Here is a 56,557-nt window from a genome sequence, read left to right as displayed (position 1 = left end):
GCCCGCGCTGACCAACCGCACGACGCCGCGCGAGGCGGCGCGGCTGCTGCAGCTGATCTGGAACGATGAGGCGGCGCCTGCCGAGGCGTGCGCCGAGGCGCGGCGCATCCTCGGGCTGCAGGTGTGGCCGCACCGCCTCGCGACAGGCTTTCCTCGAGACGACGTGAAGATCAGCGGAAAGACCGGCACGATCGGTATCGTGCGCAACGAGATCGGTGTTGTCGAGTTTCCAGACGGCACGCGCCACGCGATCGCCGTATTCGTGCGCACGCAGCGCGTGCAGTCGCGCCAGCCCGCCGCCGACCGCCTCATCGGCACCGTGGCCCGGTTGCTCTCGGAGTCGCTCCTGCAGCGTTAACGCCGCGGAAAACGCAAGGAGGCTCACCCCTCGGGGTGGGCCTCCTTGCGTGGTGTCGAGGGGTATTACCGCCGCATCAGCGGCAGCAAGCTGCGGAGCGAGCTCGCGGCAAACTCGTAGCAGGCGGTGATGAAGTTCACCGCCTCCTGCGGCGAATGGGCGATGACGCGCACCGTGCGGGCTCCGAGGCGCGACGCGGTCGGAATGCCGCCGGCAAGCTCCGCCGCGTGGATGTTTGGCATATCGATCTCAACGTCGAGCTCGGCGGGCACGCTGGGAAGGGTCAGCGAGGAGGCGCCGGCGACGGCGCGCGCCGCCGCGTCGGTAATGAGCTCGCGGGCGTGAGTCGGCGACATCGAGTCGGCGGCGTTGTACCCGTGCGAGAGCTTCACGGCCACCGTCTCGATGCCGGGGAGCGTCTCGGAGATGGCTGCGCAGATCACGTCGTCACCGGTGAGCAGCGCGACGGGAACGCCGGCTGCCGCGGCCTGCAGGGCATTCACGTCTGCCTCAGAGACGGCCCGGCCGTTCACCCTCACCTCGGTGAACAGTGACGAGAAGGTGTGTGCGATCACGCCGGGCCCGCCCGCCGCAGCGTGATAGCCAATGAAGAGCGCTACATCGTGGCCCTTGTCGATGCCCTCGGCCATGCAGTCAACCTTGGGGCTGCCGAAGATGACGCGCGCGCGGGGGTCGAGATCTTCGTGAATGAGGTTGTCCATGGTGCCGTGGCTATCGTTGATGAGCACCTCTGTTGCGCCCCCGGCAAACGCGCCGGAGATTGCCGCGTTGGCCTCTCCCGTCATGAGGTGCTGGGCCCGCGGGTAGCCGTGACCGCCGCGCACTACCTGGTCCATCGTCGCTATTCCGGCGACGCCCTCCATGTCGATCGAAATGTACACGCGCATTCGCTCAGCTCCTTTGCCGGTGGTTCGTCGCGGGGCATGGGTGTGCCTCACGCTGTGAGTTGCTCACAACTCCGAAGCCTAAACACAATGGTCGCGCAGATTTTGTGCAATCGGACAGCTTTTTTCAAAGACCCTTGGCGTGGCAGACAATGCGGCGCGATTTAGTTGTTCGCAATACTGGGGGAGCAGCTACGATCCAACGACGAGGAGAGCGCATGTCAGCAACTTCTGCGGACCCCGAGGTGACGGCGCGCCCCGTCGCGAGACAGCAGGAGTCGGTCTGGGCGCGAAACCCCTGGGCGGGGTACCTGCTTCGGCGCAGCGGCTATTTCGTCGTGTCGCTGTTCGTGCTGGTGACAATCTCGTTTTTGCTCGTGCAGCTCATTCCGGGCGACCCGGCGCGGCTCTCGCTCGGAGAGGCCGCAACCCCCGAGGCCGTCGAGGCGCGACGGGTTGAACTTGGCCTCGACCGGCCGCTGATCGTGCAGTACCTCTCGTTCTGGGCCGGGCTGTTCACTGGGAACCTCGGCGAATCGATTAGCTCGCGCATGCCGGTCATTGATGTGATCGTGCAACGCGCGCCAGCCACGCTCGAAATCGCCTTCGCCGCGGTGGCGATCGCGCTGATTGTCGCGGTGTGCCTTGGCCTCGCCTTCGGGGCCCTCACTCGCGGCGGGCGCAGGCGCGGCACCGAGGTCGGCTTCACATCGGTCTCGGCGGTGCTCGCTGTCATCCCAGAGTTTCTCGCCGGCATTTTGCTCGTCTACCTGTTCGCTGTGACGCTCCAACTGTTTCCGGTTGCCGGCCGCAGCGACTTTCTCTCCTATGTCTTGCCGGTGACGGCCCTTGCGCTCGGCCCGGCGGCGTCGCTCACCCGAATCGTGCGGGCCGAGACACTGACGGTGCTGCAGCAGGATTATGTTCGCACCGCGCGCTCGCGGCGTATGCCGGCGATTCGGCTGTACGGCAAGCACGTGCTGCCCAACCTGCTGACCTCGACGCTCACGATCTCGGGCCTGCTGCTCGGCAGCATGATTGCAGGCACCGTGCTCGTCGAGAACATCTTCGCGTGGCCCGGCCTCGGCGGGGTGATCGTGCAATCGATTCAGGGCAAGGACTACCCGCTCGTTCAGGGCATCATCATCTTCTACGGAGCCGTCGTGCTGCTCATCAACCTCGTGATCGACATCGCGCTGATCTTGCTTGACCCGCGTACCGCATTGGACAAATCATGACTACGAATCGACGCCTGCTCGCCGCCCTTCGGAGCCCGCTTGGCGTGCTCGCGGTGCTCGCCTGCGCAGCGCTCGCCTTTCTCGCGATCTTCGGGCCCGTGCTCTGGGGCGAACAGGCGGCAGCGACCAATACTGCCCTGATCTCGCAGCCGCCGAGCCCCGAACACGTGTTTGGCACCGACGGTAGCGGCCGCGATATTCTGTTGCGCACGCTCGTGGCCGCGCGGCTGTCGGTCACTATGGCGCTCGCGGCGACAGCTGTCGGCGTCGTGAGCGGCGTGCTGGTTGGCCTGCTCCCGCTCGTGCTCGGCGGCCGGGTTGGTCGCTGGATCGTCGCGGGCATCAACATCGGCGTCGCCTTCCCCGGCCTGCTGCTTGCGATCGCCTTCTCCGTCATTCTCGGGCAGAGCGGTGTCGCCGCAAGCCTCGCGATTGCGATCGCGATGATGCCAAACTACGGCAGGCTCACGCACAACCTCGCCGCGTCGGTGTGGGGGCGCGACTACGTTTCGGCCGCGCTCGTGCTCGGCATTCCGAAGCGCGTGATCGTGTTTCGGCACGTGCTGCCAAACGTGCGCGATCCGCTCATCGTCAACGCGGCCATCACTGCGGGCGGCACGCTCGTGTCGTTCGCCGGCCTGTCGTTTCTGGGGCTTGGGGTGCAGGTGCCGCAGTACGACTGGGGGCGAATGCTCAACGAGGGCGTCGCGCGTATCTTCGTCACACCGGCGGCGGCGCTCGTTCCCGGCATCGCAATCATTCTCGCGGGGCTGACGTTTGTGCTGCTGGGTGAGGTGCTCGGCAAGGCCCTGACCCCAGAGGGCACCCGCAGCCTGTCGGCTCGTGCCCTGCGGAGCCTAATGCCGACCCGCAGGGGGGCCGAGGCGCAGCGCCACGCAGGTGCCGCTGGCGCCGTCGGCGCCGCGCAGCCGGCGGTCGACACGGTGCTGTCGGTGCGCGACCTGCGGGTGTCTGCTCCGCAGGCGGGCGGCACGCTGAAGCCGCTCGTCGAGGGGGTCTCGTTCGACATCGCGCGCGGCGAGATTGTGGGCGTTGTCGGCGAGTCTGGCTCGGGCAAGAGCCTCACCCTCATGTCGGTCGCCGGGCTCGTCGAGGCGCCGCTGCACGTGAGCGCTGCTGCTGCCCACTTCGACGGCGAGAGTCTCACCCTGAGCGAGCACGGCCACCCAGCCTCGTTGAACCACCATCTCGGGCAGCGCCTTGCGATGGTATTCCAAGACCCGATGTCGTCGCTGAACCCGGCCATCCACGTGGGTGACCAGGTGGCCGAGACTGGCTTGCTGCACCTCGACATGAGTCGGGCCGGCGCGAAAGCGGCCGCGATCGAGCGCCTCACCGATGTGCGCATTCCCGACCCGGAGCGCCGGTACGGGCAGTACCCGCACGAGTACTCGGGCGGAATGCGACAGCGCGCGATGATCGCGGCCGGTCTCATGGGAACGCCGTCGCTGATCCTCGCCGACGAACCGACGACGGCGCTCGACGTAACGGTGCAGGCCGGCATTCTCGAGCTGCTGAAGCGCATCAACGAGGCCGAGGGGACGGCGATCATGTTCGTGTCGCACGACATCGCCGTGGTGACATCGCTGTGCACCAGGGTGATTGTGATGTACAGGGGCAAGCTTGTCGAAGACATCACTGCAGACGATCTGCGCGCCGGCAACGCCGCGCACCCGTACACGCGTGCGCTCATGGCGACCGTGCCGACGATGGACTCGCCGCGCGGCGAGCCCATGGCTTCGATCCCAGACGACGCAGATTTCTCGGGAACCTCGCCCATCGGGGTGATCGAGGAGCTGGTACCGACGACCGAAGCCATCAGACAGCTTGACTTTGAGGGGCCAACACGATGAACACGACGCTGTCATTTGAGGGCGTGAGCATTACCTACGGGCACGGTTCGACCGCCTTCACCGCGGTGAACGGCGTCGATCTCACGCTTCAGCCCGGCGAGGTGCTCGGCCTGGTCGGCGAGTCTGGGTCGGGCAAGTCGACGCTCGCCAGGGCCGCGGTGGGGCTCTCCGAGCCGTCGAGCGGTCGCGTGCTGCTTGGCGACGCCGAGATCTCTCACGCGCGCGGTGAGCGCCTGCGCGAGCGGAGGCGGGTGCAGATGATTTTTCAGGATCCGCAGTCGTGCTTCAACCCCAGACGCACCATTGGGCAGTCGCTCGAGGAGGCCCTGGTCGCCGCCCACAAGCGCGAGGGCACCCCGATTCCCGCTCCCCGCGCCCGACGCGACGAGGTTGGGCACCTGCTGCAGGCCGTCGCTTTGCCCGCAGACACGGCCGCCAGAATGCCGGCCCAGCTCTCGGGTGGCCAGCGTCAACGGATCGCCGTTGCGCGCGCAATTGCCGCGAAGCCGACGGTGATTCTCGCCGACGAGATCACGTCTGCGCTCGATGTGTCGGTGCAGGGCGCGGTGCTGAATCTGCTGCAGAAGCTGCAGCGGGAGCTCGGCTTCTCGATGCTCTTCATCAGCCACAACCTCGCGGTCGTGCGCATTGTCTGCGACCGTGTCGCGGTGATGCGCAAGGGGGAGCTCATCGAGGTGGGCGACACCCTCGACGTGATGCACAGCCCCCGGCACGACTACACCCGTGAGCTCATCGCCGCGGTCCCAACCCTGTAACTCCACCACAACACTGTTCAGACGCACCAACGCGGGGAGGCATTTTGTTCCCCACACCGAAGTGGGGTGTGCAAATATCCCAGACAATGGTGTTCTGAGCCTGAACGAAGGAACGCAACATGAAGACAACCACGATTGTCGGTCTTGCCGCCATCGGTGCGCTCGCGCTCAGCGCGTGCAGCAGCGGTGGCGGAGGGGCAGCCGGCGGCTCGGGCGAGCCGGTTATCGACGGCACGCTGAAGTTCGCGATCAACGAAGACCCCGGCAGCCTCTTCAGGCCAGCCAACTCCAGCGCAACGCTCAGCTACGTCTACCCCTGGGCCTACGAGTCGCCCGTGTACTTTAACCCCGAGGGGGAGCCACAGGGCTGGCTTGCCGAGTCGTGGGAAGACACTCCGACCTCGGTAACCTTCACGATTCGCGACGACGCGACCTGCTCCGACGGCACGAAGCTCACCGCAGAGACCGTCGCGAACAACTACCGGTGGATCGCCGACCCAGCGAACGGCTCGAGCTTCCTTGGGCTCGTCGTGCCCGCAGACGCGCAGGTCGAGAACGACGAGCGATCCGTCACGCTCACCACCGCGACCCCCAATTCCTTCCTGCTCACGGCGCTCGGCACACACCCGATCTACTGCCAGGCCGCCCTCGACGACCCCGACAGCACGGTCTCGGCGACGAACGGCACGGGGCTGTTCCAGCTCGCCGAGGCCGTTCCCGGCGACCACTACACGTTCGAGCGGCGCGACGACTACACCTGGGGGCCCGAGGGCGCGCCGACCGGCGCGACGCCCGGCGTGCCCAAGGAGGTTGTTATCAGCGTCATCGAGAACGCGAGCACGCGGGCCAACCTGCTGCTCTCGGGTGAGCTCAATCTCTCGACGGTCGCGGGGCCAGACGAAGATCGCGTCGCGAGCGCCCTCGAGCCCTACACCCAGATCATGGGCATCACGGGCGGCTTCGTTTACTCGCAGGCCGAGGGGCAGCCGACCGCAGACAAGAACGTGCGCATCGCGCTGACGAAGGCGCTCGACCTTGACGCGCTCATGAAGGTGAACACCGCGGGCCGGGGCGAACGCGCCACGCGGCTCGCGGTCACCCCGCCGCAGGTGTGCCAGTACGACGCCGCGACGCCGAACCTGCCGAAGACCGATATTGCGGGCGCCGAGAAGCTGCTCGACGAAGCGGGCTGGGTGAAGGGAGCCGACGGCATCCGCGCGAAAGACGGGGAGAAGCTCGAGCTCGATTTCGCCTGGCAGACGCGCTGGGCCGAGAACGCAGCGACGGCCGAGCTCGCCGCTGACCAGTGGGCCGAGATCGGAGTGGGTGTGAACCATCTGGGAACCGACTACGGCGCGTTCATGGAGCGCGTTGGCAAGGAGGGCTCTGCCTCGGAGCTCGACGTGATTTGGATCGCGCCCAACTACCCGGTGCCGAGTGTGCTCTCAAGCTTCTTCTCGGGCCCGGCGCCGACAGGTGGCAACAATTTCGGTGCGGTGAGCAACCCCGAGTTTGACCGGCTCGTCGCCGAGACCACCGGCTCGACTGGCGCGGAAGCTTGCGCCGGCTGGGAGGCCGCAGAGGCCGAGATGTTCGCCTCGGCAGATTACGTCTCGTTCGCGATGCGGCCCGACGTGACCTACGGTCGCGGCGTGAAGGCTGTGATTCAGCCGTCGGGCATGGACACCTACGTTACGGGTGTCACGCTCGTTAACGAGTAGCCCCGCTGGGGTTCCGTCGCCGCGCGCGCCGGAACCCCAGCCCACCCGAACCACCACCGGCTGATGACTGCAGATCTGAGGAGACGCTCATGCTCGATGTAACCCACCCGCTCGCATTCGATTCCGCCCGCTGGGAGCACCTCATTGCCGAGGCTGCCAGAAGGCACAGCGTGCCAGGCATTGTCGCCGGTGCGCTCTGGGTCGATCCGAATACCGGTGCGGTGCGGCGCTTCGCTGCCAGCACCGGCGTCACCAACACTCGCACGGGCGTCGAAACGACGCGCGACACGCTCTGCCAGATCGGCTCGATCACCAAGGTCGTGACGAGCGTGATGATCATGCAGCTGTGCGAAGAGGGCAAGCTCACCCTCGACACCCCGGTCGCGCAGATCATCACCGACCTCGAACTGCCGGAGAGCGATGTGTCGAAGATCACGGTGCGGCACCTGCTGACGCATACCTCGGGCATCGATGGCGACGTGTTCACCGACACCGGCCGAGGCGACGACTGCCTCGAGAAATACGTCGCGGTGCTGCGCGAGACCCGGGCCCTGTTCGCCCCCGATACCGGCTGGTCGTACTGCAACTCTGGGTTTGTGCTGCTCGGGCGCATCATCGAACTGCTCGACGGCCAGACCTGGGACGCGTCGCTGCAGCAGCGCATCAGCGCACGGCTCGACCTGCGGAGCTTTCTCACGCTGCCAGAAGACATCATCGCGCACCGTTCCCAGCACGGGCACGTTCGGGGCAAGGGCCAGCGCGACTGGGTGCTCGCCCCCGTGTCGTCGATTGTACGCTCGATGGGGCCGGCCGGTCTCATCAGCAGCAGCGTCGACGACCTGCTCGACTTCGGCGCAGCGTTTCTGCGGCAGGGCGCCGGCGCCGGGGGAGTGTCGCTCCTCAGCCCCGAGTCGGTCGCGCTGATGACAGACACCCACGTGACGCTCGACCCCGCAGCCGACGCCGCGGCCCCCGAATGGGGTCTCGGCTGGATGCTCGACCGGTGGGGCGGGCATCGCGTGTTCTGGCACGGGGGCACGACCATCGGCAACAAGGCCTGGTTGCAGGTGCTCCCTGAGCAGAACCTCGTCTTCGTGGTGTTCTGCAACGGCGGAGAGGCGCCCGCTGCCGGCGCGGAGATCTTCGGGGCGTTCGCCCGCGACCTTGCCGGCATCGAGCCGAGCGCCGAGCCGCACCCGACGGGCCCCGCGAGCACCGCGGTGCTCGGCGACGAGTGGCTGGGTGAGTACGCCGATGTGAGCACCTCGCTCGACGTGTTCAGGGCAGACGACGGGGCGGTGCACGCGCGCATTAAGCGGCTGCTCGATCCCAACGACCCAGGGGCAGAGACGGTCGAGCTGCTGCCGGGCGACGGCCCGAACCGCTTCGCCGCACGCCCAGACGCGCTCTCGCCGTGGAGCCAGATCGCATTCACCCTCGTTGACGGGCGGCCCTGCGCCTACGCCGATATCCGCTGCCTACGCAAGCTCGAGACCGCTGGGAGCGCCGCCTGATGGCGCGGGTGCTCTTGCGCGGCGGCAGGGTCGTCGACCCGGCCGCTGGCACGGAAACGGTTGCAGATGTGCTCATCGATGGCGGTCGGGTCGCGGCCATCGGCAACGACCTGGCGCCCGAGGTGACGGCCGAAGCCGAGATCATCGATGCCACGGGCAAGATCGTCGGGCCCGGGTTTGTCGACCTGCACAGCCACGTCAACTCGATCGCCGGCCAGCGGCTGCAGGCGCGCGACGGGGTTACGACCGCGCTCGAACTCGAGGCGGGGCTGCTGCCCGTCGAAATCGCCTACGACCGGGCGATGCGAGAGGGGCGACCCATCAACTTCGGGTTCTCGGCGTCGTGGGGCATGGCACGGGCCGAGGTGCTGTCTGGCAGGCCGGCCGACGCCGATTTCGTGGGGAGCCTGTCGATTCTCTCCGACCCCGCCTGGCAGGCCGACTCCACCCCCAAGCAGCTCGGCCAGTGGCTCGGTCGGCTCGAGAGCGAGCTCGGCGACGGCGCCCTCGGCATCGGCATTCTGCAGGGCTACGCGCCCCGCACTGACCCGGCCGAGTATCTCGCGGTGAACGAACTCGCCGCGCGGGCGGGGGTACCGACGTTCACCCACGTGCGCGAGATCGTCGAGGCCGACGCAACCACCCCGGTCGACGGCACCGAAGAGGCGGCTCGGGCCGCTATGGAGTTTGGCGGCCAGGTGCACCACTGCCACGTCAACAGCACCTCGCGCCGACACATCGACCGCACGCTCGGCGTGATCGAGCGGGCCCGCAACGGCGGGGCAACGATCACGGTTGAGACCTACCCGTACGGGGCGGGGAGCACGGGCATCGGAGCGGCCTTCCTCGCGCCAGAGCGGCTCCCAGTGTGGGGCATTACGCCGAGCAGCATCGTGATCGTCAACACAGGCGAGCGCATTCGCGATGAGGCGCACCTGCGCCACGTGCGGGCGACCGACCCGGGCGCCGCGTGCATCGTGGAGTTCTTGAACGACAGCGACCCGGGCGACCGGGCGCTGCTCGAGAGCGCGCTCGCCTTCGACGACGGCATCGTCGCCTCAGACGCGATGCACGTCACGTGGCCAGACGGCAGCGTTGACACCCGGGAGTGGCCGCTGCCGGAGGGCGGCATGACCCACCCGCGCACCTCGGGCACCTACGCGCGTTCGCTGCGCATGATGGTTCGGGAGCGCGGTGCCTGGAACTGGGTCGAGGCGTTTCGGCGGTGCAGCTATCTCCCGGCGCGCGTCATGGACGCGACGACGCCGGCATTTGCCGCGAAGGGCCACCTCGCCGTCGGCGCAGACGCCGATGTCATCGTCATCGACCCCGAGCGGGTCACCGACCAAGCGACCTATCTCGACAGCACCAGGCCGTCGGTCGGCATCACGCACGTGCTCGTCGCGGGCGAGTTCGTCGTTCGTGATGAAGACATTGTCGCCGATGCATACCCCGGTCGCGGGCTTCGCGGCCAGCGCCGCTAACAGACACCCCAGCACGATCCAGCAGCGGCCACAAGCCGCGCGGAAACAGAAAGGTCCATCGACATGACACCGAACCAGGTGCGCCTCGATGACATCGTCGAGACAATCCGGCGACTCGTGGTCTGCGAGTCGCCCTCAGACGACCACGCAGCAGTTCGTGCCTCGGCCGACGTTGCTGCAGAGCTCGGCGAGCAGCTCTTGGGGGTCAGCCCCGAGCGCATCACGATCGAGGGGGTCTCGCATTTGCGGTGGCAGTTTGGCGGTGCGCCTCGCGTGGTGCTTGTCACCCACCACGACACCGTCTGGCCGCTAGGCACCCTCGACAGGCTGCCGTTCGCGGTGAGCGACGGCGTGCTCACCGGCCCCGGCTGTTTCGATATGAAGACCGGGCTCGCGATGGCGCTGCATGCCGTCGCAGCGCTCGACGACCGAGACGGCGTGACGGTGCTCGTGACCGGTGACGAAGAGGTCGGCTCACCGAGCTCGCGCGCACTGATCGAAGAGTCCGCGAGGGGTGCCCGCGCGGCACTCGTGCTCGAGGCCTCGGCAGACGGCGGGGCACTCAAGCTGGAGCGCAAGGGAGTGTCGCTCTACGAACTCGTGGCGCACGGGGTCGCAGCCCACGCGGGCCTCGAACCAGAGAAGGGCGTGAACGCCTCGCTCGAGTTGGCCCACCAGCTGCTGGCGGTTGCGACACTCGGTGACCCGTCGACGGGCACTACGGTGACTCCGACGGCGGCGGCGTCTGGCACCACGAGCAACACGGTGCCCGCGCGAGCATCGTTCAAGATCGACGTGCGGGCCAGCACCGCGGCCGAGCAGGCGCGGGTGCACAACGCAATGACTGGGCTCGAGCCCGTGCTTGCGGGGGCGAGCCTCGAGCTGCGCGGCGGCGTCAACCGGCCGCCGCTCGAGGCAGCAGCGTCGGCGTGGTTGTTCGATCGGGCGGCGGCTGCTGCCGAGCGGCTCGGGCTTGCACCGCTCAGCGGCGTCGCGGTTGGCGGCGCGAGCGACGGCAACTTCACGGCGGGTATCGGTGTGCCGACCCTCGATGGTCTTGGCGCGGTCGGCGGCGGCGCGCACGCAGAATCGGAGCACGTGGTTGTCAGCGAGATTGTGCCGCGCACGCTGCTGTTGCTCGAGCTCGTTCGAGGGCTGCTCGACGACGCGGAAGCGGGGGCGTGATGGCTGACGCTCGGCAATCTGAGGCGCTCGTCGCCCAGGCGGTAGCCGACGCCGAGCGCGCGGCAGCCCGCACCGGGGTTGTCGTGAGGGAGATGCACGGCAGTGTCGAAGAATCTGAAGTGCTCGATCTGCTCGCGCTCATCTGGGGCCGCACCCCGGCCAACCCGGTCGTGCCAAAAGAGATCATGCGCGTTCTTGGAAAGACGGGCAACTACATTGCCGGCGCTTTTCTCGACGGCGAGCTTGTCGGGGCCGCGCTCGGGCTGCACTCAAGCCCGGAGCGGTTGACGCTGCACAGCCACATCACCGGCGTGGTGCCGGGGCTCGTCGGCAAGTCGGTCGGGTACGCGATCAAGCTGCACCAGCGGGCCTGGGCGCTCGAGCGCGGCATCGACATCATCGAGTGGACGTTCGACCCGCTCGTGTCGCGCAACGCAAACTTCAACATCAACAAGCTCGGCGCCCTGCCCGTCGAGTACCTCGAGAACTTCTATGGCGAAATGCCCGACACGATCAACGCGGGCGACCTCACCGACCGGCTACTCGTGCGCTGGTACCTCCGGGAGCCGCGCGCCTGCGCGCTCGCGGAGGCGGGGGGCGCGCAGGCCCCAGCGCCCGCAACGGCCCCAGCTCAGCAGCGCTCTCTTGTCGCGGCCGTCGCCGTGCCAGACGATATCGAGGGCCTGCGGCGTACCGACCCCGGCGCTGCCAAAGCGTGGCGCAGCACCGTTCGCACCGAACTCACCGAACACCTGAACAGCGGTGCCCGCATCGTCGGCTTCCAGCGCGGCACCGGGTACATCTTGCAACACGCATCAACTGAAGGAGAACAAGACTGATGAAGATTGAGGGCTTTGAGCTGCGCCGAGTTGGGCTGCCGCTTGTCTCGCCGTTTCGCACCTCGTTCAGCACGCAGACGGCGCGCGATATTCTGCTCGTGAAGGCGGTCACCGACGGTGCCGAGGGCTGGGGTGAGTGCGTCACGCTCGGAGACCCGCTGTACTCGCCCGAGTACACCGACGGCGCCGCCGACATCATGAAGCGCTATTTCATTCCGGCGATCGCGAATGTCACCGACGCGACGGGCGTCGGCCACGCGCTGCACAAGTTTAAGGGTCACCCGATGGCGAAGGCCGCCCTTGAGTCGGCCGTGCTCGACGCAGAGTTGCGCGCCGAGGGGCGCTCGTTCGGGCGCGAGCTCGGGTCGGCGAACGAGCGGGTGCCGTGCGGCGTCTCGGTCGGCATCATGGATTCGATCCCTGAGCTGCTCGACGCCGTTGGTGGGTACATCGACGAGGGTTACGTGCGCATCAAGCTGAAGATCGAGCCCGGCTGGGACATCGAGGCGGTGCGCGCGGTGCGCGAGCGCTTCGGTGACGACGTGCTGCTGCAGGTCGACGCGAACACCGCCTACACGCTGCGCGATGCGAGGCACCTCGCGAAGCTCGACGACTTCGACCTGTTGCTCATCGAGCAGCCGCTCGAAGAAGAAGACATCGTTGGCCACGCCGACCTGGCGAAGATGCTCAAGACCCCGATCTGCCTCGACGAGTCGGTGACGTCGGCGCAGACCGCGTCGGCGGCAATCCGCCTCGGCGCCACGAGCGTCATCAACATCAAACCGGGCCGCGTAGGCGGGTACCTCGAGGCGCGCAAGATTCACGATATCGCGGTCGCCGCCGGCGTGCCGGTGTGGTGCGGCGGCATGCTGGAGTCGGGCATCGGTCGCGCCGCGAACATCGCGCTCGCCTCTCTTCCCGGCTTCACTCTGCCAGGCGATGTGTCGTCGAGCAGTCGCTTCTACAAGACCGACATCACCGAGCCGTGGGTCATGGAAGACGGCCACCTCACCGTGCCGACGGGCCCGGGGCTCGGCGTCACCCCGATCCCTGAGCTGCTCGAGGAGTTTACGACGAGCGTCGAGTGGATCGCGCTCTAAAGTCAGTCGGGGGCTAGCGGTATGCTTCCATTCATGAGCGAGCGGCACGAACCCAGATTCACCAGGTTCAGCCTCGGGCGGGTGCTCGACGATCTCGGTCTCACCCTGCTCGAGGTCGCCCACGGTCGCATCGATGCGCAGCGCGACGTTGGCGGGGTTGTGATCTACGACCCCGTCGACGAGCCGGTGTACCCGGTGAACGCCGTGGTGCTCGGCGTTGCCGTGCACGGCGATGACGAGCTCATCGCTTTGCTGCACGGTCTCGCCGACCGCGCCATCGCCGCGGTGGTCGTGCGCTCGCCCGTTGAGCTGAGCGACGAGGCTCGGCAGGTCGCCGACGAGCACGGCATCGTGGTGCTCGGCCTCGCCCGGGGCGCTACCTGGACGCAGCTCGCGGCGATGCTGCGCTCACTGCTCGCTGAAGACGACGTTGGTGACACGCACGTCGATTCGCTCGGCGGTATCACCTCGGGCGACCTGTTTGCGGTTGCGAACGCGATCTCGTCGCTGCTCGATGCGCCGGTGACGATTGAGGATCGCTCGTCGCGCGTGCTCGCGTTCTCCGGGAGGCAAGAGGAGGCGGATCCCGCCCGCGCCGAAACCATCATCGGCAGGCGGGTGCCCGAGCGCTACACGCAGCACCTCACCGAGCGCGGCGTGTTTCGGGCGCTGTATCGCAGCGATGAGCCCGTGGTCATCGACCGCATCGAGGCCGAGGCAGACATGTCGACGCAGCGTGTGGCGATCGGCGTGCGCGCGGGCGACGAGGTGCTCGGGTCGATCTGGGCGGCGATGGATGGGCCGCTCACCGAGGAGCGACGTATTACGCTGCGCGACGCCGCGAAGCTTGTTGCGCTGCACCTGCTGCGGGTGCGTGCCGGGGCCGACGTGCAGCGCCGACTGCGAGCCGAGCTGCTGAGCACGGCCCTCGAGGGCGGGCCGGGCGCGAGCGACGCGCTTGCGCGGCTGAACCTCGCGCGGCAGCCGGTGTGCGTCATCGCCGCGGTGCTTACCGATACCGACAGCCACGGGGCAGGCGGCGCCGATCAGGCACTCATGGCCGAGCGCGAGCGCTTTACCGACGCCCTCGCGGTGCACCTGTCGGCGATGCGGCCGGGCTCTGCGGTCGCGCTGCTTGGCGACACCGCCTACGGCATCTTGCCAGAACCGAACGACCCCGCGGGCGAGCACGCGGTGCGAACAATGGAGGATTTTCTCGAGCGCGTCGGCGGGCGCATGTCTGCGGTCATTGCCGTGGGCCCGCCCGCGCACGATGTCGGAGGCATTTCGCGCTCGAGATCGTCTGCGAGGCGAGTGCTGCGTGTGCTGCTCGAGCCAGCGCCGGGGGAGCGCGCCGAGAGCCGGGCGACCGGGCAGGCGCCCGGGGCCAATACCCCGCCTGCTGCGCAACGCACGGCGCGGCGCTCGCGGGTCGCGCGCTTGACCGATGTGCACGCTGCCGTGCTGATGCTCGAGCTGCGCGACCTCATCGCGGTGCGGGGCGAGGAGTTCACTGGCCCGGTGTCGGTGCTGCTCGACCACGATTCTCACCAGCGAGGCCACCTCGTCGACACCCTGCGGGCGTGGTTTGATCACTTCGGCGACGTCGCGAAGGCCGCCGAGACGCTGTACGTGCACCCGAACACGTTTCGCTATCGCCTGCGCCGAGCGGTCGAGATCAGCGGCATCGACCTCGACAGCGCCGATGACCGGTTCGAGGCGATGCTGCAGCTGAAGCTGCTCGACGGCTAGTCGGGCGCGCGGCGCCAGTACAGCACTGAGGGGTGTGGATCCGCTATCGGATCCACACCCCTCAGTGCGTGCGCGTGTCGCGCGACGAGTGACTAGCCCGCGTAGCGGAACAGCTTCTTGTTCGCGAATTCGAGCATGCCGACCTTGCCGAGCTCGCGCCCGTAGCCCGACTTCTTGACGCCGCCGAAGGGCACGTCAGCGCCCTCGAGGCCTGCGCCACCGATGAAGACCATGCCGACGTCGAGCTGGTTGCCGACCTGCTCGGCGCGATCGAGGTCGTCGCAGATGATGACGGAGCCGAGGCCGTACGGCGAGGAGTTGGCGAGCTGGATCGCCTCTTCGTCGCTCGACACCTTGTAGAGCTGCGCGACGGGGCCGAAGAGCTCCTGGCTGTAGACGTCCATCGCCGGGGTGATGTTCGTGATGATCGACGGGGTGTAGACGTTGCCCTCAGGGGTGTTGTTGCCAACGACAACCTCAGCGCCCTGGTCGATTGCGCCCTGCACCTGAGCGGCAAGGGTCTTCGTCGCTGCGTCAGACGACATCGGGCCGAAGTCGCCGTCGGTGTACGACTGGCCCGCGATCGCGGCCTGGAACTTCTCCGAGAACTCGTCGAAGTACTTGTCCATCACAACGATGCGCTTCGAGCCGTTGCACGCCTGGCCGGTGTTCTCCATGCGGCCGCCGACAGCGTGCTCGACCGCGTGGTCGAGGTCTGCCGAGTCGAGCACGAGGAAGACGTCGGAGCCGCCGAGCTCGAGCACGCACTTCTTCAGCGCGCGGCCGGCCTGCTCGGCGACGATCGCGCCTGCGCGCTCCGAGCCGGTGAGCGAGACGCCCTGCACGCGGTCGTCGGCGATGATGTCCGAGACCTGGTCGTGCGTCGCGAAGACGTTGACGTAGGCGCCCTTCGGGAAGCCAGCGTCGAGGAAGAGCTGTTCGAGTGCGAGGGCCGACTCGGGGCACTGCGCGGCGTGCTTGAGCACGATGGTGTTGCCGAGAATGAGGTTCGGCACCGCGAAGCGAGCGACCTGGTAGTAGGGGTAGTTCCACGGCATGATGCCGAGAATCACGCCGGTGCCCTGGAAACGGAAGAAGGTCTTCAGACCGTCTTCGACCTCGAGGGGCTCGTCTGCGAGCCACTTCTCAGCGTTGTCTGCGAACGCAGCGGTGATCGCGCCAGAGAACTCAGCCTCGCCAATCGACTGGTCGAGGGGCTTGCCCATCTCGCGGTTGATGATCGCGCCGAGCTCGTCCTTGCGCTCGTCAAAGAGCTCAGCGGCGCGCTTCGCGAGCGCAGCGCGCTCGGCAACGGTGGTCTTACGCGACCACTCCTGGTAGGTCTGCTGCGTCGAAGCGAGCGCCGCTTCGATGTCGGCAGCGGTCGCGTCCGGGTACTCTGCGAGCTTCTCGCCCGTAGCCGGGTTAATGACGGCGAAGGTGCCCATAGTTGACTCACTCCTTAGTGACTTCGTCGGTGACTGGATGAAGCTAGTCTTTCACACCCTGAGGCGGATCACTAGCGCCTCGCCGACGGCCTTTTCGGCTGGCGTTCAGCGGGGCAGAATGCCCGGATCGCTAGGGCTGCTCGGCTTCTGCAACTGATTCCGCAGGTTTTGTGCTCAGCGCATTCTCAGGGGAGGCGGCCCGCCGGGCGCGCCGCTTTCGGGCGCGCAGCGGGAGCGCAATCGCGAGCACGACGATCGCTGCGAGCGCGATCCACGGAAGCGCGACCCCGAACGCGATGAACGCGGCTGCGAAGAAGCCGCCGATCGACGCGACGCCCGCCTGCAGGGCCTCCCAGAACGTCTGGGGCCCGCCGCCCGGCAGCGCGCTCGGCTCGCTGAGCGACACCCAGATCGTTGCCTGCTCGACCGACGATTCGAGCGATTCGAGCTGCGCGCGCAGCCCGTCAAGCTCCTGCTGGCGTGCCGAGAGCGCGGTCTCGGCCTCGATGAGCTCGCTCGTCGTTGCCGCGCCGTTGAGCAGTTCGGTGAGCCGCTCAACCGAGGCGGTGAGCGCAGCGACGCGGGCCTGAAGATCGACGTGCGCCTCGGTGACGTCGTCTGCTGAACGCTGCTCCGACACTACGTCGCCGAGCTCGGCGAGCTTGGTCATCGCGGCCTCGAGCCGCTCGGTCGGCACCCTAATGCTCACGTCGGCCGTGTGGGCCGATGCGCCGGCGCTCGACACCGACTGCGACGTCACGGATCCGCCGAGATCGCCGGCAATGACCGCGACGCCCGCCGCTGCATCGCGGGCAGACGGCACCGTGAGCTGCATACTCGCCGTGCGCACGATCGAGCGGTCTGCCGCCGATTGCTCCTCGGCGACCATGCTCGGATACGGGGCGTCGCCGGGCTGCGCGAACGCGTCGCCGCCGGTCTCATCGAGCCTGGCCTCCGGCGAAGCGACCGCGGGGCCGACCGCCTCTGCGCCAGCCGCATCCATGCCCGCCGCATCGGTGCCAGCCGACCCGTCAGCCGGCGCCGAGCAGCCTGCCAGCGTGAAGATCAGCACGGCGGCCGCAGCGCCCGCGGTCAATCGCTTGAGTCTCATGTCGAAACGATAGCGCCGCAGCGCGACCGCGGGAAGACCTCGCGCGCGAACGTTATGGAAGCGGGAGCGTGATGGTGCCGGTCTCGGGCGGCTGCTCAATGTCGCGATCCTTGAGGTCGGGGACCCACTTGGTCGTGAGCGCGGCGATGATGCCGGCGATGAGAATGAGCCCGCTCGACACAATGATCGCGCCCTGAGCGCCCATCGCGTCGATCGCGACGCCGGCGATCGCGGAGCCGGTTGCGACGCCAACGAGCTGGCCCGTGCCGATCCAACCGAACGCCTCGGCGGTCTCCGAGAACTTGATGGTCGATCCGATCATGCTCGAGATACCAGCGAACGTCGGGGCGGTGCCGAGGCCGCCAATGAACAGCACGATCGAGAGCCACCAGATGTTCAGGCTCACGAGGCAGGCGAGCGTGCCGACGAGCACGACGCCGATGCGCAGCGCGAGCGACCACGGGCGCAGCGCCCGGTGGCCGATGATCAGGCCGCCGACGAGCGACCCGCCGGCGAACACCGCGAGCACGATGCCCGATTCGATGCTCGAGTGGCCGCCGCCGCCCTCGGGCGCGAAGGCACGCACGATGCCGGCCTCGATCGCGGCGAACGACGCGACGAAGAAGAACCCGATGACCGTTGCAATGATCACCGTCGGGCGCTTGAGCACCGCGCCGAGGCTCGCCTTCGATGGCGGAATCTTCACGACGCCAACCGGGCGGCTGAGAATAAACCACGCGCCGCCGCCGAGCATGAAGGCCGCGGCGACGGTGAGGCCAACGGCCGTGCCGAACTGCGCGGCGATGAACACCGCGATCACCGGGCCGAGCACCCAGATGAGCTCCTGCGCCGCAGCGTCGAGCGAGAACAGCGCCGAGATCTGCTTACCGGGCACGAGACGGGGGTAGAGCGTGCGCACCGCGGGGGTGATCGGGGGCGTCGTGAGGCCGATTGAGAACGAGATCATCGCCGTAATCGCGAGCGGCAGGTGCACGAACGCGATCACGATGATGAAGCCGGTGCAGAGCACCGAGGTGACCCACAGCACGCGGCGCATGCCAAACTTGCCCATGAGACGGCTCGACAGCGGGCCCGAGATCGCCTGACCGATGCTCTGGGTCGCGAGCACGATGCCGGCCGCAGTGTATTCGCCGAACTGCTGCTGCATGTGCAGCAGCACGATAATCGAGAGCATTCCAAACGGAAATCGAGCTGTGAGCTGCGAGAAAAGGATACGGAAAACGCCCTCGTTACGTGCGAGCTCACGGTAAATGCCCATCAGGCGATTCTAGTGCCGTTGTGGCACGCAATTCGACAGACTGTGCCGTTTTGGCACGGCGAATATTTGGGGGCATCGAGAGCCCGTCTGGGGCGGTTGAGCGCCCGCTGGCAGTTGCCCTGCGCAGACTCGTGCGCGTGGCGCTGCGGGGGATCTGCTTGGCACGGGCAGCGCGCACAGAATTCACCGAGTGCTCGCCCTCCGTTCACCCGGGTGTGGCCATCGCTGAGCAGCATGGAGTGTGAGGAGGGCACGTGGCGAAGCTTGACGACGTGAGGTGGCACACCGGGGGCGACTTCCCGGCCGACGTGCCGGCCTCGGCCGGCGCGACCCATATGGGCATGTTTCTTGCGTGGGCGGCGCAGGCGGGGCTGCTGGCCACCGAGCACGAGGTCGGCCTGGGTGACACCGTCACCGCGCTTCGCGCGCGAACCATCACGCCGGGCACCGCGATCCGCACCGCGTGCGACGGCGTGCTCTCGGGCGAGCTCTTCAGCCAGCGCGGCGGCCGGTTCGCCGAGGCCTACTACGACGCCGACGAGGGCTCCTACCTCGACGACTACGCCGACGAGTTCTGGGACACCGGCGAGACGATCTACCACGTGCCAGACAGCTGGGTGAGCTACGACCGCATCGCGGCACGCGTGAGCGAGCGCTACGAGACATGGCTCGCGGCCCAGGGGCGGGCGCGGGGCTTGGAGCGGGCGCGGGGCCTGGGGCATGACCATGAGAGCGGGGCTGATGACTAGGCGAACGCGCGACCTCATCAGATGGGGCGCGCTCGTCGTGCTCGGCTGTGCGACTGCCTTGGCTTTCGTTGCCACGGCGACGGCCGAGCACCCGTGGTCGTCTCCCGCGCCGGTGTTCGTGCCCGTGTTCGGCGGGCTCGTCGTCGCTGCGATCTGGAGATTCACCGGCAGCAGCCACCTCGACTGGGAGTTTCGCGGCGCGCCGCGTGCATCTGGCGAGCTCGTCGAGATCGCTGCGACCGACGTCAGCGAGGCCGGGTCGGCTGCCGCCGATCTCACGATCGACGTGGTCACGCCCGAAGCGACGTTTCGCGCGGTGACCCGCACCCGCATCAATCTCGGTGACATGCCCAGGTTCGTGCCGGGCGTCGCGGTCGAGGTCGCCTACCTGGCAGATCGGCGGGTGCGCTTCATCCGTCTCCTCGTTCCCGCGCGGTAGGCGCAGTAGGCGCGGGAGGCGCGGTAAGCGCGCCGGGCGCGCTACCCCGCGAGCGCCTTCTGGATGCGCGGGAGCGAGACCGCCTCGGCCGCGCGCAGCTGCTGCGCGAACAGGCTGACGCGAAACTCCTCGATGAGCCAACGGGTGCGTTCGAGGTGCGGGGGAGCATCGACGGGAAGCGGAATCTTGCCGCCCGCGTCGGCGAAGAGCACGAGCGCGCGATCCACGTCGTTCTGCCAGGCCCGGTCGCGCCCGGGGTTTGCCGGCAGCGCCTCCATGCGCAGCTTCAGCGCCTCGAGGTAGACGGGGAGGCGTTCGAGCTGCGCCGCGCCGGTGCGCGAGACGAAGCCGTCGTAGACGAGACCGTCGAGCTGCTTCGCTGCGTCGGCGACCTGCCCGAGCACCTGCAGCGACTTCGCCTTGTCGATTGCTTTCTTGGCCAGGCGTGCCCCGTCGAGCACCTTCGCGGTGAGCGCGATTGTGCCGTAGATCTCGTCGATGAGGCTGCGCGCGTAGTCATTCGCGATCGCCTCAAAGTCGGCTGCGCGCCACACGAGCCCGTCGGGGGCGTGGCGGCGGATGACGCGATCGGCGACCGCGAGCGACACGTCAGCGATCGCGGTGTCGAGCGAGCGGTACGGGCCAGCGCCCAGCAGCAGCTTCTCTTGGTTCGAGAGGTGGTCGCGCACGTAGCTCGCGGGCGACGGGCTCGAGAGCACCACGAGCCGGCGGATCCCGCGACGCGACGCCCGCTGCTGCTCGGCCTCATCGGCGACGAGCCCGAGGTCGACGCTCGTGCGCCGATCCACAATTGCGGGGTATGCGCGCACCACGCCGGCGCTGCCCGAGCGGCCCTTCGCGTAGCTCGAATCGACGTGCTTGGGGAGATCCCCGAAATCCCAGGTCGTCGCGCCGGTGCGCTCAAGCTCGCTCTTCGGCAGCGCCGCCTGCGCAACCCTGGCGACACCCTTCGTGGCCTGCTCCTTGTGCTTCGACTGCAGCTCTGCGAGATCTTTGCCTGCACCCACGGTGCGGCCACGCGCATCGATCACGCGGAACGTCGGGGTGAGGTGCGCCGGGAGCCTGGACGGGTCGAAATCGCTCGCCGTGACCTGCTGGCTCGTGCGGCGGCGAATCTCGTCTGCGAGCAGCTGTGTGAGCGACGCGTCGGTGCTGCTCCCGGCCGTGCCACCCGCGCCCGCTCCATCAGCGCCGCCGCCCTCGAGCTTCGGGCCGACGGCGCCGAGCAGCGTGCGCGCCCAGTCGGCGGCGGGTACCACGTGTTTGCGGATCGCCTTCGGCAGCGTCTTGATGAGCGCCGTCACGAGCTCCTCGCGCATGCCTGGCACGAGCTTCTCGAAGTCGCCCTGAGCGAGGCGGGGGAGCAGCGGCAGCGGCACGTTCACGGTCACGCCGTCGTCTTCGCTCGTCGGGTCGAAGCGATACTTCAGCTTCAGCGACTGATCGCCGTGCTGCCACTGCCGCGGGTAGACGGTCTCGTCGATGTCGACGGTCTCTTCTTCGAGCAGGTCTTCGCGCTTGAGGTGCAGGTACTGCGGGTCCTCCGAGCGCTTCTTCTTCCACCAGCCCTCGAAGTCGCGCGTGCTCGCGACACCCTTGGGAATGCGGGCGTCGTAGAACTCGAACACCGCCTCGTCGCCGTCGAGAATGTCGCGGCGGCGGGTGCGCTCCTCGAGCTGCACGAGCTCGCGCCTGAGCTGGGTGTTCGCGCGGTCGAAGGCCTGCGGCGAATCCCAGTCGCCGTCGACGAGCGCGTGCCTGATGAACAGCTCGCGCGCCTCGACCGGGTCAAAGCGCGAAAGCTGCACGCGGCGGCCAGTGACGATCGGCACGCCATAGAGCGTGACGCGCTCGGTCGCGACCGCGGCGCCCTGCTTGCGCTCCCAGCGCGGCTCCGAGAGCTGCCGCTTCGCGAGGGGCCCCGCGAGCTCCTCGGCCCACTCGGGGTCGACCTGCGCGTTCGACCGGGCAAATAGCCTGCTCGTCTCGACGAGCTCGACGCTCATCACGACCTCGGGCGGCTTCTTCGCGAGCACCGAGCCCGGGTACAGCACGAACCGGGTGCCGCGCGAACCGAGGTACTCCTGCGCCGGCTTGCGTTTCACCGCGCCTGGCACGTCGCGCCCGCCGCGGCCGGGGGTTGCGCGATCCTGCCGGTCGTCGCGCGCACCGAGCTGCGACAAGAGGCCCGAGAGCACCGAGCGGTGAATGAGCTCCGCCGAGCCACCCGTCGCCTCGCGCACCTGCCCCTTGACGCCGGCAGCCTTTGACAGCTGGCGCACGAGATCCATCCACTCGCGCACGCGCAAGAAGTTCAGAAACTCCTTCTTGCAGAGCCTGCGGAACGCGCTCGACGAGAGCTCGGCCTGCTGCTTCTGCAGGTGGTTCCAAAGGTTGAGCAGGGTCATGAGGTCACCGAGCGGGTCGTTGAACCTAGCGTGGAACTGATCTGCCTGCGCGCGCTCGGCGACGGGCCGCTCGCGCACGTCCTGAATCGTGAGGCCCGCGACGATCGCGAGCACCTCCGGCGCGACCTCGTGCCTGCGCGCCTCGATGACCATGCGCGCAAAGCGCGGCTCAATCGGCAGGCGCGCGAGCTCGCGGCCCGTCTTTGTGATCTGGTGGGTCGCGCCGGAGGTGCCGGCAGCGGCCGCCGCTGGCTGCGCCTGCGCCGTTCCGCCCTGCGCCGATCCGCCCCGCTGGTCCTGCGCGTCGGCCTGTGAGCCGTCGCGGCCCGATCCGCCGCGCTTTGCCGCATCGCGCTTCGCCGCGCCGCGCCCCACCGGCCGCACCGCGCCGAGCTCCTCGAGCAGGCCGAGGCCGTCGCGAATGCCGCGCTGATCTGGGGGAGTGAGAAACGGGAACCCGGCGATATCGCCGAGACCGAGCGACAGCATCTGCAGAATGACGCTCGCGAGCCCCGTGCGTCTGATCTCGGGCTCGGTGAACGCGGGCCGCGACTCGAAGTCTTCCTCGCTGTAGAGCCTGATCGCGATGCCCTCGCTCGTGCGCCCCGAGCGGCCGGAGCGCTGGTTCGCGCTCGCCTGCGAGATCGCCTCGATGGGCAGGCGCTGCACCTTGCTCTTCGCCGAGTAGCGCGAGATGCGCGCGGTGCCCGCGTCGATGACGTAGCGGATCCCCGGGACCGTGAGCGACGTCTCGGCGACATTCGTGGCGAGCACGATGCGCCGTGCGCCCGCATTCTGGCCGCTGCGGCGCTCGAACACCCGGTGCTGCTCGGCGGCCGACAGCCTGCCATAGAGGGGAAGAATCTCGGTGCGGTTCGCTGGCCCACCGCGCTGCACCCGACCCTGGAGTGCGTCGGCGGCGTCGCGAATCTCGGCCTCGCCCGAGAGGAACACGAGCACGTCGCCGCGCGACTCGCGCCCGAGCTCGTCGACGGCCTCGCCGATCGCGTCGAACATATCGCGCTCGATCTTGCGCGTCTTCGGCTGCTTGGTCTTCGGATCGATGACCTCGCGCTCCTCGACGAGCGGGCGATACCTGATCTCGACGGGATACGTGCGCCCCGACACCTCAATGATCGGTGCTGGCTCGCCGGTCTTGTGATCGGCAAAATGCTTCGCGAACGACTCGGGGTCGATCGTCGCCGAGGTGATGATCACCTTGAGATCTGGGCGGCGCGGCAGGAGCGTGCGCAGGTACCCGAGCAAAAAGTCGATGTTCAGCGAGCGCTCGTGCGCCTCATCGATGATGATCGTGTCGTAGGCCTTGAGGTCGCGGTCGCGGTGGATCGCGTTCAGCAAGATGCCGTCGGTCATCAGGCGGATCTTCGTGTCTTTCGACGCCTGGTCTGTGAACCTGACCTGGTAGCCGACGAGGCCCCCGAGCTCCGTGCCCGTCTCTTCGGCGATGCGCTCGGCGATGGTGCGTGCCGCGATTCTGCGCGGCTGCGTGTGCGCGATCTTCTCGCGCCCGAGCGAGAGCGCAATCTTCGGCAGCTGGGTGGTCTTGCCCGAGCCGGTTTCGCCCGCGACGATCACGACCTGGTGGTCGCGAATTGCGGCTGCGATCTCGTCTCGCATCTGCGAGACCGGGAGCTCCTCTGGGAACTCGATGCGGGGGCTTTGGCCTTCGGGGTTCGACATAACAGCATCCATTATCGCGCGAGACATAGACTGGCACCCAGTCGACTTAAAGGAGAGAACATGACCGCGCTTGAAATCCCGAACATTACGCTCCTCGATGGCACCGAAATCCCGCAGTTCGGGCTCGGCGTCTTCAAGGTTGACCCTGGCGAAGCCGAGCGCGTTGTCGCCGACGCGCTCGCCGCGGGCTACCGCCACATTGACACCGCCGCGATCTACGGCAACGAGGCAGAAGTTGGGGCCGCGATCGCCGCGAGCGGGGTGCCGCGCGACGAACTGTATGTGACGACGAAACTGTGGAACAGCGACCAGACCCGCGGCGAAGAGGCCTTCGCCGAGAGCCTCGCAAAGCTCGGGCTCGACCGCGTCGACCTGTACCTCGTGCACTGGCCGCAGCCGATGTTCGGCGAGGCGCTCACCGCGTGGAAATCGCTCATCAAGATTCACGAGTCTGGCCGCGCGACCTCCATTGGCGTTTCGAACTTCGAGATCTCAGACCTCGAGGAGATCATCTCGGAGACCGGCGTCGTGCCCGTCGTGAACCAGATCGAGCTGCACCCGCTGCACCAGCGCCGCGAGCTCGTCGAGTACTGCAACGCCCGCGGCATCCGCATCGAGGCGTGGGGCCCGCTCGCGCAGGGCAAGTCTGACCTCTTCGAGCGGCCCGCGATTGCCGATGCCGCTGCCGCGCACTCGAAGACCCCGGCCCAGGTGATTCTGCGCTGGCACGCGCAGCAGGGCCGCATCGTGTTCCCGAAGACCGTGCGCCCCGAGCGCATGGTCGAGAACGCGCAGATCTTCGATTTCGAGCTCACGGACGCCGAGATGGCGGCGATCGATGCGCTTGAGGCCGGGCAGAACTTCGGCACGAACCCGCACGAGATGGACGTGCGCTAGGGCCCGGGCCTGGGGCCCCGTGCCCCGGGCCCCGGGCCCCGGGCCCCGTGCCCGTGCCCGGCCCGGGCCCGTGCCCGGGCCTGGGGCCCCGTGCCAGCTGCCAGCCAAACTTTCTGCACGAAACACGCGTTTACGACGCCGCATAGCGCGCGTTTCGTGCAGAAAGTTGTAGCGGGGGCGCGAGACTCCCAGGCACCAGGCAGGCGCGAACCCGGTAGCGTGGGGCTATGGAGAGTCTGAGCCTTATCGATACCTGGCCCGTCGACAACGCAGCGGTGGCGGTCATCGCGAAAGATGGCACCACCCTGGGAACCCGCGGTGACCAAGACCGGGAGTTCGCGCTCGCCTCCGTCACGAAGCTCTTGAGCGCGAGCGCAATTCTGCTCGCCATCGAGGAGGGCGCGCTCGAGCTCGACGACCCGGCAGGCCCAGAGGGCGCCACGATCAGGCACCTGCTCGCACACGCCTCCGGCCTCGACTTCTCCGAAGATGTCGTGCGCAGCACCCCGGGCAAGCGCCGCATCTACTCGAACATCGGCATCGATACGCTTGCCGAGACCTTCACCGAGCGCGCCGGAATGCCGTTCGGCGACTACCTGCGCGAGGGCATTCTCGAACCCCTCGGCATGACCCAGACGAAGCTCGTCGGCAGCCCGGCCGCCGGCGGGGTTTCGACTGCGGCCGACCTCTCCCGGTTCGCTGCCGAGTTGCAGCGCCCGCGGATCCTGCACCCCGACACAATCGCGCAGGCGACCCGGGTCGTGTTCCCCGGCATCGACGGCGTGCTGCCGGGGTACGGCCGCCAGCGCCCGAACGACTGGGGGCTCGGCTTCGAGATCAAGGGCACGAAGGAGCCGCACTGGACGGGCCACGCGAACAGCCCGCAGACGTTTGGGCACTTTGGGCAGGCGGGCACATTTCTCTGGGTGGATCCGATTGCCGGCGTCGCCTGCGTCGGCCTCGCAGATCGAAGCTTCGGGGAGTGGGCCGCCGCGGCGTGGCCGCCCCTGTCAGACGCCGTGCTCGCAGAGCACGAGGCGACCGCGGGGGCCTAGCCCCGGGAGAGTGACGCCCGGCCAGCAGGGCCGTATGGCCGCGAATGAAAGGGAAGCGAAGATGACTATGACAGCACCACAGCAGAACCACCGCGGGCAGGCAACGCCCATAACAGTGACCATCACAGGGGCTGGAGGCCAGATCGGCTACGCTGCGATGTTTCGCATCGCGTCTGGCGCGATGTTCGGCCCCGACCAGCCGGTGGCGCTCCGGTTGCTCGAGATTCCGCAGGGCGTGAAGGGGGCCGAGGGCGCCGCGCTCGAACTCACTGACTGCGCGTTCCCGCTGCTCACGAGCGTCGACATCGCGACCGAGCCCGCGCAGGGGTTCGACGGCGCGAACGTCGCGCTGCTCATCGGCTCGCGCCCCCGCACAGCAGGCATGGAGCGCGCTGATCTTCTTGCTGCGAACGGCGCGATCTTCGGCCCGCAGGGGCGTGCGATCAACGATCATGCGGCCGACGACGTGCGCGTGCTCGTCGTGGGAAACCCGGCGAACACGAACGCCCTCATCGCGCAGCGTAACGCCCCCGACGTGCCAGCAGAGCGCTTCACCGCGCTCACGCGACTCGACCACAATCGGGCCGTTGGCCTGCTCGCCGAGCACGCTGGTGCGGCCGTCGCCGAGGTCTCGGGAGTCACGATTTGGGGCAATCACTCGACCACGCAGTACCCAGACCTCAGCCACGCCCGCATCGGCGACCGGGCAGCGCTTGACGTTGTGGGCGCCGACTGGGGCCGCGGTGCGTACATTGACCGGGTGGCGAACCGCGGAGCGGAGATCATCGAGGTGCGCGGCGGCTCGTCGGTCGCGTCGGCGGCGAACGCGGCCATCGATCACGTTCGCGATTGGGTGCTCGGCACCGCCGGGAGCGGGGGCGGATCCGATGACGCAGCTCCCTGGACCTCTGTGTCGCTGTATTCCACTGGCGCCTATGGGGTGCCCGACGGGCTCATCGCCTCGGTGCCGGCACGCTCTGTCGGTGGGCAGTGGCAGGTCGTCGAGGGGCTCGAGATTGACGAGTTCTCGCGCTCGCGCATCGATGCCTCGGTCGCAGAGCTCGCGGCTGAGCGCGATCAGGTGAGCGAGCTCGGGCTGATTTAGCCCTGATTGCTGGGGCTCGCGCGAACGAAGTCTCGTGCGAGCCCTAGGATAGAAGCATGTCCAAAGTTCTTTCTTCCCTTCCTGTAGGCGAGCGCGTTGGTATCGCGTTCTCCGGTGGTCTCGACACCTCATGCGCTGTTGCATGGATGCGCGAAAACGGTGCGGTTCCCTGCACCTATACCGCAGACATTGGCCAGTATGACGAGCCCGACCTCGACGGTGTGGCGGCCCGCGCGAAGGAGTACGGCGCGGAGATCGCGCGTCACGTCGACGCGAAGCGCGCGCTCGTTGAGGAGGGCTTCGTGGCGCTGCAGACCGGCGCGTTCAACGTGCGCTCGGGCGGCAAGACCTACTTCAACACGACCCCCGTCGGCCGCGCCGTCACCGGCACGCTGCTCGTTCGTGCGATGAAGGAAGACGGCGTCGACATCTGGGGCGACGGCTCGACCTACAAGGGCAACGACATCGAGCGCTTCTACCGCTACGGCCTCATGGCGAACCCCTCGCTTCGCATCTACAAGCCGTGGCTCGACAGCCAGTTCGTTGAAGAGCTTGGCGGCCGACACGAAATGAGCGAGTGGCTCGTCGCACACGGCTACCCGTACCGCGACTCGGCTGAGAAGGCGTACTCGACCGACGCGAACATCTGGGGCGCAAGCCACGAGGCGAAGCACCTCGAGTTCCTCGACAACGGGCTCGACATTGTGACCCCCATCATGGGCGTCGCCGCCTGGCGCGAAGACGTCGAGGTCATCACCGAGGAGGTCTCGGTTCGGTTCGAGGCGGGCCGCCCCGTCGCTATCAACGGCGTCGAGTACGACGATCCCGTAGCGCTCGTGTACGAGGCAAACGCGATCGGCGGCCGGCACGGCCTCGGTATCTCCGACCAGATCGAGAACCGCATCATCGAGGCGAAGTCGCGCGGCATCTACGAGGCTCCGGGCATGGCCCTCCTGCACATCACGTACGAACGTCTCGTGAACGCGATCCACAACGAGAACACCCTCGCCTCGTACCACAACGACGGCCGCAAGCTCGGTCGCCTCATGTACGAGGGCCGCTGGCTCGACCCCGAGTCGCTCATGCTTCGCGAGGCGCTGCAGCGTTGGGTCGGCTCGGCAGTTACCGGCGAGGTCACGCTGCGCCTGCGCCGCGGTGACGACTACACGATCCTCAACACCGAGGGCCCGAACCTCAGCTACCACCCCGAGAAGCTCTCGATGGAGCGCACCGTGGGCGCGGCGTTCGGCCCCGAGGACCGCATCGGTCAGCTCACCATGCGCAACCTCGACATCGCTGACTCGCGTCAGCGCCTCGAGCAGTACGCGGCGATGGGCCTTGTCGGCGGCGCGACCGCTGAGCTCGTCGGCAAGCTTGAGGCCGGCGGTGCAGACGAGATCGCGACCGCGGTCAGCGGCATCGACGAGAATGGCGACGAGCTCGGCCTCGCCGCCGCGTTCGACTCGGGCACCGACTAACGGGTCGGCGAGCGCGTTCGGCGCGGGAAAGCCCGCTGTCGCTCGCGCAGCGACTACTTCGGACAGGCGGCTGTGGGCTGCGCTGGGCTTCGGCCCGGCGCGGCCCACAGTTGTATGTGCTGGCGCGAGTGCTGGCGCTGGCTCGGCGCGCGCTCGGCCCGCGCTCGGCGCGAGTGCTGGCGCGGGGGCTGGCTCGTGAACCCTGCACTTCTCACCGAGAGCACCCCCGTACCTCGCGAAGCAAGGGCCCGTCCCGGAGGCAACGCAAGGGTTGGCGTGTGGCGGCGCGGGCCTGGGCGCGCGGGCCTGGGCGCGCGGGCACGTGAGCTCACCGAGCCCCACCGAGCTCACCGAGCCCCGGTCCCGCCGGCCCAACCGCGCCCGCCGGCCCCACCGCCCTCGCCGGCCCCATGCCGTGCCCCACACACGCAGCGAGTCCCGGCACCCACTGTGGGGTGCCGGGACTCGCTTGCGACCGCGCGCTGCGGCAGAGGAGACTAGGAGGCGCGGCGTGCGCGTGCCGCGCGGCGCTTCAGAGCGCGACGCTCGTCTTCGCTCAGGCCACCCCAGACGCCAGAATCCTGGCCGGTGTCCATTGCGTACTGCAGGCACATTTCAGTGACTGGGCAGCGGGCACAGACGGCCTTAGCGCGCTCAATCTGATCCACTGCAGGCCCGGTGTTGCCAACCGGAAAAAACAGCTCGGGATCTACGGTTAGGCACGCAGCCTGTTCACGCCAATCCATTGTTACCTCCTCTGCGTCGCACGTGCGATGCTCAATCTGTACACGCGCTAATCAGCAAAGGCCAGGTAGCCTAAGAGTGATCGCGCCGTGTCTATTGCCAACGTGACTGAGAATGCTCACACCGGCGTGCGCGAAACTCTTGATGAATATATGGTTCCACGGAATTGAACGAAAGACAATAGGCTTTTTGCTGTTGTTTCAGGAAACGAATAGGTACGGTGACGAATATGCGGGCTCGCTCGGCAAGGATCGCGCTTACTGCGGTACTCACCGTTGAATTGGCGCTCGGGCTCGTGGCGGTTGTCACCATGATTCCGACGTATCCGGCAGCGGGGGCTGAGCGCGACGTCTTCGCCCCGCTCTGGGTGAGCTTGCTTGTGAGCGCTATTCTTTCGTGCGTGTGGGTCGCGGCAACGCTGCTCGGTGCAGTGCGCCGGAAGGGCAGCTGGGTGCGCGGATCGGCGGTGACTATTCACGTGCTCATGCTCGCTGCGGCATTCGCGGTATTCCAAGGCGTGATCGGCACACCGGCGATTGGCGCGCTGTTGCTGGTATTGGCACTCGTGGGGCTTGCCTCCGCAGTGTTCGTCGGGCTACCGGCCTCACAACGCAAGCCCGCGGGCGACGCCGGGCTCGCGCAGCAAGCCGTCGAGCGGCCCGAGTAGTTCGCTGCTGCTCGAGTCGCTCGCTTCGGCCCGAGTAGCTCGCTGCTGCTCGAGTAGCTCGCTGCTGCTCGAGTAGCTCGCCGCGGCCCGAGTAACTCGCCGCGGCCCGTGTGCTGTGTTGCTCCCGCGGGCCCGGGTGCTGCCGCGGCGTTTACTCCGCGATCATCTTCAAGACACGGGCGACGTGACCGGTCGCCTTGATGTTGTAGAGTGCGCGCTCGATGTTGCCTGCCTCGTCGATGATGAAGGTCGAGCGAATGACGCCCTCGACAATGCGCCCGTAGCTGTTCTTCTCGCCGAAGGTGCCGTAGGCGCGGTGCACGGCCGTGTCGGGGTCGCTGAGCAGCGGGTACTCGAGGCCGTCGCGGTCTGCGAAGCGTCGCAACTTGTCGACCGCGTCTCGTGAGATACCGATGACGCGGTACCCGGCGGCGGCGAGCGGGGCAGTGGACTCCTGAAACTCGCACGCCTCGGTGGTGCACGCCGGGGTCATCGCCTGCGGGTAGAAGAAAATAACGAGTTTCTCACCACGGAAGTCGCTGAGCTTTCGCTCGGCGCCGTCTTGGTCGAGAAGGGCGAATTCGGGGGCGGGCATACCTGGCTCGAGAATCACGCGTTCAGTCATGCCCCCAGCCTAGCGGGGGCCACTGACAGCGCCCGCTCCCGGCCCTACTGCTGTGGCGGCAGCGGCGGCTGAGGCGGCAGCGGTGCACCCTGAGGAGGCAGCTGGTGGGCCTGCTGGGCCTGCTGTGCCTGCTGTGCTTGAAGGTGAGCTTGCTGTGCCTGAACGTGAGCCTGCTGGGCCTGCTGAGCCTGAAGGTGAGTCTGCTGAGCCTGCTGAGCCTGGTACGGGAACGGCTGCGCCGCGGGCTGTGCAGGCCCGGGCTGCCCGGGCTGGTGAACATGCCCAACGAACGGCGCCGGTACTGCGTAGCCCCTGAGCAACTCGTGCTCGCGTGCGAGCTGGCCCTGTTGCAGCGACCACAGTGCGGTAACGCCGGCAGCTCCGTACTCACGTTCGACCCTGCGCACGGCGAGCGCCTGGGTGAGCCCCGTTGCGGGCACGAGTAGCACGCAGACGATGAACAGGCCGATGAGGGGCAGGCTGTTTGTGCCTCCGACAAGTGGGTAGCGAGACGTGAGCGGGGCGAGGATCAGCAGCACGAAGCCAAAACTCGGAAGAATGAGCCCAAGCCAGAGCAGCGTGCTGAACTGAGCTCCCGACGCGGCATAGTCACGCACCATCTTGCGTGCGTTGGCGATGCCCATGACCACGCCGCCCACCATGCAGAGCCAGCCAATAAGCGCCACCATCAGGGAGAGACCGGCGAGCCCGGCAAAGGCGGCAATACCGATGCCGTAGGCTCCGATCATGAACAGCCCAACGCAGGGGATCGCAACCCCAAACATCGGCTGGGTGATCTTCACGAGTGACTGGTAGCCGCGCGCGAGGTCGGGCAGCGGCGTCGGCGCCGGCTGCGCCTGCTGCGCCTGCTGCGCCTGCTGCGCATACCCCGGCTGCGCCTGCTGCGCATACCCCGGCTGCCCCGGCGAGGCATACGCGGGCTGCCGGCCATTCGCTGGCTGCTGCCAAGGCTGCGGTTGGTGTTGGGGTATTGGCTGGTGCTGTGGCTGCTCCGACATAGCTCCAGTGTACGGGGCGCGCCCGCAGGCGCCCCTACTTCAGTAGCCGCCGCAGCGACTCGACCCGCCGGGCACCCATCGCGTCGAGCCTGCCGTCGGCGATCGCGAGGTCGAGTTCGCAGTCGGGCGCCTCCTCGGTGTGCGAGCAGCCCCGCGGGCAGAGATCGAGCAGCGGCACGAGGTCGGTGAACCCGCGCAAGATGCCGTCGCTCGTGACGTGCCCGAGCCCGAACGAGCGCACGCCCGGGGTGTCGATGACCCAGCCAGCGTCGCCGCCGGCGGCCCCCGGGGTGCGAGCGCGCAGCGCGACCGACGAAGACGAGGTGTGCCGGCCGCGCCCGGTGACCTCGTTCACATGGCCGGTCGCGCGATCCGCCTCGGGCACGAGCGCGTTGATGAGAGTCGACTTACCGACGCCCGAGTGCCCGACGAACACTGTCGTCTTGCCGGCGAGCGCCTCGCGAATCTGGGCGAGCACCCCATCACTCGAGTCGTCTTCCCAAGCACCCGGCGCTGAGCGAAACACGGGCACCTCGAGCGCCTGAAAGTTTTCGAGGAAGGGCTCGGGGTCGGCGAGGTCGATCTTGGTGATGCAGATGAGGGGCCGGATCCCGGCGTCGTACGCCGCCACCAGGTACCGATCCACGAGCCTGACGCGCGGCTCCGGGTTGGCCGCCGCGACGACGATGAGCATCTGCTCGGCGTTTGCCACCATGATGCGCTCGACACGGTCGCTGTCGTCGGCGCTGCGGCGCAACAGCGTGCTGCGCTCCTCGACGGCGACGATGCGCGAGAGGGTGCCCTCCTCGCCAGACACGTCGCCGACGAGCTGCACCCGGTCGCCGATGACGATCGCGGTCTTGCGCAGCTCGCGCGCGCGGGCGGCGACGACGGCCCGCTCGGGCTGCGCCTTCGGGCCGCCCTTCGTGGCGGGCGTCGCAGGCACGAGCGCGGTGTAGCGCCCGCGATCCACCGCGGTCACCATGCCGATTACGGCGTCGGAGTGCTCTGGGCGGCGCTTCGTGCGCGGCCGATTCGCCTTCGGGTTCGGCCGCGCGCGCACCTCGTGGTCGGCGTATTCGCCGTAGGGCGCGTCGTCATCGTCGTCGACGGTGAACCAGCTCACGCGGTCAGATCCCCTCGAGGAAGCCGCGCGCGATGCGCCCGAGCCCGCTCGCGATGTGGGCGCCGCCCGCGACGCCCTCGGCGAGCACGTCGGTGCCTGTCGCGACGGGGTCGAAGTCAGATTCGCGGCTCAGCATGTCGTGCCAGAGCTTCGGAAACTCGGGGAGCGTCTTCGACGTCGACGCGATGTCGTCGATCTTGATGCCCGGCACGACGAGCCCGATGAGCGCGCCGGTGGTCGCGATGCGATGGTCGGCGTACGCGTGCCACAGCCCGCCGTGCAGTTCGGCGGGGTGGATCGCGATGCCGTCTGGCAACTCCTCCGCTCGGCCGCCGAGCGCGTTGATCTCGGCGACGAGCGCCGCGATGCGGTCGGTCTCGTGGTGCCTGGTGTGGCCGATGCCGGTGATCTCGCTGCCCTCGCCAGGGGTGCCGTCTGGGCGGGGGAGCGCCGCGAGCGCCGCGAGCCCGACGAGCGTCGGCGACAGCTCGCCGGCGTCTGGCATGTGAATCTTCACGCCGCGCAGCTCGCCCGTGCCGGTGACGGTGAGCGTGCCGCCGTCGAGCGCGACGTCGGCGCCGAACTCGGGGAGCAGCTCGCGCAGCTGGTCGCCGACCTGGGTGGTGTTCGCCGGCCAGTTCGGGATCGTGACTGAGCCGCCGACAGCGAGCGCCGCCGCGAGAAACGGTGCGGCGTTTGAGAGGTCGGGCTCGATGGTGATCTCGCGCGCGCCGATGGGGCCAGGCTTGACCCGCCACTCGCCCGGCGCGGGGGAGTCGGCCTGAACGCCGCGGGCGCGCAGCGCCTCGAGCGTCATCTCGATGTGGGGCACGCTCGGCAGCCGGTCGCCGGTGTGCACGACGTGCACGCCCTCGGTGAACCTGGCCCCCGAGAGCAAGAGGGCCGACACGAACTGGCTCGACAGCGAGGCGTCGATCTCGACCCTGCCGCCGCGCAGCGACCCCGCGCCATGCACGGTGAAGGGGAGCGCGCCGCGCCCGTCGTCTGAGATGTCGGCGCCGAGGGCGCGCAGGGCGTCGAGCACGGGGCGCATGGGGCGCTTGCGCGCGTAGGGGTCGCCGTCGAAGGCGACTGGGCCGAGCGCGAGCGCAGCGACCGCCGGAACGAACCGCATGACGGTGCCGGCGAGCCCGCACTCGATGCTTGTCGACCCGGTGAGCTCTGCCGCCGGTGTGACGCGCAGGTCGGGGCCGTAGGGGTTCTTGCCGGGCAGCGGCTCGACGCCGGTGCCGAGCAGCTTCAGCGCCTCGACCATGAGGTCGGTGTCGCGCGAGTACAGCGGCACGCGCAGGGTGCCAGGCCCGTCTGCGAGCGCGGCGAGAATGAGCTCTCGGCCGGTCAGCGACTTTGAGCCGGGGAGCGGCACATACGCGATCACCTCGCCGTCGGCCGCTACCGTCGGCGCAGCCCAAGCCTCGACGGCATCGTCTGGGGCATCGCCCGCACGCTTGCCGTCGTCATCATTTCCGCGGTTCATTTTTGCAGCCAGCATCTCTCTGAGCTTACCCGTCTTCGCTCTCGGCGCGCAGGGAAGGCGCGCGCTCGGGGCTTTCAGCGTCTGAATGGTTAGGATTGCACCGTGAACAGTAGCGAACAGGACGACGCGTCCGCGAACCTCAAGGCCCGCTTCGCCGACGAGGCGTTGCCGATGCTCGACCAGCTCTTCGGCGCCGCGATGAAGATGACGCGCAACCCGCAAGACGCGCAAGATCTCGTGCAAGAGACCTACCTCAAGGCGTTCCAGGCGTTCGCCTCGTTCGAGCAGGGCACGAACCTCAAGGCCTGGCTCTACCGCATCATGACGAACAGCTACATCAACACGTACCGCAAGAAGCAGCGCCAGCCCTTTCTCGGCGCTGTCGAGGAGCTCGAAGACTGGCAGCTCGGCGGCGCGGAGTCGACGACGGCGATGTCGTCGCAGTCGGCCGAGGCCGAGGCGATCGATCGCACGCCAGACAATGTGGTGACGAGCGCGCTGAACGAGCTCGCGGAAGACTTTCGCATGGCCGTCTACCTCGCAGACGTCGAGGGGTTCAGCTACCAAGAGATCGCCGACATTCAAGAGGTGCCCATCGGCACCGTCATGAGCCGGCTGCACCGGGGGCGGGCGAAACTTCGCCAGACCCTCGGGGAATACGCGCGCGAGCAGGGCGTTGGACTAGACAGAGCCGAAACGGCAACAACCACACCGACAACGAAGGGAGCCGCGCGATGAGTGACTGCGGGTGCGCCAAAGCCAAGGCGAACATTTATGAGTTGCTGCGCGGTGAGCTGTGCGCCGAGGAGTCAGCCCCGATCAGGGAGCACCTCGAGCACTGTACCGACTGCCAGAACGAAGAGAGCGCCTGCGCCCAGCTGACCACGGCGGTGCGCCGCGCGTGCGAGGAAGAGCGCGACGGCGCCGCCCCGGCAGACCTGCGCGACGCGATTCTGCGCGGGCTTACCGCCAGCGGTCAGCCGGCCTAATCGGCTGCGGCCAGCTGGCCTAAGTTGCGGCGGGCGCGACAGCCGACTGGCGTAGTTGCCGGCGGGCGACCGGCCTAACCGCCGATTGGGCGCGGCTTCGGCGTCGCGATAAACACGGCGCCTTGGAACGATTCGGTTGCCGAGTGCTCGGCGTAGTGCTCGGCCCCGAGCCATGCGATAACGCCATCGAATTCCATCGAGAACTGCCCGAGGCGGCCGCACGAGGCGCCCCACAGCCCACCCTCGGCGACGACCGCGAGGCAGGGCGTTCCCTCGGCGTCCGTTCCGACGAAGTACCCCCGGCCAGCGCTGTCGCGCCCGGCGAGCCGAACCGTGTCGTGCTGCAGCTCAAGCTGGGCGCCAGCGTCTGGCGGCAGCGCGTCAGCCGATGCCACCGGGGTGTCGAGCAGCGCAGCGAACGCTGTTTCTTGGGCGCTGCTGCAGGCCGCGAGACTCCCAACAATGACGATGCCCGCTGCCGCCATGCCTGCCCGCTTCATGCTGACCCGCTTCATGCCGACCCCCTCCTAATCAAACATCGACAGGGATACGAGATCAGGGAAGAGGCGCTCGGCTTCGGCGTTGACGCACGCCCGAGCGTTGCCCCTCGTCTGCCCTGCCGCGTCGGCAGCCGGGGCGATCTCCGCGAGATTCACGCCGGCTTCGACCCCGGGCGTGCCCTTGCGCGCGAGGCATTCGAGCAGCGCAGTCTTCAGCGTTGGGTCCATCCTCTGGCTGTGGGTGGCGATGAAATAGGCGGATAGGGGCGACCAGAACTCGGTTTCGCACCCCCGAAACCACTCTGCGGTGCCTGGCCCGTCTCGTCCATTGGTCTTGTAGACGAACTCATAGGTTATTCCGGTGACCGGGTTGGGCTGCGGCTCGGTGAACTCGAAGCCGCCCGACTCGACGCACTCCCTCAGGAGCCGCATAGTCGACCGGTATTCCTCGGTGGTAATGACGCCGTCTGAGAACGCCGCTGCCTGGAAGTCGTAGCCTCCTCTGTCGAGGGCGGCAGCGACTTCCGTGAGCTCGCTCGCGGGTACCGCAGCATGGGGGCCAGCGGTCGGGTTCATCGGTGCGCAGCCCGCGAGGGCGAGGGCGCAGAGGAGGCTGATTACGATCGTCGATTTCATATGCACCCCTCACTGCAGTCAGCTCAAAGGTACGCGCGATCGCAGAGAATGACAAGTGTCGCACAATTCGCCGCGGCTCCCGCGGCTCCCGCGGGGCGGCTAGCCCTCGGCGCGCCACCCGGTGCAGACGTCGACCCAGCCGAGGGCATCGCCGAGGTCTTCGAGCTCAGCGAGCGTCAGCTCGACCGCCGAGTTCGCGCTGCCCGCCGCAGGGAAGACGGTGTCGAAGCGGCGCAGCGACTCGTCGAGGTAGACGCGGGCGGAGTCGGGGTTTGCGAACGGGCACACGCCGCCGACGGGGTGGCCGGTGAGCGGCTCGACCTCGTCGAACTTCAGCATGCTCGGCTTGCCGCGAAACTCGCGCTTGAACATGCCGCCGTTCACCTTCGCGTCGCCGGCTGCAACGACGAGAATTGCGCCGGGCTCGTCGCTCGTGCTCGCGAACGCGAGGGTCTTGGCGATGCGTGCCGGCTCGGTGCCGGCCTGCGCCGCCGCGAGCTCGACGGTGGCGCTCGACTCGCTGAACTCGAGCACGGGGCCGGTGAACCCCTCGGCGGCGAGGTACGACTTCACGGTTTCGATACTCACGGGTGACTCCTTTGCGTAGGGGTAGGCAGGTTAGCCGCGCCAGGTGTTCTCTGGCAGGGTGAGCCGCGAGGCCACGAGCTGCTGCGTGTACGGGTCGCTGGGGTTCGACAGCAGCTGCTCGGTTGGGCCGTCTTCAACGATCCGCCCGCCCTGCATCACGATCGTACGCTCCGCGAGCTGCGGCACAATGCCGAGATCGTGGGTGATGGTGACAAGGGTGAGCCCGAACTCGCGCCGCAGCTCCGTGAGCAGGCCGAGCACGCGGGCGCGCACGAGCACGTCGAGCGCGCTCACGGGCTCGTCGCCGACGAGCAGCTCAGGCCCGTGCACGATCGCGCGCGCGACGGCTATGCGCTGACGCTGGCCGCCCGAGAATGCGTCAGGGTAGCGCTGGGCCGCATCGGCCGGCAGCCCGACGCGCTCGAGCACCTGGCGCACCATGTCTGCGTGATCGCCAGGCACATTGCCGCCCTCGAGGGGTTCGGCGACCGACTGCCCGATGGTGCGGCGCGGGTTGAACGACGAGTACGGGTCTTGAAACACGAGCCCCGTTCGGCGGCGAAGCCACGCGAGGTCTTTCGAGTGCGCGGCGACCTCGCGGCCGTCAAACCGCACGGTGCCCTCAGTTGGCGTGCTCAGGCCGAGCAGTTGCCGAATGAGCGTCGTCTTGCCCGAGCCCGACTCGCCGACGATGGCGACGCTCTCGCCGCGCTCGATCTTCAGCGTCACGAAGTCGAGCGCTTTCACCTGCTGGGCGCGCTCGAACAGTCGCCGCGGCGGCATGCGAAACACCTTCGAGACGCCTGTGAGCTCGACGAGCGGGTTGTCTCTGGTGGTGTGGCTGCGCCCCGCCGCGTTCTCGCCGGCGACGTCGATGCGCCCGGTCCACGGGGTCTGCCCGGTCCACTGTGCCGCGGGCTGCGCCGCGGGCTGTGCCGCGGGCTGCGCCGCGGGCTGTGCCGCGGGCTGTGCATCGACCTGCGCCGGGATAGCCTGCGCCGCTGCCGGGTGTTCGCGTGCCTCGCTCATGCGGCCTCACTTCCCGCCGCGGCGATGAGGGCCTGGGTGACCCGGTGCTGCGGGCGCTCGAGAATCTCGCGCACCGCACCCTGCTCGACAATGCGCCCCGCCTCGAACACCACGACGCGCTCGGCGACCTGGTTGACGACGGCGATGTCGTGCGTGATGCACACGAGCGAGCACGACTCGCTGTCGGTGATCTCGGTGAAGAGCTCAAGAATGCCGCGCTGCACGGTGACGTCGAGCGCCGTCGTCGGCTCGTCGGCGAGCAGCAGCCCGGGCGATGCCGAGATCGCGGCGGCGATTGCGGCGCGCTGGCGCTGCCCGCCAGACACCTCGTGCGGGTACGCGCGCACCATGCGCTCGGGGTCTTTGAGGCCGACCTGGGCCGCGAGCCTGAGGGCCGCGGCGCGGCGCTCCGCGCGGCCGAGTCGATAGTGGATCGCGAGGGCCTCGGTCATCTGTGCGCCGAGCCGGCGGAAGGGGCTGAGGGCCGTCTTTGGCTCCTGGAAGACCATGCCGATGCGGTCGCCGCGAATGCTCGCGAGCTCGCGGTCGGGGAGGCCGAGCAGTTCGCGCCCGTTCGCGCGCACCGACCCGGTGACCACGGCGCCGCGGGGGAGGAGCCCCGCGATCGCGAGCGCCGTGATCGTCTTGCCTGAGCCCGAGCCGCCGATGATGCCGAGGCGTTCGCCGGCCGCGAGGCTGAAGCTCACGCCGTGCAAGATCTCGGTGCCGTCGATCGACACCCTGAGGTCTTCGACCTCGAGCGCGGTCGCGCCGGTCTCTGCGTGCTGGGCTGAATCGCTCACCTTGGCACCTCCGCGGTCTCGTCAACGGGGTCGCGCGTGTCGAGCGCATCGCGCAGCTGGTCGCCGAACAGGAAGAACGCGAGCACGGTGATGGTGATCGCGAGCCCGGGCCAGAGCACGGTCTCGGGGTAGATGGAGACGAAGCGCTGGGTCGAGGCGAGCATGCCGCCCCACGACGGCACGTCTTTGGGGGCGCCGAAGCCGAGGTAGCTCAGGCTCGCCTCGGCGAGCACGGCCGTGCCCATCGTCCAGGTCACCTGCACGATGTAAACGGGCAGCACGCTCGGAATGAGGTGGCGAAAGAGGATGCGCGTGCGCGAGAGCCCGGCGACCTGCGCGGCGACGACGAAGTCGGCGCCCTGCACCTGCCTAAACTCTGCGCGCATCACGCGGCCCATGGAGACGCCGAACGCGATGCCGAGGGCCGCGATGACGATGGGAATGCCGCTGCCGAACACGGCGGTGAGCATGATCGCGAGCAGCGTGGTCGGGAAGGCGACGAGCACGTCGATGCCGACCGCGACGACCTCGCGCACGGGGCGCTTGCCGAGCCCGCCGAGCAGCGCGAGCAGAAACCCGATGACGCTCGCGAGCGCCCCGGTGCCGAGCGCGACGCCGAACGAGACCCTGCTGCCCGCGATGAGCCTTGAGGCGATGTCGCGGCCGCTGCCGTCGGTGCCGAGCCAGTGGTCGGCAGAGGGAGGCAGCCAGACGTTGCCGCTCGCGTAGTTCGGGTTCTGGGGCAGCCAGAACAGCGAGACGATCGACACGAGCGCGACGAGCGCGAGCACGGCGATCGCGAAGGCGCCGACGGGGCGGCGCACAACCCTGCGCAGCGTCTTCATTCTTCGCCCTCCGCCCGGAGCCTGGGGTCGATGATGCGGTGGATCACGTCGACGAGCGCGCCCATCACAAGAATCACGCTCGTGAGCACGAGCAGCGTCGACTGCACCTTCGGGAGGTCGCGCTCGCCGACGTCAGAGACGAGCATCGTGCCGAGGCCTGGCAGGCTGAACAACTGCTCGACGACGACGGCCCCGACGAGCAGGGCGGCGGCCTGCAGCCCGAGCATCGAGATGATGGAGAGCCCGACGCCGGGGAGCCCCTGCGTGAGCAGCGCCCGAAGCCGGGAGTTTCCCTGCGACATCGCGGTGCGCACGTGGTCGGCGTCGAGCGCGCGCAGCGTCGCGCTGCGCACGAGGCGGAAGAGGATCGCGCCCTCGATGAGCCCGATGGTGAGCGCCGGGAGCACGAGGGAGCGGATCGCCTGCAGCGGTTCTTCCCAGCCGTCGCGCGGGAAGCCCTGCGACGGCAGCCAGCCGAGCCACGAAGACAAGAGCAGCGTGCCGAGCAGGCCGGCCCAGACGACGGGAATCGCCGAGGCGAGCACGCTCGAAGCGGCGACGAGCTGGCCGACGGGGGAGTCGTTGCGGTACGCCGCGAAGACGCCGAGCGGGATCGCGACGAGCAGCACGACCGCGAGCGACATGACGGTCAGCGGAATCGTGACCTCGGCCTTCTCGGCGAGCTCGGCCGAGATCTCGGTGCCGGTCACCACCGAGGCACCGAGATCGAAGCGCAGCACGCCACCGATCCACTCGAAGTACTGCGTGAGCAGCGGCCGGTTCAGGCCGAGCGCCTCGCGCAGATCGGCGATCTGCGCGGGCGACGCCTGAGTGCCACCGATGACCTGCGCCACATCTCCGGGCAGTATTCGCAAGGTGGCAAATATGAGCACGCTTGCTAGGAGCCAGGCTAGTGCCAGCAGGCCGGTGCGGCCGAGGAGAAAACGCGTCACGCTTCGAGACTACTCACTGAGCGAGCGATTACTCGACAGTCACGCCCGCGAGATTCACCCGAGAGTTCGTGTTCACGCTCGGGAAGCCCGAGACCTTCGTGCTCACGACGTTCGTCGGCGTGTAGTTGAACAGCCACTTCGCGGGGGCGTCTGCCGCCACGAGGCCTGCTGCCTGCTCGAGCAGCGCAGCCTCATCGGCCGGGTCGATGCTCGCGATCGCTTCGGCGTAGAGGCGCTGCACCTCGGGGTTGTCGTAACCGAAGTAGTAGCCCGGGTTCGCGTAGTTGCCGAAGTCGCGCGCCTCGGCGTGGTCGACGTAGCTGAGGTCGAAGTCGTGGTTCGAGTACACGTCGTTCAGCCAGGTGGGGAATTCGACGGGCTTCACCTTCGCCGAGACGCCGATCTCTGCGAGCTGGCTCGTGACGAGATCGAGCGACGCTGTGTCGTAGAAGTTCGGTGCGGTGATGGTGAGGCTGAGGTTTTGCTGGCCGGCCTCGGCGAGCAGCGCGCGGGCCGCTTCTGGGTCGTAGGCGTTGACGCTCGTGAGGTCGGTGTAGCCGGGCTCGAGCTCGGTGATGGGGCTGCCGAGCTGCTTCGCGTCACCGTTCTGGGTGCCGACGAGCTTGTCGCCGTCGATCGCCATGCTCAGCGCCTGGCGCACCCGCGGGTCATCGAACGGCGCGCGGGCGTTGTTGTAGGCGAGCGTGAAGACGTCGGCGCTCTCTGCGCGCACCATGTCGAAGTTCGCGTTGCCCTCGAACTCGGCCCGCAGCGGTGGCAGCAGCGCCGTGTGCACGTCGATGTCGCCGTCTTTGAGCGCGTTGACCGCGGCGCGCCCCTCGGGGAAGAAGCGGAAGATGGCGCGGTCGACCCCGGCGGGCTCGCCCCAGTACGCATCGTTCTTATCGAGCGTGATGCTGTCGCCCTGCTTCCACCTGGTGAACTCGAAGGGGCCGGTGCCGTTCGCCGAGTTCTGCAGACCGTCGGTCGAACCGCCCTCGAGAATGACGCCCTTTGAGCCGGCGAGCTCCCACAACAGCAGCGAGTTTGGCGCCTCAAGCGTGAGCTTCACCTGAGCGTCTCCGACCGCCTCGACGGCGACGGCGTAGCCGACCGTCTCGGGGGTGAGCGCCGGGGCGAGCGACTCGACAACGTCTGCCGTCGTGAGGTCGGCGCCAGAGTGGAACTTCACGCCGTCGCGCAGCGTGAACGTGTACTCGAGCCCGTTGTCGCTCACCTCGGGCAGTTCGGTTGCGAGCACGGGAACGATATCGGCCACGCTCCCCGCCGCGATGCCAACGAGCCCCTGGTACACATTGTCGATGAGTACCTGACCGGTCGCCACGCCGGCGTCGTTGCGCACGTCGAGGCTCGTCGGCTCGAGCACGAGGCCAACAGCCACCTCGTTCTTTGCGGTCGCGTCTGAACCCGGTCGGGTCAGCGCGAAGTACGCGGCGACGGCGGCCACCAGGCCAACGACGACAACGATCGCGATAATCAGCGGGGCCTTCGAACGCTTTCGCTTCTCGTAGCGTGGCGCCTGAGGGTTCGACTCACTCACGGTGACTCCTTGGGTTCAGTGTCTGGAGTCTGCGTCGACCTGGCGCGATCGCAGACGATTTCAACACGCTGCTCGTCGTGCTGAACGCCTGCGCCTCGCTGCGCGGGTGTCGAGGATCGAGACTACGCTGAGCGAACGCAGACTGTCTCGGAGATGGCTACCTTGTTGCAGTGTTGTTACGTAGGTGCGCCCGGTGTGCTGCCCCGTGAATCAACGCTAGCGAATATAGCCGCCGTCTTTGAGCCCTGCCTCGATCTCAAATCTGTTCTTCAGTGGGTCTCTGCCGGCCAGGAAATACAACAGCGGCATGGCTAAGCCGTAACGCCGCCACTGCTGCCGATGCACCTGTTCGTGCCGCAGCACGGCCGGCCGCACGTTCGAATCGGTGAGATAACACGCACCGACGCAGCTGCCCCCGCGGCCAAACGTCCACTTGGGCATGCCCTGAAAGACCCACAGGCCGTCGACCCGCTCAACCGCCCCCGTCGACCAGATCGAGCCCCACACGAAGCCGACCACGGTCGCGTACGCGTAGCCGAACCACGCGAGCGGCAGGTGTCGCGGCCGGGCCGGCGCAGGCGCCGTCACTTCGCGCCGCCGGAGAGCAGCGCAGCGAGCAGGCGAAGCACTGTCGGGGCATCCTCGGCGGCCGCCGACGCCGACGCCGGGGCAAACTCGCAGATCGCCGCGCCCGCAAGCGGGGCGGCAGCGACGGCCTTGCGTATCGCCGTGATCAGCTCGGTCGTCAACAGCCCGAAGGGCACCGGTGTGTGCACCGAGGCGAATTCTGCCGGGTCGAGCACATCGAGGTCGATGTGCACGTACACGCTCGTCGCCCCGCAATCAGCAAGCCAGGCCGCGACCTGCGCGGCGAGAGCCGCGTCGCTCGAATCGTTGCCCGCTGCTGTGGCGTCGCCGGGAGGAGGCACTGTCGCCACACCGAGCTCGGCGATCGCGACCGCCTCCTCAGGGTCAACCTCGCGCGTGCCGACGAGGAGCACGCGACTCGGGTCTACCGCGACCGCCGCGTTGAGATCGGAGCCGCCCTCGCCGAGCGCGTGCCGCAGCGCCATGCCAGAGGCCGCCCCCGACGGCGAGGTGCTCGGGTGCTGCACATCTGCGTGCGCATCGAACCAGAGCACGGCGACTCCCGGGTCGCGCGAAACCGCGCGCTCAAGGCCCGCGAGGGTCGAGGCGCAGTCGCCGCCGAGCGTGATCGCGGGGCCCTCGTGCGCGCGCAGCAGCTCGCGGGCGCTGTCGCGCGCGGCAAGCACAGAGCTCAGGCGTGCGATCGGGGTTCCAAGTGCGTCGCCGGCGTGCGCCGGCACCGCGACATCGACACGCGAGCTCGGTGGCAAATCCTCGCGCAGCAGCGCGGCTCCGTCTGCGAGCTGCATCGCGCGCGAAGAAGCGGAACCCTGCCACTCGGGCATCACCAGAAAGATCGGCCCAACCGCCTCAGCCATTGCATCCACCCCTGTGTTGTGAGCTCTGATGGCGCGGCCCGATGCGCGCGCCACGACCCACTCAGAATACGCCGAGCAAGCTGATTAGCGCCCGACAGAAACGAAGTCGATGAGCTCCTCGACCCGGCCGACGAGCTGCGGCTCGAGGTCGCGGAAGTTGCGCACGCGGCCGCGGATCCGCTGCCACGCGTCTGCGGTGTCGGCGAGACTCTCCGACGGCCACCCGAGTGCGCGGCAGATACCGGTCTTCCAGTCGATGCCGCGTGGTATCTTCGGCCACGTCTCAAGCCCGAGCCTGGCCGGCTTCACCGCCTCCCAAATATCGATATACGGGTGCCCCACGATGAGCACGTTGGCGCCGTGCGGGCCGCGCGCGATCGCGTCGGCGATGCGCGTCTCCTTCGACCCGGTTACCAGGTGGTCGAGGAGCACGCCGGCGCGCCGACCAGGGCCAGGCCGAAACTCGGCGAGCACCCGCTCGAGGTGGTCGGCGCCGTCGAGCAGCTCGACGACGATGCCCTCGACCCGCAGGTCGTCGCCCCACACCTGCTCGACAAGCTCGGCGTCGTGCTTGCCCTCGACAAAAATGCGGCTCGGCATCGCAACCCTCGCTCGTTCCTGAGGGGCAGCGAACGACCCGCTCGCGGTGCGGCGGCGCGCCTGCGGCCGCTTGGGCGCGACGAATTTCACCGGCTCCCCGTCGACGAGAAACGCGTCGGCGAGCGGAAACGCCCGCACCGCGCCGTCAAAATCTTCAAGCTTCAGCACACCGTCGCGGGCATCGATGACTGCGCCGCAGAACTCGGTCAGGCTGTGCTCCACGACGAGCCCGCGCGTGAGCGGCACCTCCCTGCGCGCAACCGGGCCACGGCGCGGCTTCATTCGGGCGATCGGGTCGTCGTCATAGCGGTTGTCAAACACGCTCACGAGCCTAGCGAAGACATCGCCCGTGCGGCTTCGCGGCGCGGCTGCTAGCTTGGGGGCATGAACGCTGAAGTTTCTGACCCGCTCATTCTGGTTGACCGCGTCGGCGCGATCACCAGGGTGACGCTCAACCGGCCGCGCGCTATCAACGCGCTCAACACCGAGATGTTCGAAGGGCTCGACGCGGCCCTCGACGCCGCGGCCGGGTCCAACGCCATCGTGCTCGACGGCGCGGGCGAGCGCGGCTTTTGCGGCGGCGGCGACATCAAACAGATCGCCTTCGGCGGCGACCCGCGGGGCCTGTTCGGGGCCGAGTACCGCGTCGACTACCGCATGAGCGCCTCGCCCGTTCCCGTCGTCGCGCTCATGGACGGCATCGCGATGGGCGGCGGCATCGGGCTCGGCGGCCACGCGGCGTTTCGCATCGTCACCGAGCGCAGCAGACTTGCCATGCCAGAGGTGCGGATCGGCATCGCACCCGACGTCGGCGGGCACCTGCTACTCGCCGAAGCGCCGGGAAGGCTCGGGGAGTACCTCGCGATCACCGCGGGCGAGATGACGGCGGGCGACGCGATCGCGCTCGGCTTCGCCGACACCCTCGTGCCAAGCGACAGGCTCGACGACCTGCGCGCGGCGCTCGCCGCAGGCGGAGACATCGCCGCTACCATCGCGCAGTTCGCCGAGCCGGCTCCGACGTCGCCGCTCATCGCGGTGCGCGACTGGTTCGACCCCATCGCCGACGCGGCGCTCGCGCGCGTCGATGCCGTGACCGACCCGGTCGGTGCCGCCGTCGCGCTCGTGACCGCGCTCGAGACCAGCGAAGACGAGCGAGCCCGCGAGACGGCGGCGGTCGTGCGCGGCATGTGCCCGCTGTCGCTCGCCGTGACGGTCTCGCAGATCGCGCGCACCCGCGCAGAATCGCTCGACGTCGCTGCAGTGCTCGAGGACGACTACCGCATCGTGCCGCGGTTCGCGGTAAACCCAAACTTCGCCGAGGGCGTGCGCGCCCAACTCGTCGACAAAGATCGCAACCCCAAGTGGATCCCGGCGACTGTCGAAGCGCTCGACCCCGCAGTGGTCGCGGCGCTGCTCGCCCCGCTCGAGCCTGGCGAGAGCGGGCTCGGGCTGCCTGCCCGCAGCTGACGCGGGCCTGGCGCTGTCGCGGGCCGTGCTGTGGCGCCGGCTGTGCTCGGGCGTCGGCGGGGCGCTGTCGCGGGCCTGGCGCTGACGCGGGCGTGGCGCTGAGAGCCTGGATGTGGTCGGGGCCGGGCACTACTCTGGAACCATGACAGCGGAAGGGCTCGCGGATTCGCGAAAGGCCGAGGCCGCGGGGCCGCCGAGCGTTCCTCGCGCTGCGGGTTCGTCTCGCGCTGCGGGTTCGTCTCGCGCTCCGCGCTCGCCCCGGGGAGCTGCGAGCGAGTTTCCGGTCGAGCTCGACCGGGCCCGCGATACACCGCTGCCGGTGCAGCTTGCGGCGGCAATGCGCGACGCCATTGACGCTGGCACGCTTCGCCCGGCAGAGCCCGTGCCTGCGACTCGAGAGTTGGCGAGGCGCATCGGAGTGGCCCGCGGGGTCGTGGTCGCCGCCTACGAGCAGCTCATCGCCGAGGGGTACCTCGTGGCGACCCACGGCCGGGGCACTGCCGTGCACCCGAAGCTCGGCGCGGCGAGCCATGACCCGCGAGGTGTGACGGGTAGGGGAGGGCCCGGCGGGGCCGCGCCGATCGGCCCAGCGCCGATCCGCCCCGCGCCCGGCGGTGCCTCGTCCGGCGATGCCTCGCCCGGCGGTGCCTCGCCCGGCGGCGCCTCGTCCGGCGATGGCGATCCCGGCGATGCCGCGCCCGGCGAGACGGCGCCAGGCCAAGCGGCCCCGCGCCAACTGGGAGCGCGCCCCGCGCGGCGCGGCGAACCGCTCGCGCCGGGCGAACCGATTCCCAGCGCCATTAACAGCCCGGCCTGGCGCGCGGCCTGGCGCGAGGCCGCCTCGCGCGCCCACCTCGTCGCTCCGCCGCTCGGCGACGGGCGGCTGCGCGAGGAAATCTCCGACCATCTGAGGCGCATGCGGGCAACGGCGCGCTCGGCGAGCGACGTCGTCGTGACCGCGGGAACCCGCGAGGGGCTCGGGCTGCTGCTCACGGCGCTGGGCACCACGCGCGGGCGCGGGCTTGTCGTGGGCGTCGAAGACCCCGGCCTGCCGTCGTTGCGCGGCGTCGCGGCCAGGCACGGAGCGCGCATCGTCGCGCTCCCGACTGACGGCGAGGGCCTCGACACCTCGCGGCTCCCCGACGGTGTGCTCGACCTCGTGATCGTGACGCCGAGCCATCAGTACCCGCTCGGCGGGTCGCTGCCGCTCGTGCGCCGCCGCGAACTTCTCTCCTGGGCCGCGCGCGGCGGCGTGGTCATCGTCGAAGACGACTTCGACTCCGAACTGCGCTTCACGGGGAGCCCGCTGCCGACGCTCGCGGCGCTCGACGACGCGGAGCACGGCTCGGTAGTGCTGCTCGGCACCTTCTCGCGCACGGTTGCCCCAGCGCTATCGGCTGGCTATCTGCTCGCGCCGGCTGGGGTGCGCGCGCTCGTTGAGCCGGTGCGGCACGATCTTGGCGGCCCCGTGTCGTCGGTCGTGCAGTTTGCGCTCGCGCACTACCTTGGCACGGGCGAGCTCAGGCGCCACACCGCGAGGCTGCTGCGGCGCTACGCCGAACGACGCGACCTCGTCTCCGACCGACTCGCGGGGGTTCCCGGGGTGCGCGTGCGCCCGATGGACGGAGGGCTGCACGCCGTGCTCGAATTCGTTGGCCCCGATGCCGCCGCTTTGCGGGCGCGCGAGGAAGCAGCCGTGCGCGGCTCGAACGCCGCGCAGCTGGGGGCGCAACCGCTCGGCGGGTACTGGCAGCGGCGCGGCGACGGCATGGCCGGGCTGGTGATCGGGCTGGGCGGATCCGTAGATCTCGAATTCGAGCGCGCGCTCGGAGTGCTCGCCGATGTGCTGAAACACGGCGACGAGCATCGCTTGCCGATGCGCTGAGCGCCGGCAACGAGTGGCGCTGGCCGGCGGCGCGCGCGGCAACAGCTGCCGGGGAACAGGGGTGCTCACCGCTGTTCCGGGCCGCGCGCGGTGCGACGCGGTACGCTTGGCTCGTGAGTGTTGAGAACATTACTGCGAGCATGCAGAACTACCTCAAGGTGATTTGGAGCCTCGAGGAGTGGTCTGATGCCCCGATCACCAACTCCGCGATCGCTGAGGCCGCCGGAGTGCGGCTGTCGACGGTCTCTGACGCGCTGCGCAAGCTCGCCGACTCCGAACTCATCGATCATCAGCGCTACGGCGCTGTGTCGCTCACTCCCGAGGGCCGCGAGCTCGCCGTCGTGATGACTCGCAGGCACCGGCTGCTCGAGACGTTTCTTGTGCGCATGCTCGGCTACTCGTGGGACGAAGTGCACGACGAGGCAGACAAGCTTGAGCACGCTGTCTCAGACGAGCTCATCAACCGCATGGATCGGGTGCTCGACTACCCGACGCGTGACCCTCACGGCGACCCCATACCGAGCGCCGACGGCCTCGTGCACAAGCCCGCCGCGCGGCTGCTGACCGAGATCGAGGCGCCGTGCCGGGTGCGGGTCGAGCGCATCTCTGACTCCGACCCCGAGATGCTGCAGTACTTCGCATCGCGCGGCATTATCGTCGACGCCGAACTCGAGCTGCTCGAGGGCGAACCCTATTCCGAGACGACGGCGGTGAGCGTCGCGGGCGTTGATCAGCCGGTGTTGCTCGGCAAAGCCGCATCGAACTCCGTCTGGGCTGCGCAGGTCAGCTAGCTGCGGCGCTGCCGCGTTGCCGGCGCTGCCGCGTTACCGGTGTTGCCGGTGCTGCCGGTGTTGCCGGTGCTGCGGCGCACCTTGCCTCGCCGCGCGGCCGCGCTGTGCGACCGCGCCGTGTGAACGCGCCGTGTGAACGCGCCGTGTGGACGCGTCGCGAATCTGCGCGAGTTACCCCCGACGACACCCGGATGCTGCCAAGCGGGCTGCAATACGAGATAATGGGGGTCTGACAGCGAAAGGGGGCGGCAGTGGGCTGGTTTTCAAAGCGCCGCAGGCAGGCACAGCCGCCGCGCCGTCTGCCCAAGCGCGTGCTCGCCCCCGTCGAAGAGATCGTTGAGCAGGGCTTGCTCGTCGCAGACGTCGCCGTGCGCATGACCGTGAAGAACGCGATCATCATGAACGCGCTCAAGGAGCATGTCGACTACGACGAGGCGCAGATCTTCGAGATGGTGCGAAACTCGCTGAACGAGCTCGCGGCCGAGCGGGAGCGCGACGCACGCCACATCTCGCGCGTGCGCGGCGAGGTGCGCGACACGGGGCGCAGCTCGTGGAGCGAAACCGAATACGGCAGCAGCGATAGCCGCACGCTGAAGCACCGGCAAGAGGTCTACGAGCAGGTCGCCACCGAGCTCCGCGCGCGAACGGAAGACGAGGAATACCTCAACGCCACGGTGCAGCGGGCGCGTTCGTTGGCGTGGGCCGAGATCGGCGATTCGTTGAAGGAGCGCGCGAGCCACCCCTATTACAGCGGCGGCCACGACGAGGAATACCGCAGCAACCGCGACGAGCGCATTCAGCAGCTCATCGAGAAAGATCTCACGTCGCTGATCAAGCAGCAGACCCCGAAGGCGAGCTTGAAAGACCGCATTCGGCTGAAGACTTCGAAGTAGCGCGGTCGCTCGCCGTGCGGTCTCGGGCGCGGTGCGGGCGCGCAGCGATTGGCGGATCGCGCGGGCGCGCTACTCAGCCGAGCGCACGAGCCCGGGGTGCTTTGCCAGGTAGCCCTCGATGAACCAGCACGACGCGACCACGGCGTTTGTCTGGGCGAGCTCCGAAGTCACGGCTTCGTGCGCGAGCAGCCCCGAGAGCCCCGTGCCGCGATACGCGGGGTCGACGAGCGTGTGGTCGAAGTCTATGACGCCGTCGCGGGGAAAAGAGTAGTGCGCCTCGCCCGCGAGCCGCTTGCCCGCACCGTCGGCGTGGTAGACCGCGAAGCGCTGCGCCTCGGGCTCGTGCAGAAAAGTGATGCCAGCCGCGGCGGCATCTTCGACCGATAGGTATCTCGCCATGGTCGTAGCCTAACCCCGTTATCCTCGAAGAGTGCGAATGAGATTTCTGAGTGTGCTCGTTGGAGCGTCGGTGCTCGGCCTCGCGGGCTGCTCTGCTCCCGAGCCGGAGCCAGAGCCTGAGGAGCTCACGGTGACGGAGGCAGGCGCGAGGTACCTCGATGCGGTGTGCCCGGTGAACGAAGCGTGGGACGAGGTCGATGCGGGGGTCGATCGCCTGCGTGTCGCTGGCGCGCGGCCGGCGCAGGCCGACGCTGCCGAGCTCTCGGAGGCGCTGGGCGCCGAGCTGAGCGCCGCACTGACCCGGCTCGAACAGCGCTCGCTCGCCGCGGTGAAGACGCTCGACGACCCGCTGGTCGCCTGGCCAGCCGCCGCGCAGGCCGCGGTCGAAGAGGTGCGCGACACGCTTGTCGACGATGCCGAGCAGGCGAGTAGTGCCGCCGCGCTCGATGGGCAAGAGCTGAGTGAGTATCGCTGGAAAGACCCTCAGGGCATAGCCGAGGCGGCCGCGAGGGCCCGTGCCGCGCTCGGGCTCCCAGAAGACCCGGCCGCTGCCTGCGACGCGCGCTAGAGGCAGGCCCGCGAACTGCCGTAGGCTAGTGGTCTCATGCAGCGCGAACCGCGAAACCCAGGCCCTGACGGCAGCGAATTCGGCGTAGGCGCCGGCGCTGCCGGGGGTGCACACGGTTCCGGCGCCGCCGACGCTGGCGGTGGCGGAGAGCCGCCCGGCACGGCCGGGCCCGGTTCGGCATCTGACTCGTTCGGCCCGCGCGAGCGGCTCGCGATCTGGCTGTTGCTCGGCTCCTGCTTCATCGCGGTGGTCAACGAGACCGTCATGGGTGTTGCGACCGCGCCGCTCATGCGCGAGTTCGCGATCTCAGCGGCGCAGGCCCAATGGCTGACGACAGCGTTCATGCTCACGATGAGCATCATCATCCCGATGACCGGACTCGTGATTCAACGCTTCTCGACGCGAACGCTGTTCATTGTGTCGACGGCGGTGTTCACGCTCGGCACACTTATCGCTGCCGCCGCTCCGGGGTTCTCGGTGCTGCTGCTCGGCCGCGTCGTGCAGGCGGCAGGAACGGCCGTGCTCAGCCCGCTCGTCATGACGACGGTTGCGACGGTCGCTCCGCCAGGGCAGCGCGGCCGGCTCCTGGGGCAGGTGTCGGTCGTGTTTGCCTCTGCGCCAGCGTTCGGGCCCGTGCTCGCGGGCTTCGTGCTGCAGTGGTTGAGCTGGCGATGGCTGTTCTTCATCATGCTGCCGATAGCCGTGGTCGTGCTCGTCGTCGGTGGGCGGTTGATGCCGAGCGTCGGGGTGCGCCGCCACGCGCGCATCGACGTCTTCTCGATCGCACTCGCTGGGTTCGCGTTCGGAGGCATCGTCTACGGCCTGAGCGCGGTCGGTTCGCTCGCGGCGGGGGCACCGACACTCTCGCCATGGGTGCCGCTCGCGGTCGGTGTGGTGGGGTTGCTCGCGTTCGGGTGGCGACAGCGCGTGCTGCAGCGTGCAGATCGGGCGCTGCTCGACCTGCGCGTGTTTGCGCAGTCGACGTTCGCGCGTTCAACGGTCGTGTTCGTGGCGAGCAGCATCTCGCTGTTCGGCGTATTGTTTCTGCTCCCGCTCTACGCGCAGAATGTGCTCGGGTTCAGCCCGCTCGTGACGGGGCTGATCGTGTTGCCAGGCAGCATCGTTTCTGCAGCGCTCGCTCCGCTCGTCGGGCGGATCGTGGATGCCCGCGGCGGCAGGAGGGTACTCATTGCTGGCACCGCGGTGACCGCCCTGTCGCTGTGGTCGATGCTGTTGTTTGGCGAACACACTCCGCTCGCGCAGTTGTTCGCGACGAACCTGCTCATGAACATCGGTCTCGCGGGTGTCTTCACTCCGATCTACGCAATGGCCCTCGGCTCGCTGCCGCCGAGGCTCGCTTCGCACGGCAGCGCGACCCTCAACACCGTGCAGCAGCTTGCCGCTGCGGCAGGCACAGCCCTGCTCGTGACGCTCATGACGGTGTTTTCTGTGCGGCACGGCGGGCTCGGGCTCGCGGAGTCGGCGGAGTCGATGGTGGTGGGGCTGCGCGTGGCGTTTTTCACCAGCGCGACGATCGCCACGGTGGGGGTCGGGTTTGCGCTCGCGGTGCGCGATCGGCCCGGGGTTTTCCCAGAACGGCAACGCGACGACACCGACGAGACGTAAAAGAGGCATAGAATATCCCTTCTATGCCTGAAGCAGAACACACACCAGCCCCCGACGCTTCGAACGACCCCTCGGAGCGCGTCTTCGGTGCGCGCGAACAGCTCGCCATCTGGCTGCTGCTCGGCTCTGCGTTCGTGGTGATCTTGAACGAGACCATCATGGGTGTGGCGTTGCCCGAGCTTATGCACACGCTCGGCATCTCGGCCTCAGAGGGGCAGTGGCTCACCACCGCCTTCCTCCTCACGATGAGCGTGGTCATTCCGATCACGGGCATGCTCATTCAGCGCGTGCCCACCCGTGCGCTGTTCATCGCGGCGATGTCGCTGTTCAGCGTCGGCACGCTCGTCGCAGCGGCCGCCCCAGGCTTGCCGATGCTGCTCGTCGGTCGCATCGTGCAGGCCTGTGGCACCGCAATCATGATGCCGCTGCTCATGACGACGGTCGTGACGCTTGTGCCCGCGGGCCAGCGTGGCCGCATCATGGGCCGAATCTCGATCGTCATGTCGGTGGCCCCCGCGCTTGGGCCGACGGTGTCTGGCATGATTCTCGAGGTGTTGAGCTGGCGCTGGCTGTTTCTGCTCGTGCTGCCGATCGCGGTGATTGCGCTCGTGCTTGGCGGGGTGCGCATGCCAAATGTCGGCGTGCGCAAGCGCACCTCGATCGATCTGCTCTCGGTGCTGCTGTCGGTGCTCGGGTTCGGCGGGCTGGTGTTCGGGCTCAGCGAGATCGGCTCCGCGGCGAGCGGCCATGCCCTCGTCTCGCCGGCGCTGCCCGCCGCGGTCGGAGCTGTGGCGCTCGCGCTCTTCATCTGGCGCCAGCTCGTGCTCCAGCGCGGCGACCGCGCGCTGCTCGACCTTCGCACCTTCCGCAGCCGCCCCTACGCACTCTCAGTAGTGCTCATCGGCTGTGCGTCGATGGCGCTGTTCGGCTCGCTCATTCTCGTGCCGATCTACGCCCAGAACGTGCTCGGCCTCACGCCGCTGCAAACAGGGCTGCTGCTGCTGCCGGGCGGGCTGCTCATGGGCCTGCTCGGGCCGGTCGTTGGGCGCTTTATCGACGCCCGCGGCGTGCGCCCGATGCTCATTCCCGGCACGATCGTTACCGCGCTCGCGCTCCTGAGCATGGGGCTGTTCACTGACACGACGAGCGTGTGGCAGGTGCTCGCGACGCATCTTGTGCTGAGCGTCGGGCTTGCCGGGGTGTTCACCCCGCTGTTCTCGGTGTCGCTTGGCTCGCTCCCGGTGACGCTTGCCTCGCACGGCAGCGCGATGCTGTCGACCGTGCAGCAGGTGGCCGGGGCAGCGGGAACCGCCCTGTTCGTGACGGTCATGACGCTGGTCTCGGTTGCCGCTGCAGACGGCGACCCCACTGCGGTCGACGGCGAGGCGCTCGCACACGGCACCCGCATCGCCTTTATCATCGGCGGCGGTATCGCCTCGCTCGGTGCGATCGTCGCGCTGTTCGTGCGCGAGGAGCCCGCCGAGCAGGTCTCCGTCTGAGTGCTTACCGCTAGCCCGTCGCGCCAGCGGCGAGCAGCCCGGCGATGAGCGCGGCGAGACCGAACTCGAAGGTCTCGGTGACCGCGGAGTGCCGCTGCGCAGCGGCGTTTTCGCGTGCTGCCGCTTCCGCTCGGGTGAGGTTCGGCGCAAGCTCGGCGTTGTCTACCGGGCGAAGGTTGTCTTCTGGGGCGAGCGAGTCAAGGGCCGAGCCGATCACAAACGACTCGATTGCGACGATGGCGGGCACGATGCGGTGAACTGGGTAGCCGTCGCGGCTCATCGCGGCGGCGATGCGCTCGTAGTCGATGATTGATTCGGGCTCGTCATCGACGGGCAGCGTCGCGAGCGCAGCGATGATGCCGGGGTGGGCGCCGAATGTTTGCCGGTAGGCCCTCGCCCACGGCACGATCGCCTCGTGCCAGGGGCGCGCGTCGAAGCCGTGGTCGCCGACGCGCGTGGTGAGTTGGCCGCGCATGCCGGCGATGAGTTCGTCTTTGCCCGCGAAATAGTGGTGAAGGGCGCTGGGCCGCACATCGAGGTTTCGGGCGAGCGCTGCGAGCGTAAAATCGCCGCCGCGAACGTCGGCGAGGGTAAACGCCGCCTCGAGAATGCGCTCGCGCGAGAGCACGGCGGTGCGCGGCCGGCCGGCCGAGCGGTGGGCGTCTGGCGCCGTCGTCATGGAGGTTCCTTGTCTCGCGGGGTTGCAGAGCTTATTGAATGTGCGTAAATTAATGGTGCTCCGCGTCTTACTCGAGGATACGGGGTCTCACGAACCAAGGGGGATACCGTGGCCGGGACGACCGCAGACCTGATCATTCACGGTGCGCGCGTGCACACGATGGTCGACGGTGACAACGAAACCGGCCCACGGTCGATTGCGATCGCGGCCGGGCGCGTGCTCGCCGTCGGCGCAGCCGCAGCAATCGAGGCGGCGCACCGTGGCGAGCTTACGCAGATCGACGACGCCACCGGGTCGACGATCACCCCCGGCCTCATTGACGCCCACCTCCACCCGATTCAGGGGGTCGAGCTGTGTCAGGGCGCAGATCTCGGCGGCGTGCGCGACCTGCGTGACCTGCGCACAGCGCTCGGCGCCGAGGCCGACCGAGTGCGAGCCGGCAACGGCGGCGGCTGGGTGCGTGCTTGGAACCTCGACTACGCCGCCTTCGATGGCGCACCGCTGACCTCCAGCCTCATCGACGACGCGGTTGGGGGCCTGCCTGCCCTCGTGTTCTTCTTTGACTTCCACACCGCGATTGCGAGCAGCGAGGCGTTGCGCGCGGCGGCCATCACGGGCGCCCGCGCCTTCGACGATACCTCCGAAATCATTGTCGACGCGGCCGGCGTGCCCACGGGGGAGCTGCGTGAAGACAGTGCCTACCAGCCCATCCTCGAGATCGCGCCGAAGCCGAGCCGTGAGGAGACCCTCGAAGCCGCGCGCGCGACCTTCGCGAAGATGCGCCGCTCGGGGCTCACCGGCGGCACGATTATGGATGGGAACTCCGAGACGCTCGATTTGCTCCAGGCGCTCGACTCGACGGGCATGGGCCTGCCCGTACGCATCGTCAGCGCGATGGATATCAAGCCCAGTTACACGGCAGAGCAGCGGGCGGCGATCAAAGCGCAGGTCGACCGTGGCGGTAATCGGTGGCGGGGCGGCGTGATTAAGCTCTACGCCGACGGCGTGATCGACACCGGCGCCGGCTGGCTCTACGAGGCCGACGCCGACGGTGACGGCCTCACGGGCTTCTGGCCTAACCAAGCCGATTTCGCCGCGACCGTGCGCGAGTTCGCCGAGGCAGGTTTCCAGATCGCAACGCACGCGATCGGCGACCGGGCCGTCGGCGAGACCATTACCGCGTACGAGGCGGCCGGGCCCATCGCTCGCACGGGCGTTCCGCACCGCATCGAGCACCTCGAGACCCTCGACCCGCGCGACGCGAAGCGGCTCGCCGCAGCCGGCATCACCGCGTCCATGCAGCTGCCGCACCTCCAGTGGCGCATCGCCGATGGCAGTGACGAGTGGGCCAGGCGGCTCGGCGCCGAGCGCGCCTCGCGCGGCTGGGCAGCTGGCACCGTGCTCAGCGAGGGTGCGCCGCTCGCGCTCGGCTCAGACTGGCCGATCGCCGACCTCGACGCCCGCGTCGGTCTCGCCTGGGCGATGCTGCGCAGGGCACCGGGCGACCCCGACGGCTTTGTGTACGAACCAGAACAGCGGCTGACCGCCGCTCAGGCGCTCCACGGGTATACCCGCGGCGCCGCGCTCGCTCAGGGCGACGACGACCTCGGCATCATCCGTGCCGGCTCCCGCGCAGACCTCACCGTCTGGTCTGCAGACCCGCTCGAGGCGACAGGCGACGACCTTGCCAGCCTCCCCGTGCGCGCAACCTATCTCGACGGGCTCCACACCCTCCACACCGAGTAATCTCTTCTCTATCCAATCGAGCGGCTCCGCCGCTTCCCCGAAAGGCCATCGTGGTCCAAAACACAGCACTGGCACTGTTGCCGGTCATCACCGTTCTTATCGTGTCGGTTCTCACCAAGCGCGCCCTGCTCGGGCTGTTCTCCGGTGCAATTGTCGGCGCCATCCTCATCGGCGGCTGGGGTTTCTTCGACACACTCGTCGGGCTCGTCGGCTCGTCGCTGTCGAACGAAACCGTGCACTGGCTCGTGCTTGTGGTCGTGCTGTTCGGGATCCTCATCGCGTACTTCAACGCATCTGGCGCGGTGAACGACTTCGCGCGGTGGACGGAACGGTTCGTGAACTCGCGCCGCAAGTCGCTCCTGCTTACCTGGCTGCTCACGATCGCGCTGTTCATCGATGACTACCTCAACGCGCTCACCGTCGGCACCTCGATGAAGCGCGTCACCGATCGCTACAACGTTCCCCGCACCCTCGTCGGCTCCGTCGTGAAGCTCACCTCGGCGCCCATCGCCGTGATCATTCCGTTCTCGACCTGGGCGATCTTCTTCGCGGCGCTGCTCGAGCAAGACGGCGTGACGGTCAACGGCTCGGGCTTCGGCGCCTACATCGCCGGCCTTCCCTACATCTTCTTCGGCTGGATCGCGCTCGCGGTCGGCCTGCTGCTCGCCCTCGGCGTGCTGCCGCTCGTCGGCCCCCTGAAGCGCGAGCAGGAGCGCGCGAACCGCACCGGCGACCCGCTGCCCGAGGGGCTCACCCCCGAAGAGCGAGCGTTCGAGCTCGCCGAAGACGGGCGCGACAGCACGCGCCCGCTGCCCTTCAACTTCCTCATCCCGATCGTCACGCTCGTCGTCGTCACGATTCTCACCGAGGTCGACATTGTGAAGGGTGCCGCCGCGGCGGTCGTCGTCGCGATCATTC

At 68.5% G+C, this 56,557-nt stretch carries 52 protein-coding genes (2 of these 52 only partly in view); 29 read left to right on the top strand and 23 right to left on the bottom strand.

Annotated elements, in window-relative coordinates:
- Positions 1–358, top strand: partial view of a serine hydrolase gene (locus tag ABD115_RS15530; protein WP_343962538.1) — the 3' portion only. Its footprint begins 551 nt before the window's first position; 358 of the gene's 909 nt are visible here — the last part of the coding sequence; its start codon lies off the left edge, out of view; it ends in the stop codon at positions 356–358.
- Between the two features lie 65 nt (positions 359–423).
- Here the strand turns inward: ABD115_RS15530 and ABD115_RS15525 are convergent, their stop codons facing one another.
- A complete protein-coding gene (locus ABD115_RS15525; RefSeq protein WP_343962536.1) occupies positions 424–1,266 on the bottom strand; it encodes a M55 family metallopeptidase in 843 nt (280 codons plus the stop codon).
- A gap of 215 nt (positions 1,267–1,481) precedes the next feature.
- Between ABD115_RS15525 and ABD115_RS15520 the strand changes: the two genes are divergently transcribed.
- The 10 genes from ABD115_RS15520 (at position 1,482) to ABD115_RS15475 (ending at position 14,746) form a co-directional block, all read left to right on the top strand.
- Positions 1,482–2,501 (top strand): ABC transporter permease, encoded by a 1,020-nt coding sequence (locus tag ABD115_RS15520; RefSeq protein WP_343962534.1) that lies wholly within the window; start codon positions 1,482–1,484, stop codon positions 2,499–2,501.
- Complete coding sequence (locus ABD115_RS15515) at positions 2,498–4,375, top strand: dipeptide/oligopeptide/nickel ABC transporter permease/ATP-binding protein (protein ID WP_343962532.1); 1,878 nt, start codon at positions 2,498–2,500, stop codon at positions 4,373–4,375. The genes ABD115_RS15520 and ABD115_RS15515 overlap by 4 nt, the downstream gene beginning before the upstream one ends.
- Positions 4,372–5,151 (top strand): ABC transporter ATP-binding protein, encoded by a 780-nt coding sequence (locus ABD115_RS15510; protein ID WP_343962530.1) that lies wholly within the window; start codon positions 4,372–4,374, stop codon positions 5,149–5,151. The genes ABD115_RS15515 and ABD115_RS15510 overlap by 4 nt, the downstream gene beginning before the upstream one ends.
- Positions 5,152–5,270: 119 nt before the next feature.
- Positions 5,271–6,872 (top strand): ABC transporter substrate-binding protein, encoded by a 1,602-nt coding sequence (locus ABD115_RS15505; RefSeq protein ID WP_343962528.1) that lies wholly within the window; start codon positions 5,271–5,273, stop codon positions 6,870–6,872.
- 89 nt (positions 6,873–6,961) lie between these two features.
- Entirely contained in the window at positions 6,962–8,386 is a 1,425-nt protein-coding gene (locus ABD115_RS15500; RefSeq protein WP_343962526.1) for a serine hydrolase domain-containing protein, read from the top strand.
- Positions 8,386–9,870, top strand: coding sequence for an amidohydrolase family protein (locus tag ABD115_RS15495; protein WP_343962524.1), 1,485 nt, complete (start codon positions 8,386–8,388; stop codon positions 9,868–9,870). The genes ABD115_RS15500 and ABD115_RS15495 overlap by 1 nt, the downstream gene beginning before the upstream one ends.
- A 63-nt stretch (positions 9,871–9,933) precedes the next feature.
- Positions 9,934–11,055, top strand: coding sequence for a M20 family metallopeptidase (locus ABD115_RS15490; RefSeq protein ID WP_343962522.1), 1,122 nt, complete (start codon positions 9,934–9,936; stop codon positions 11,053–11,055).
- Entirely contained in the window at positions 11,055–11,894 is an 840-nt protein-coding gene (locus tag ABD115_RS15485) for a GNAT family N-acetyltransferase (protein WP_343962520.1), read from the top strand. The genes ABD115_RS15490 and ABD115_RS15485 overlap by 1 nt, the downstream gene beginning before the upstream one ends.
- Positions 11,894–12,994: an o-succinylbenzoate synthase gene (menC, locus tag ABD115_RS15480; protein ID WP_343962518.1), complete on the top strand. Its 1,101-nt coding sequence runs from the start codon at positions 11,894–11,896 to the stop codon at positions 12,992–12,994. Before ABD115_RS15485 ends, menC begins: the two co-directional genes overlap by 1 nt.
- Before the next feature lie 33 nt (positions 12,995–13,027).
- On the top strand, positions 13,028–14,746 hold the full coding sequence (locus ABD115_RS15475) for a PucR family transcriptional regulator (protein ID WP_343962516.1): 1,719 nt from the start codon (positions 13,028–13,030) through the stop codon (positions 14,744–14,746).
- Positions 14,747–14,838: 92 nt separating this feature from the next.
- Here ABD115_RS15475 and ABD115_RS15470 read toward each other — a convergent pair whose 3' ends face one another.
- The 3 genes from ABD115_RS15470 to ABD115_RS15460 all read right to left on the bottom strand — a co-directional run bounded on the left by ABD115_RS15470 (position 14,839) and on the right by ABD115_RS15460 (position 18,584).
- On the bottom strand, positions 14,839–16,194 hold the full coding sequence (locus ABD115_RS15470; RefSeq protein ID WP_343962514.1) for an NAD-dependent succinate-semialdehyde dehydrogenase: 1,356 nt from the start codon (positions 16,192–16,194) through the stop codon (positions 14,839–14,841).
- 130 nt (positions 16,195–16,324) lie between these two features.
- Positions 16,325–17,305, bottom strand: coding sequence for a DUF4349 domain-containing protein (locus tag ABD115_RS15465; protein WP_343962512.1), 981 nt, complete (start codon positions 17,303–17,305; stop codon positions 16,325–16,327).
- Positions 17,306–17,357: 52 nt separating this feature from the next.
- On the bottom strand, positions 17,358–18,584 hold the full coding sequence (locus ABD115_RS15460; protein WP_343962510.1) for an MFS transporter: 1,227 nt from the start codon (positions 18,582–18,584) through the stop codon (positions 17,358–17,360).
- Between the two features lie 254 nt (positions 18,585–18,838).
- On the opposite strand from ABD115_RS15460, the gene ABD115_RS15455 reads away from it, so the two are divergent.
- Both ABD115_RS15455 and ABD115_RS15450 read left to right on the top strand, forming a co-directional pair.
- Positions 18,839–19,333 (top strand): DUF7832 domain-containing protein, encoded by a 495-nt coding sequence (locus ABD115_RS15455; protein WP_343962508.1) that lies wholly within the window; start codon positions 18,839–18,841, stop codon positions 19,331–19,333.
- Positions 19,326–19,772 carry a hypothetical protein gene (locus tag ABD115_RS15450; RefSeq protein ID WP_343962507.1) on the top strand — a complete coding sequence of 149 codons (447 nt, stop codon included), beginning with the start codon at positions 19,326–19,328 and terminating at the stop codon, positions 19,770–19,772. Before ABD115_RS15455 ends, ABD115_RS15450 begins: the two co-directional genes overlap by 8 nt.
- Before the next feature lie 41 nt (positions 19,773–19,813).
- On the opposite strand, the gene ABD115_RS15445 is transcribed toward ABD115_RS15450, so the two are convergent.
- Positions 19,814–23,902 carry a DUF3418 domain-containing protein gene (locus ABD115_RS15445; RefSeq protein ID WP_343962506.1) on the bottom strand — a complete coding sequence of 1,363 codons (4,089 nt, stop codon included), beginning with the start codon at positions 23,900–23,902 and terminating at the stop codon, positions 19,814–19,816.
- A gap of 60 nt (positions 23,903–23,962) precedes the next feature.
- Here ABD115_RS15445 and ABD115_RS15440 point away from each other — a divergent pair, with 60 nt between their 5' ends.
- The 4 genes from ABD115_RS15440 to argG all read left to right on the top strand — a co-directional run bounded on the left by ABD115_RS15440 (position 23,963) and on the right by argG (position 28,437).
- Positions 23,963–24,799 (top strand): aldo/keto reductase, encoded by an 837-nt coding sequence (locus ABD115_RS15440; RefSeq protein WP_343962504.1) that lies wholly within the window; start codon positions 23,963–23,965, stop codon positions 24,797–24,799.
- 227 nt (positions 24,800–25,026) lie between these two features.
- Entirely contained in the window at positions 25,027–25,854 is an 828-nt protein-coding gene (locus ABD115_RS15435; protein ID WP_343962502.1) for a serine hydrolase domain-containing protein, read from the top strand.
- 61 nt (positions 25,855–25,915) lie between these two features.
- The gene (locus ABD115_RS15430) at positions 25,916–26,959 is read left to right on the top strand and encodes a malate dehydrogenase (protein ID WP_343962500.1); all 1,044 of its coding nucleotides are present in this window, start codon (positions 25,916–25,918) and stop codon (positions 26,957–26,959) included.
- Between the two features lie 56 nt (positions 26,960–27,015).
- A complete protein-coding gene (gene argG / locus ABD115_RS15425) occupies positions 27,016–28,437 on the top strand; it encodes an argininosuccinate synthase (RefSeq protein WP_343962498.1) in 1,422 nt (473 codons plus the stop codon).
- 497 nt (positions 28,438–28,934) lie between these two features.
- Here the strand turns inward: argG and ABD115_RS15420 are convergent, their stop codons facing one another.
- Positions 28,935–29,183, bottom strand: a complete 249-nt coding sequence (locus tag ABD115_RS15420; RefSeq protein ID WP_042543325.1) for a WhiB family transcriptional regulator — start codon at positions 29,181–29,183, stop codon at positions 28,935–28,937.
- 227 nt (positions 29,184–29,410) lie between these two features.
- On the opposite strand from ABD115_RS15420, the gene ABD115_RS15415 reads away from it, so the two are divergent.
- A complete protein-coding gene (locus tag ABD115_RS15415; protein WP_343962496.1) occupies positions 29,411–29,848 on the top strand; it encodes a hypothetical protein in 438 nt (145 codons plus the stop codon).
- Between the two features lie 151 nt (positions 29,849–29,999).
- Here the strand turns inward: ABD115_RS15415 and bcp are convergent, their stop codons facing one another.
- Genes bcp through aroA form a run of 4 tightly spaced genes read right to left on the bottom strand, consistent with a single transcriptional unit; the run spans position 30,000 to position 34,116 of the window.
- Positions 30,000–30,473: a thioredoxin-dependent thiol peroxidase gene (bcp, locus tag ABD115_RS15410; RefSeq protein WP_343962494.1), complete on the bottom strand. Its 474-nt coding sequence runs from the start codon at positions 30,471–30,473 to the stop codon at positions 30,000–30,002.
- A 44-nt stretch (positions 30,474–30,517) separates the two neighbouring features.
- Positions 30,518–31,492: a hypothetical protein gene (locus ABD115_RS15405; RefSeq protein ID WP_343962491.1), complete on the bottom strand. Its 975-nt coding sequence runs from the start codon at positions 31,490–31,492 to the stop codon at positions 30,518–30,520.
- Between the two features lie 34 nt (positions 31,493–31,526).
- Positions 31,527–32,618, bottom strand: coding sequence for a ribosome small subunit-dependent GTPase A (gene rsgA / locus ABD115_RS15400; RefSeq protein ID WP_343962489.1), 1,092 nt, complete (start codon positions 32,616–32,618; stop codon positions 31,527–31,529).
- 4 nt (positions 32,619–32,622) lie between these two features.
- On the bottom strand, positions 32,623–34,116 hold the full coding sequence (gene aroA, locus ABD115_RS15395; protein WP_343962487.1) for a 3-phosphoshikimate 1-carboxyvinyltransferase: 1,494 nt from the start codon (positions 34,114–34,116) through the stop codon (positions 32,623–32,625).
- Positions 34,117–34,218: 102 nt separating this feature from the next.
- Between aroA and ABD115_RS15390 the strand changes: the two genes are divergently transcribed.
- Together ABD115_RS15390 and ABD115_RS15385 are read left to right on the top strand one after the other, a co-directional pair.
- Positions 34,219–34,854 (top strand): sigma-70 family RNA polymerase sigma factor, encoded by a 636-nt coding sequence (locus tag ABD115_RS15390; RefSeq protein ID WP_343962485.1) that lies wholly within the window; start codon positions 34,219–34,221, stop codon positions 34,852–34,854.
- The gene (locus ABD115_RS15385) at positions 34,851–35,105 is read left to right on the top strand and encodes an anti-sigma factor family protein (RefSeq protein ID WP_343962482.1); all 255 of its coding nucleotides are present in this window, start codon (positions 34,851–34,853) and stop codon (positions 35,103–35,105) included. The genes ABD115_RS15390 and ABD115_RS15385 overlap by 4 nt, the downstream gene beginning before the upstream one ends.
- Before the next feature lie 74 nt (positions 35,106–35,179).
- On the opposite strand, the gene ABD115_RS15380 is transcribed toward ABD115_RS15385, so the two are convergent.
- The 11 genes from ABD115_RS15380 to ABD115_RS15330 all read right to left on the bottom strand — a co-directional run bounded on the left by ABD115_RS15380 (position 35,180) and on the right by ABD115_RS15330 (position 44,407).
- Positions 35,180–35,620 carry a hypothetical protein gene (locus tag ABD115_RS15380; protein ID WP_343962480.1) on the bottom strand — a complete coding sequence of 147 codons (441 nt, stop codon included), beginning with the start codon at positions 35,618–35,620 and terminating at the stop codon, positions 35,180–35,182.
- Positions 35,621–35,632: 12 nt separating this feature from the next.
- Complete coding sequence (locus ABD115_RS15375; protein WP_343962479.1) at positions 35,633–36,241, bottom strand: hypothetical protein; 609 nt, start codon at positions 36,239–36,241, stop codon at positions 35,633–35,635.
- A gap of 99 nt (positions 36,242–36,340) precedes the next feature.
- A complete protein-coding gene (locus tag ABD115_RS15370) occupies positions 36,341–36,829 on the bottom strand; it encodes a YbaK/EbsC family protein (RefSeq protein ID WP_343962477.1) in 489 nt (162 codons plus the stop codon).
- Between the two features lie 30 nt (positions 36,830–36,859).
- A complete protein-coding gene (locus ABD115_RS15365) occupies positions 36,860–37,858 on the bottom strand; it encodes an ABC transporter ATP-binding protein (protein WP_343962475.1) in 999 nt (332 codons plus the stop codon).
- Positions 37,855–38,661 carry an ATP-binding cassette domain-containing protein gene (locus tag ABD115_RS15360; protein ID WP_343962472.1) on the bottom strand — a complete coding sequence of 269 codons (807 nt, stop codon included), beginning with the start codon at positions 38,659–38,661 and terminating at the stop codon, positions 37,855–37,857. Before ABD115_RS15360 ends, ABD115_RS15365 begins: the two co-directional genes overlap by 4 nt.
- Positions 38,658–39,506: an ABC transporter permease gene (locus ABD115_RS15355; RefSeq protein WP_343962470.1), complete on the bottom strand. Its 849-nt coding sequence runs from the start codon at positions 39,504–39,506 to the stop codon at positions 38,658–38,660. Before ABD115_RS15355 ends, ABD115_RS15360 begins: the two co-directional genes overlap by 4 nt.
- Positions 39,503–40,459 (bottom strand): ABC transporter permease, encoded by a 957-nt coding sequence (locus ABD115_RS15350; protein ID WP_343962468.1) that lies wholly within the window; start codon positions 40,457–40,459, stop codon positions 39,503–39,505. The genes ABD115_RS15355 and ABD115_RS15350 overlap by 4 nt, the downstream gene beginning before the upstream one ends.
- A 28-nt stretch (positions 40,460–40,487) precedes the next feature.
- Entirely contained in the window at positions 40,488–42,020 is a 1,533-nt protein-coding gene (locus ABD115_RS15345) for an ABC transporter substrate-binding protein (RefSeq protein WP_343962466.1), read from the bottom strand.
- A 216-nt stretch (positions 42,021–42,236) separates the two neighbouring features.
- Positions 42,237–42,608 carry a Fe-S oxidoreductase gene (locus tag ABD115_RS15340; protein ID WP_343962464.1) on the bottom strand — a complete coding sequence of 124 codons (372 nt, stop codon included), beginning with the start codon at positions 42,606–42,608 and terminating at the stop codon, positions 42,237–42,239.
- Entirely contained in the window at positions 42,605–43,486 is an 882-nt protein-coding gene (locus ABD115_RS15335; protein WP_343962462.1) for an arginase family protein, read from the bottom strand. Before ABD115_RS15335 ends, ABD115_RS15340 begins: the two co-directional genes overlap by 4 nt.
- A gap of 84 nt (positions 43,487–43,570) precedes the next feature.
- Entirely contained in the window at positions 43,571–44,407 is an 837-nt protein-coding gene (locus ABD115_RS15330; RefSeq protein ID WP_343962794.1) for a DUF3097 family protein, read from the bottom strand.
- Between the two features lie 63 nt (positions 44,408–44,470).
- Here ABD115_RS15330 and ABD115_RS15325 point away from each other — a divergent pair, with 63 nt between their 5' ends.
- The 4 genes from ABD115_RS15325 to ABD115_RS15310 all read left to right on the top strand — a co-directional run bounded on the left by ABD115_RS15325 (position 44,471) and on the right by ABD115_RS15310 (position 49,122).
- Positions 44,471–45,553, top strand: coding sequence for an enoyl-CoA hydratase/isomerase family protein (locus ABD115_RS15325; protein ID WP_343962460.1), 1,083 nt, complete (start codon positions 44,471–44,473; stop codon positions 45,551–45,553).
- A gap of 142 nt (positions 45,554–45,695) precedes the next feature.
- Positions 45,696–47,438 (top strand): aminotransferase-like domain-containing protein, encoded by a 1,743-nt coding sequence (locus tag ABD115_RS15320; protein WP_343962458.1) that lies wholly within the window; start codon positions 45,696–45,698, stop codon positions 47,436–47,438.
- A gap of 113 nt (positions 47,439–47,551) precedes the next feature.
- A complete protein-coding gene (locus ABD115_RS15315; protein ID WP_343962456.1) occupies positions 47,552–48,229 on the top strand; it encodes a metal-dependent transcriptional regulator in 678 nt (225 codons plus the stop codon).
- Positions 48,230–48,480: 251 nt separating this feature from the next.
- The gene (locus ABD115_RS15310; protein ID WP_343962454.1) at positions 48,481–49,122 is read left to right on the top strand and encodes an asparagine synthase; all 642 of its coding nucleotides are present in this window, start codon (positions 48,481–48,483) and stop codon (positions 49,120–49,122) included.
- A gap of 69 nt (positions 49,123–49,191) precedes the next feature.
- Here the strand turns inward: ABD115_RS15310 and ABD115_RS15305 are convergent, their stop codons facing one another.
- A complete protein-coding gene (locus tag ABD115_RS15305) occupies positions 49,192–49,521 on the bottom strand; it encodes a GNAT family N-acetyltransferase (RefSeq protein WP_343962452.1) in 330 nt (109 codons plus the stop codon).
- A 37-nt stretch (positions 49,522–49,558) separates the two neighbouring features.
- Between ABD115_RS15305 and ABD115_RS15300 the strand changes: the two genes are divergently transcribed.
- From ABD115_RS15300 to ABD115_RS15290, 3 genes are read left to right on the top strand one after another with little or no spacing between them, the layout of a single operon-like run.
- Positions 49,559–50,089: a hypothetical protein gene (locus ABD115_RS15300; RefSeq protein ID WP_343962450.1), complete on the top strand. Its 531-nt coding sequence runs from the start codon at positions 49,559–49,561 to the stop codon at positions 50,087–50,089.
- 36 nt (positions 50,090–50,125) lie between these two features.
- Complete coding sequence (locus ABD115_RS15295) at positions 50,126–51,715, top strand: MDR family MFS transporter (protein ID WP_343962448.1); 1,590 nt, start codon at positions 50,126–50,128, stop codon at positions 51,713–51,715.
- 23 nt (positions 51,716–51,738) lie between these two features.
- Positions 51,739–53,214 carry an MDR family MFS transporter gene (locus tag ABD115_RS15290; protein WP_343962446.1) on the top strand — a complete coding sequence of 492 codons (1,476 nt, stop codon included), beginning with the start codon at positions 51,739–51,741 and terminating at the stop codon, positions 53,212–53,214.
- A gap of 10 nt (positions 53,215–53,224) precedes the next feature.
- On the opposite strand, the gene ABD115_RS15285 is transcribed toward ABD115_RS15290, so the two are convergent.
- Positions 53,225–53,893 (bottom strand): TetR/AcrR family transcriptional regulator, encoded by a 669-nt coding sequence (locus ABD115_RS15285; protein WP_343962444.1) that lies wholly within the window; start codon positions 53,891–53,893, stop codon positions 53,225–53,227.
- A 108-nt stretch (positions 53,894–54,001) separates the two neighbouring features.
- Between ABD115_RS15285 and ABD115_RS15280 the strand changes: the two genes are divergently transcribed.
- Together ABD115_RS15280 and ABD115_RS15275 are read left to right on the top strand one after the other, a co-directional pair.
- Positions 54,002–55,639, top strand: coding sequence for an amidohydrolase (locus tag ABD115_RS15280; RefSeq protein WP_343962442.1), 1,638 nt, complete (start codon positions 54,002–54,004; stop codon positions 55,637–55,639).
- Between the two features lie 101 nt (positions 55,640–55,740).
- Positions 55,741–56,557: the 5' portion of a TRAP transporter large permease subunit gene (locus tag ABD115_RS15275; protein WP_343962440.1), read on the top strand. 512 nt of this gene lie beyond the right edge of the window; 817 of the gene's 1,329 nt are visible here — the first part of the coding sequence; it begins with the start codon at positions 55,741–55,743; its stop codon lies off the right edge, out of view.

Source organism: Leucobacter albus (assembly GCF_039528015.1).
In the GTDB taxonomy this organism is placed as follows: domain Bacteria; phylum Actinomycetota; class Actinomycetes; order Actinomycetales; family Microbacteriaceae; genus Leucobacter; species Leucobacter albus.
The sequence above is the reverse complement of the archived record's forward strand: the minus strand, read 5'-3'. Positions and strand labels throughout refer to the sequence as shown.

What these genes read in the sequence shown, in the direction of transcription:
- ABD115_RS15525 (WP_343962536.1), bottom strand. Translation starts at nt 1,266, where the DNA reads ATGCGCGTGTACATTTCGATCGACATGGAGGGCGTCGCCGGAATAGCG.
- ABD115_RS15520 (WP_343962534.1), top strand. Translation starts at nt 1,482, where the DNA reads ATGTCAGCAACTTCTGCGGACCCCGAGGTGACGGCGCGCCCCGTCGCG.
- ABD115_RS15515 (WP_343962532.1), top strand. Translation starts at nt 2,498, where the DNA reads ATGACTACGAATCGACGCCTGCTCGCCGCCCTTCGGAGCCCGCTTGGC.
- ABD115_RS15510 (WP_343962530.1), top strand. Translation starts at nt 4,372, where the DNA reads ATGAACACGACGCTGTCATTTGAGGGCGTGAGCATTACCTACGGGCAC.
- ABD115_RS15505 (WP_343962528.1), top strand. Translation starts at nt 5,271, where the DNA reads ATGAAGACAACCACGATTGTCGGTCTTGCCGCCATCGGTGCGCTCGCG.
- ABD115_RS15500 (WP_343962526.1), top strand. Translation starts at nt 6,962, where the DNA reads ATGCTCGATGTAACCCACCCGCTCGCATTCGATTCCGCCCGCTGGGAG.
- ABD115_RS15495 (WP_343962524.1), top strand. Translation starts at nt 8,386, where the DNA reads ATGGCGCGGGTGCTCTTGCGCGGCGGCAGGGTCGTCGACCCGGCCGCT.
- ABD115_RS15490 (WP_343962522.1), top strand. Translation starts at nt 9,934, where the DNA reads ATGACACCGAACCAGGTGCGCCTCGATGACATCGTCGAGACAATCCGG.
- ABD115_RS15485 (WP_343962520.1), top strand. Translation starts at nt 11,055, where the DNA reads ATGGCTGACGCTCGGCAATCTGAGGCGCTCGTCGCCCAGGCGGTAGCC.
- menC (WP_343962518.1), top strand. Translation starts at nt 11,894, where the DNA reads ATGAAGATTGAGGGCTTTGAGCTGCGCCGAGTTGGGCTGCCGCTTGTC.
- ABD115_RS15475 (WP_343962516.1), top strand. Translation starts at nt 13,028, where the DNA reads ATGAGCGAGCGGCACGAACCCAGATTCACCAGGTTCAGCCTCGGGCGG.
- ABD115_RS15470 (WP_343962514.1), bottom strand. Translation starts at nt 16,194, where the DNA reads ATGGGCACCTTCGCCGTCATTAACCCGGCTACGGGCGAGAAGCTCGCA.
- ABD115_RS15465 (WP_343962512.1), bottom strand. Translation starts at nt 17,305, where the DNA reads ATGAGACTCAAGCGATTGACCGCGGGCGCTGCGGCCGCCGTGCTGATC.
- ABD115_RS15460 (WP_343962510.1), bottom strand. Translation starts at nt 18,584, where the DNA reads ATGGGCATTTACCGTGAGCTCGCACGTAACGAGGGCGTTTTCCGTATC.
- ABD115_RS15450 (WP_343962507.1), top strand. Translation starts at nt 19,326, where the DNA reads ATGACTAGGCGAACGCGCGACCTCATCAGATGGGGCGCGCTCGTCGTG.
- ABD115_RS15445 (WP_343962506.1), bottom strand. Translation starts at nt 23,902, where the DNA reads ATGTCGAACCCCGAAGGCCAAAGCCCCCGCATCGAGTTCCCAGAGGAG.
- ABD115_RS15440 (WP_343962504.1), top strand. Translation starts at nt 23,963, where the DNA reads ATGACCGCGCTTGAAATCCCGAACATTACGCTCCTCGATGGCACCGAA.
- ABD115_RS15435 (WP_343962502.1), top strand. Translation starts at nt 25,027, where the DNA reads ATGGAGAGTCTGAGCCTTATCGATACCTGGCCCGTCGACAACGCAGCG.
- ABD115_RS15430 (WP_343962500.1), top strand. Translation starts at nt 25,916, where the DNA reads ATGACTATGACAGCACCACAGCAGAACCACCGCGGGCAGGCAACGCCC.
- argG (WP_343962498.1), top strand. Translation starts at nt 27,016, where the DNA reads ATGTCCAAAGTTCTTTCTTCCCTTCCTGTAGGCGAGCGCGTTGGTATC.
- ABD115_RS15420 (WP_042543325.1), bottom strand. Translation starts at nt 29,183, where the DNA reads ATGGATTGGCGTGAACAGGCTGCGTGCCTAACCGTAGATCCCGAGCTG.
- ABD115_RS15415 (WP_343962496.1), top strand. Translation starts at nt 29,411, where the DNA reads ATGCGGGCTCGCTCGGCAAGGATCGCGCTTACTGCGGTACTCACCGTT.
- bcp (WP_343962494.1), bottom strand. Translation starts at nt 30,473, where the DNA reads ATGACTGAACGCGTGATTCTCGAGCCAGGTATGCCCGCCCCCGAATTC.
- ABD115_RS15405 (WP_343962491.1), bottom strand. Translation starts at nt 31,492, where the DNA reads ATGTCGGAGCAGCCACAGCACCAGCCAATACCCCAACACCAACCGCAG.
- aroA (WP_343962487.1), bottom strand. Translation starts at nt 34,116, where the DNA reads ATGAACCGCGGAAATGATGACGACGGCAAGCGTGCGGGCGATGCCCCA.
- ABD115_RS15385 (WP_343962482.1), top strand. Translation starts at nt 34,851, where the DNA reads ATGAGTGACTGCGGGTGCGCCAAAGCCAAGGCGAACATTTATGAGTTG.
- ABD115_RS15380 (WP_343962480.1), bottom strand. Translation starts at nt 35,620, where the DNA reads ATGAAGCGGGTCAGCATGAAGCGGGCAGGCATGGCGGCAGCGGGCATC.
- ABD115_RS15375 (WP_343962479.1), bottom strand. Translation starts at nt 36,241, where the DNA reads ATGAAATCGACGATCGTAATCAGCCTCCTCTGCGCCCTCGCCCTCGCG.
- ABD115_RS15365 (WP_343962475.1), bottom strand. Translation starts at nt 37,858, where the DNA reads ATGAGCGAGGCACGCGAACACCCGGCAGCGGCGCAGGCTATCCCGGCG.
- ABD115_RS15355 (WP_343962470.1), bottom strand. Translation starts at nt 39,506, where the DNA reads ATGAAGACGCTGCGCAGGGTTGTGCGCCGCCCCGTCGGCGCCTTCGCG.
- ABD115_RS15335 (WP_343962462.1), bottom strand. Translation starts at nt 43,486, where the DNA reads ATGGCTGAGGCGGTTGGGCCGATCTTTCTGGTGATGCCCGAGTGGCAG.
- ABD115_RS15325 (WP_343962460.1), top strand. Translation starts at nt 44,471, where the DNA reads ATGAACGCTGAAGTTTCTGACCCGCTCATTCTGGTTGACCGCGTCGGC.
- ABD115_RS15320 (WP_343962458.1), top strand. Translation starts at nt 45,696, where the DNA reads ATGACAGCGGAAGGGCTCGCGGATTCGCGAAAGGCCGAGGCCGCGGGG.
- ABD115_RS15305 (WP_343962452.1), bottom strand. Translation starts at nt 49,521, where the DNA reads ATGGCGAGATACCTATCGGTCGAAGATGCCGCCGCGGCTGGCATCACT.
- ABD115_RS15300 (WP_343962450.1), top strand. Translation starts at nt 49,559, where the DNA reads ATGAGATTTCTGAGTGTGCTCGTTGGAGCGTCGGTGCTCGGCCTCGCG.
- ABD115_RS15295 (WP_343962448.1), top strand. Translation starts at nt 50,126, where the DNA reads ATGCAGCGCGAACCGCGAAACCCAGGCCCTGACGGCAGCGAATTCGGC.
- ABD115_RS15290 (WP_343962446.1), top strand. Translation starts at nt 51,739, where the DNA reads ATGCCTGAAGCAGAACACACACCAGCCCCCGACGCTTCGAACGACCCC.
- ABD115_RS15285 (WP_343962444.1), bottom strand. Translation starts at nt 53,893, where the DNA reads ATGACGACGGCGCCAGACGCCCACCGCTCGGCCGGCCGGCCGCGCACC.